Source organism: Corynebacterium alimapuense (assembly GCF_003716585.1).
GTDB classification, from domain to species: Bacteria; Actinomycetota; Actinomycetes; order Mycobacteriales; family Mycobacteriaceae; genus Corynebacterium; species Corynebacterium alimapuense.
On the sequence record NZ_PTJO01000004.1, the window covers coordinates 57,195 to 114,865 of the forward strand.

The window sequence follows — 57,671 nt, forward strand, 5'->3', positions numbered from 1 at the left end:
GGAGACTTGACCTTCGCCGACAAAGCGGCGGAGTCTCTCGGGGATTCGATAGCCTTCCGGGGAAGTAGTAACCGAACCGTCTTGCCCTTCGACCACGATGACCGGCTCATAAACCGCGGCTACTTCAGATGCTTGCGTACTTCTTTGTGTCAATGAGGCACGAGCGGAGTTAATGCGCACCTGAAGAGTCGTTGAGGTTCCGGTTGCATCAATCTGTTGTTCTACCGTCGCTCGCGCCCGATCGATCTCTGAGGTAGCAATGTCGAGTTTGCTATCGACCAGCCGTGAGGTGACCACCGAAATCAGTGTCATACCCAAAATGAACATGACGACCGCGGAGGCGACGAAAATCAGACCAATGACTCGGATTTGGAGGGAGGTACGCCACATCTCCGAGATTCGGTCAGGAATCCTTCTGGTTTGAGCGATAAGGGAAGGCAGAGTCTATTCCCCCAGGCCTGTCTTATAGCCCACCCCGCGGACGGTGAGGACGATCTGCGGGTTCTCCGGATCCTTCTCGATTTTGGCGCGTAGCCGCTGCACGTGCACGTTGACCAACCGAGTATCTGAGGCATGCCGATAGCCCCACACAGATTCCAGCAGTGCCTCTCGGGTGTGGACATGGCGAGGTTTGCGCGCCAACTCCAACAACAAATCAAACTCAAGCGGGGTCAGCGGGATCTCTTCATGTCCGCGCTTGACGGTGTGCTCAGGCACATCAATGCTCAAGTCACCGACCTCGATGATCTCTGAAGGCGCGTCATCGGTACGGCGCAAGCGAGCTCGAATACGCGCGATGAGCTCTTTGGGCTTAAAAGGCTTCGTGATGTAGTCATCTGCACCAGTTTCCAATCCCAAAACCACATCCACGGTGTCAGTCTTGGCCGTGAGCATGACGATCGGCAGCGAGGATTCAAGTCGAATGGCCCGACAAATATCCACGCCATTCATCCCGGGGAGCATGAGGTCTAACAGGATCAAATCCGGCTGGTGCTCCTGAAAAGCGGATACTGCTTCGTTGCCGTCCATGACTGTGATGGGCTCGAAGCCTTCGGTTTCTAGGACCAGCGCGAGCATGTCCGAGATGGAAGGGTCGTCATCGACAACGAGAATCTTGGCAGCCATTGGTTCCTCAGCTCTCTTTGGTGATTTCTTGCAGGATAACGCCCGGATCATCTGTGATGAGCCACCGACCCGCCCAGTTGGACTGAGCCAGGCGCTGATAGGCCAGATATGTGCGCTCTTGAAGGTCGGCGTCGCGTTCGTAGCGGTCGCGCTCACGCTCATGATTGAGCTCGGCACGATGAATCGCGCGTTGCGACGCCGTGCTTGGCGGGGTGTCTAACAAAACCTGCAGGTCTGGCTTAGGCAGCCCCAACCGGCCAAATTCTAAGTCATAGACCCAATCGACTACCGCATCACCGTGCAGACGGGCCGCGGAATAAGCGGCATTCGAGGCGACGTATCGATCAAGCAGAATGACAGTGTCGGAGTCGACGTACTGCTCTAATTGCTCTTTGGCGCCATGCCGATCAAGAGCAAACAAGGTTGCCATGGCGTAGGCAGAATCAGTGAGGTCGCCCATTCGGCCATGCAAGGCCTCAGCTGCGAGCTGAGCGTGAACAGATTCTCCATAGCGCGGAAAACCTAGAACATCCGCGTCGAGTTCTTCTTTGAGAGCTCTGACGAGTGTGTTCTTACCCGCACCATCGATCCCCTCGATCGAAATAATCATGATTCGGCGTCGAGAAAATAGACCGAGTTGGACGTTTGAATCCATACCGGTGCATGATCACAGAATCGAGAGCCTGTTGGCTGCTCCATACTCAAGGAAATCTCCTGCCACTGCCGTTTAAAGAACTTCCCACAACCCTAGCTTGAGGATAAGAATTGACTGCCAGCCAGCTGAACTAGGCAAGTGCCTCCGAGAACACCTCGACGTCTTCGTGCTCTTCCACCGACTCCAACAGCTCAGCGGCGGTGGCATTGAGGTCTTCATCTCCGGAACCAATCAATTCCCGAATAAACGGATGCTCATCTGCGACCTGAGCAGCGGAATAGGGTGCTCCTGCCCAGATTGCGGCGATGGTGGCAGCAGCCAAGCCATTAAGGCGTTCTGTCTCAGTAACCGTCGCCTGTTTAAGGACGAGCAAACATGCATCTTGGACTGCCTCAACGACCTCTTCCGGATCGAGTTCATTGAGCTCGTCTAGGAAGTCAAGGTTGTCTTCCTCCGCAAAAATGGCGACGTCCCATGTGCGCATGGCCTATTTTCCTTTCTTCGTGATGACTATCAATAATTCTGCAGGGTCGTGGAATGCTGATACTTCTGCTAGGTTGTTACCAAGTTGTTATCAAGGCAGTGCGGAAGGATAAGGATCCAGGTTGAAACCCGATCAACGGCGCGTTTATCTGTTTATCGCCATCGGCCTCATCACCGCAGTTTTTGTCGGCGTCGGAGTCTGGCGTTTAAGCTCTCCGCCCACTCCATCCTTCTCTGATACTGCCACGCAATCGTTGGGAGTTCCTGCACTTTCCGGGACGGCTCTGACGACCACCCTCAATCCGTTGAGCCCGACGTCGTCTTCGAACGTCGAGGGACAGAACTCCCGGCCGCTGGCGACGCCCCAAGCCGATGATCCATACTTGGCGCCCAATGCAGTCATCTCCCCGACTGCCTCGGCGAGCACTCCAACGTCAGTGTTTCAACCAGAGAATATTATTCCTTCCCGCACCACCAGTAATCAACCTCCCACGGTGCCCCCGAACATAGTCTCAATGACCACAGCGCCCTCAGCGACTCCAGAGCCCCCAGAGACCATCATCACAGAGACTTCAACCTCAGAGACTTCAACCTCAGAGACTGTGACCTCAGAGACCACCCCGGAGCCGACTGACACCACTGCCCCGACGTCTACTTCTACAAATCCGACTACGTCTCCAGCAGAAGAGTCCAGTACCCCCGCTTCGACCACGACCGAGGTCCCTGCTCCTGGGCCAACCTTCACCAGCACTACCGTGGCCGAGGAACCTACTCCAACCGAATCCATGACCTCGGTTGCTGAACCCACGTCCGATGAGTCTTCCCCCGAATCCACGGGACTCAGTGACGCTGAGATAACCCCTCTGGCACCGAGGCTAGAACCGCAACCTTTGGACTAGTACCGAGAAAGGCTCTCATCACGGTTGGTCAGTGCAGAAATATCGCGCCAAGGTAGGGGCCGGTAGTTTCTGAGTTCCTAGTCCACGCTCGGTGTTATCCGCGTCAGACGAAGACGAGAAATACTTCGCCGGCGTCCTCTGTCGAAGCAACGACTGCCGGATCGTGCGCAGGGATCCACGCTGCTTCCCCTGGCGTCAGATCCATATCTCCAAGGCGAACGGTGCCCGCGGTGCATAGTGCAACGGCGGGACCGTCATGCTCAATGCTCCAGGAGTGCTCAGCTTCAAGTTCTCGACGAATCAGACGAAACTCCGAGGTAGGAACCTGGTACTCACCCTCTACAGGATGTACCCGCGGGTCGGCTAAGGAACAAAAATTGAGCACCTTAACCAATTCAGGAACGTCCACGTACTTGGAAGTCAGTCCGCCACGGAGCACATTGTCAGAATTGGCCATGACCTCTACTCCCATTCCGCGCACATAAGCATGAAGCTGACCGGCATCAAGATAAATCGCTTCACCTGGGTTCAGAGTGATGTGATTGAGTAATAGCGCGCCGAGCACACCGATATCACCGGGATAGCGTTCTTGTAATTCCAGCACTGTCTTGAGCACTCCGGAGATCCAGTCACCACGATCGAGCTGATCTTTAGCAGCCTCAACCACCGCATCAATGAGCTCAACCCGAGCAGCCACCGGAATAGTAATCCACGTGGTGAACAACCCCCGCAGACTATTGGTTTCCGAAGATGGATCCAGAATCGTTAAATAGCGATCTAGTTGCGGGCACGACAGTGCGCTAAAAAGCTCTCTGGTGCGTTCGATCGGCCGGAATCCCGCCATGGCGTTGAATTCGGTGAGCGCGACAATCAACTCCGGCTTGTGGCTCGGATCTCGGTAGTTTCGATGCCCAGCATTAATGAGGATCCCGAGGGAATTTTCCCTCTCGAATCCTTCTCGTGCTTGTTCCTCGGAAGGGTGAGCTTGTAAAGAAAGCGGCTCAGCGGCAGCGAGCAGCTTGAGCAAAAAGGGCAATTGCGCACCAAATTGCGCAGTCACTCGTTCTCCCAGTGCCGCATCGGGATCTTCCGCGATGACATCGGTCAACGGACGCCCCTCGACGGTAGAAGGCGATGTGGGATGTGCTCCAAACCAGAGTTCTGCCTCTGGATTCGCGGAGGGCACTGGCAAGCCACGCAAGCCAGGAATAAGGGTGCGCGAGCCCCAAGGGTAGGCACGGGGCAACCCGGTCAATCGCTGCATTTAGTAGTCCTCCACTGGTGCATCAGGAAGATCGAAGGTGGTCGCGGCAAAACCGCGAGTAATAAGTCTGAGGGCGCCTGCTACGGGGCCAATATCCGGCGTCTCGCAATCGACGGCCAGCGTATGCGGCATAGCGGCTGTTACATCGGACGATTCCGCCCAAACGATGGTCTTTAACGGTATCAGGGTGACCGGACCATCCAAGAATGGGTCATGAAAGATGTCTTCTGGGTCCACCCGCTGTTCAGACATCACCAATTCATCCATGGGGATAGCTCCTGATGGCAGACCTCTCAAGGTCCACATCACCGAAACAAGCTCAGCGACTGCCATCCCAATTTTACTCGGCCCGGTGTGGACCAATCGGGCTCCTTCTGCGAACTCTCGAAGTACCCTGCCTGGGTTAACCACCGAATTGCGTTCAGGAGATAGTTGCTCAAGCTCAGTGTCGACGATCGCGGCAAACGCCTCGAGTCGCTGGCGCACCAAATCTGAATCCTCCTCTAGTAGATCAAGGACCGTGCTAATCACGGTGACCGCGCGGGCCGGAGAAGCACCCAGAGCAGAAGGCAGCGCGGGGATAACGACGGTGTCAGTTGGGGCGTCATCCACCAGCGGTCCGCGGGCAGGGCCAGCTAGGACGCTAAAAGCGCCGCGTCGAGAAGCAATATTTAACGCATTGAATCCCGCGGGATCCTCCGCCCGATCGCTGACAACGACAACTACATCCAGCGCACCCACATAGCCGGGGAGCACGTCAGTGATCACAACTGCTAATCGCAGCGGGCTCCGCATTCGGACCACGAATCGTGCGGATGCCAAGGAAAGCGCATCTGTCGCAACAATGATCAGACTACGGGGAGATAGTCCATGTAGATCCGCACACTGATCAAGGACGCCGCTGATCGCACGAATCTGTGCCCCTTCGTGCGCGACATCGTAGAAAGACACAGCTTCCCGGTCATAGCCGGAACCGTCCATATAGCTTGAATCCATGACCACTACGATAGTGGCCTATCAAAAGTAAGGTCAGGAACGGATAACGCCGAGAATCTCAGCGACCAGCTCAGCGACTTCTTCGCTGGTAGGTGCCTCGACATTCAAGCGCAACAACGGTTCAGTATTAGACGCCCGCACGTTGAACCAGGCGTTGGTGCCTTTGAGCTCCACGGTGACCCCGTCAAGGTGGTCGATTGACTCAATCCGATCTGCGAAGGCATCGAGAACTGCCTGAGTGCTAGCCGCCTGATCATCGACGGTCGAGTTAATCTCGCCGGAGGCCTCATACCGATTGTAAATGGCCATCATCTCGCTCATCGTTGCTTCTTGGGCGCCCAATGCTGCCAAGACGTGCATAGCCGCGAGGATGCCCGAGTCCGCATTGAAGAACTCAGTGAAGTAGTAGTGCGCGGAGTGCTCCCCACCAAAGACCGCCCCGGATTCTGCCATCTGCGCTTTGATGAACGAATGCCCCACTCGGGTACGAACTGCAGTGCCACCGTTTTCGGCAATAATCTCGGGAACCGTTTTAGAGGTAATGAGATTGTGGATGACTGTCGCCCCTGGGTTAGTGACCAGGTAGCGCTCTGCGACGATCGCACAAATCGCCGAGGGGCTGACCGGATCGCCCTTTTCATCGACGACGAAGCACCGATCGGCGTCACCATCAAAGGCCAGACCGATATCCGCTCCCTGCTCGACAGTGAAGCGCTGCAGATCCACCAGGTTCTTGGGATCGAGAGGGTTGGCTTCGTGGTTGGGGAAGGTTCCATCCAGCTCGAAGTAGAGCGGACGGATATCGAGCGGGAGGTCGCGGAACGCCTCGGGGACGGTATGCCCACCCATACCGTTGGCAGCATCAACGGCGACTACTAGCGGCCGGATCCCAGAAAGATCAACCAGCTGCCGTAAATAAGCGCCATAATCAGCCAGGATATCGCGAGAAGAGACCTTCCCAGTGACGCCGTCGTAGGGTTCAACGCCTGAGACCATGAGATCGATAATCTCGGCCAACCCAGTGTCTTGGCCGACTGGACGTGCGCCGGAGCGGCACATCTTGATGCCGTTGTATTCAGCCGGGTTATGCGAAGCGGTAAACATCGCACCGGCACAGTCCAAGGTGCCGGAGGCAAAGTAGAGCTCGTCAGTCGAGTTCAGCCCCAGCATCACCACATCAAGCCCTTGGGCCGTCACTCCCTCAGCAAAGGCTTCAGCCAACGCAGGAGAAGAAGGTCGCATGTCGTAGCCGATAGCTACTTGGTTCTCGCCTTCCGCCCTTAACAAGGAGGCGAAAGACGCCCCCACATCCCGAATGAAATTGGCGTCAATATCGCGGCCAACGACGCCACGGACGTCGTATGCCTTGATTACGGAAGTCACTGATTCACGGGTACGCATGGGTTTGGGCCGCTTTCTATTCGCTCGGTAGACAACTCATAAGTGCCCAGATCTTAGCGGGGCGACTAATCCTAAGATCTTACTCTGGACGCACGTGCATCAGCCGTCGAGATCCTCATCATTATCTTCGTTGGACCTGACCACACGTAGATGAGAACGTCGCTGCTGCCGCGCTTCAGCGATCCTTCGAGTGTTATGGACCGGATGATTAGAGGTGTTGGGATCAGCATGATCATCGGGTTCAATATTCACGGCCGAGGGGCCTTCGGATTCAACCAGCCCGCTGGTCACCCGCCCGGCTTCTCGCACTGCCTCGGCGAGCGCGGTGAGGTCTTCATCATCGTCAATATCGATGTGGTTGACTCTCAGCATCTCCCATCCGAGTGGGGCGGTTATCTTCTCAGCGTGATACTCGCAGAGATCCCAACTATGTGGTTCTGCAGCAGGCGCCAAGGGGCCAACTACTGCAGTCGATTCTGCATAGGCATACGTCATGGTGGCGACGGCAGGCTTACCGCAGCCGGGACGGGAACAACGACGAAACTGGCTCACGATAGGGAAGTCTAAACCTGTTCTTGAGATTTTGGTAGCCCACCGCGCGCCTCCGCCGCTAAAGGTCAGAGAAATCTAGGCTCAAACCATGCACACCAAGCCATTCCGCGATCGACACGGACGAGGGTTACGTGGTCCATTTTTGCCGATGGCCGCACCGCGCCACCGCAGTCGACGCGAAGCTTTCGACGTCGCGGTACTCGAGGCTTACTCCCCTATCCAGCACAGCTATCCAGAACAACTAGAAAACCTAGACCTTGCAGTAGATACCGTGCCTCGAATGCGACTACGCGCTGATATGACGGTATTGCCGGATGAGATTATCGCCGACGGCCCGATACCACTCGGAAGAGTCATTCCTGCTGGCATTGATTCAGCAGGGAGGCCGACTAGGGCCCGACTAGTTGTCTTTCGTATGCCGGTTGAACAACGCGCCACGACCATCAGGGAAAGAGAGGAGCTGTTGACTACAATTCTCACTGCTCTGGTTGCGCAATATCTTAACCTCGACCCTCAAGATATTGACCCTAGGTTCCAGTGGTGACTGCTAAATTCTCAGCCGAGCAAGCGCTTGAGGCGACGGCGTTCACGATCTGAGAGTCCGCCCCAAATTCCGAACCGCTCATCATGTTCAAGAGCGTATTCCAGACAATCATCTCGCACGGAGCAGGCCTGACAAATGCGCTTAGCTTCGCGGGTTGAGCCACCCTTTTCCGGAAAGAATGCCTCCGGGTCAGTCTGTGCACAAAGCGCTTGATCCTGCCACTCCTGTTCAACAACCCCAAAAAGGTCATCGAGAGTTAACTCCAGTGCCGACCCGGCCGCACGGCCGCTTCCGCCACGGAGAATGGCGTTCTTGTTCTCTTTGTCCACGCCTGTCCCCTTCTCCGCTTTGGACCTAGTTACTGTTCTTAAGAGATTAGACACGGATCGCTAAATATCGTCAACCCATAAACTCAGGATTTCCGTTCGGACTTGGCTTTATCCATGTCAACTTTCACATAGGTCACTTCAGTAACATGATAGACAAGATGGGGGGAGCGTGTGGGGGTACTAGATATAGCGAAGCAAAGAAGTCTGGCAACTATTCCAAGGTTTCACGGCGTGTCATCACGCATCCGAAGAGAATCGGACACCATTGTCCGGAATAACCACGCCCGGCCACACCCGCATGCCACTTTTGAGCTCACATCTGGCCCCAATATGGGCACCCTCGCCAATGACACACCCCTTGATCCGGGCATTGGCACCGATCCGAGCGCCCGCAGCAATAATCGAATCCTCAATGACCGCACCTGGCTCGATGGTCACGCCTTCAAACACCACTGTTCCATCCAAACGGCAACCAGCACCGATTTCAGAACCTCTCCCGATAGATGTCCCACCAAGGAGAATAACCCCGCCGGCTACTCCCACGGAAGCCTCAACTAATGATTCTCCGGTACGCCCCTCAAGCAGAGGCGAATGGACTACGCCGCGAACTAGATCTGAAGAGCCACGGACGAAGTCACCCGGCCGACCCATATCGCGCCAATAGGCATGGTCAACATGCCCATACACTCGACTTCCGGAAATCAAGAGCTGGGGGAAAGTCTCTCGCTCAACAGAAACAACCTTCTTCGCAGGGATTGCCTCAACAACTTCACGCCGGAATACATAACAGCCAGCATTGACCTGATCAGTAGGCGGATCCTCAGTCTTTTCCAGAAACTCCAGCACTCGACCATCAGTATCGGTAGGAACACAACCAAATGCCCGAGGGTCCGAGACCCGAACCAGATGCATGGTCACATCCGCGTTCTTAGATTCATGAGTCTCGAGGATCGCGTTAAGGTCAGTACCTGCCAGAACGTCACCATTAAAAACCATGACGGTCTCATGCCGCAGACGATCGTAGACGTTTCGGATGGCGCCACCAGTACCAAGAGCTTCTTCTTCTACGACGTATTCGATCTCTAGGCCCATCTCAGAGCCATCTCCGAAGTACTCCTCGAACACCTCAGCTCGATAAGAGGTGCCAAGCACGACATGGGTGATACCTGCAGCCTTGATTCGGGCCAATAGGTGTTGAAGGAACGGATAGCCGGCCGTAGACAACATGGGCTTAGGGGTGTTCACAGTCAACGGGCGCAGCCTAGTGCCACGACCTCCGACCAAGATCACTGCGTCGGTCTGAGCGGGATTAGCTTTCATTCTCAGGGTTTTCCTTTCGATCACGTGCTTGCCGAACGGCGAGTAGGCCTCGTGCCTTCAGCCCCGCGCGCAAGGCGAGCCGGACAGGTGTTTGCCACCAGTGCGGCAACCTATCCGCTTGGAAGCGATAAGCAGATTCATGATGGGCGGGCAACATCGTCTCGGGATGCTCTCCAGCAGCATGCCCCTTGGCGTGGGTAATCACCGCATCCGGGCAGAATATATTGAGGTACCCAGCGCGGGAGAATCGATCTCCAAGATCCACATCTTCCATATACATGAAGTAGCGCTCATCAAAGCCGCCTACTGCATCGAAGGCGTCCCAGCGAACCAGCAAACAAGATCCAGATAACCAGCCTGCGATGCGTTCCGAGTCCATGTCTTGTGCATCTCGGTACGACCGAGTCCACGGATTAGTTGGCCATACCGAGCTCAACAGCGCATGTCCCACTCCGTTTCTCAACGTGGGAACTGCGCGTGCTGAGGGGTAGACCCCACCATCGAGTTCTTCAATCCGCGGACCAATCGCAGCTGCTTTAGGCCATCGTCGAGCGCAAGCGATCAACGCATCGATCGCGCCCGGAGAAAATACGACATCAGGATTGGAGATCAAAAAGAACTCAGGATCAATCTCACCTGCATCTCGCAGCGGTCGAAGATGCCGGGCGGCAAGGTTAACTGCGCTGCCGTAGCCGAGGTTTCCGCCGGTAGACAGAAAATCAACCCCCGCGTACTGCTCTGCAGCTGCTTCAGGAACCCCGTCAGTTGAGCCATTGTCTGCGAGGACAACAACGGCACCGCTTTCGCAGGATTCGGGGATACTCTCGAGGAAGGCGGCAAGATGCGGCCCAGGGGAATAGGTCACCGTGACGACGGCGAACGGCAAAGTAGTCACAATAGTGACAGCATACTGACGCCCCTCAAGACTCCGCTACGCCACACCGATAGCCTAAACTGCATTCTGTGAGTGATAAGTACCGTCGTGTTCGCGACATCCAGGCAGCCCCGCCTACCGCACCATCGATCCGCCAAGCCGGTCCGATGCCGGTCAAGGTGATCCTAGCTCTGCTGTCAACGTTGGTACTTTTGGTATCTGCACTGGGATATACCTCGGTCGGAAGACTCGGCTCAGAGGTAGCTTCCGCAGGCAACCTCGCGCTCGGCGGGGGCGAAGGAACGACAGGGCAGACAGAGGACGGCGCCACGGATATTTTGCTGGTCGGCTCGGATTCTCGAACTGATGCCCAAGGAACTCCGCTTTCTCAACAAGAGCTCGAGCGGTTGAACGCTGGTGTCGATGACGGGGAAGAAAACACCGATACCCTCATGGTCATTCGAGTTCCTAACGACGGGTCCTCAGCCACAGCCGTGTCTATCCCTCGAGATACCTATATCAATGATGACACTTTCGGAAATCTCAAAATCAACGGCGTATTCGCCGCGCACAAAGCTGCGGAGATGGAGGAACTCGTCGAGGAGGGCGCCGAAGACCTAGAGGCGGCAGAGGCCCAAGCGACCGAGGCCGGACGCCAAGGCTTAGTAAAGGCTGTCACCGATCTCACAGGCATTGAGGTCGATCACTTTGCTGAAATCGGACTCTTTGGCTTCGTCCTACTCACTGACGCTGTCGGAGGAGTTGAAGTCTGTCTCAATGAAGCCGTCGATGATGAGTTCTCCGGTGCTCAGTTCCCAGCCGGAGTTCAGACACTCGATGGCACCGAAGCTCTTGCGTTCGTACGCCAACGCCATGGCCTGCCTCGCGGAGATCTCGACCGTATTGTGCGCCAGCAAGCTTTCATGGCTTCCTTGGTCAATCAAACACTCGCTGCTGGAACCCTCACCAATCCGTCGAAGCTCTCCGATATTTCAACTGCAGTAGAGCGCTCTGTGGTCATCGACGAAAACTGGGACATCCTCTCTTTCGCCACGCAGCTAGCTAATCTCGCGGGCGGCAATGTCATCTTCACTACTATCCCGGTGACCTCAATCGACGGCGTAGGTGACTACGGAGAATCCATCGTCACCGTCGATGTCGATGAAGTACACGAGTTCATGGATGATCTCCTCAGCCCGGCTGAGAGCACTGAGTCTTCCGAGGCATCCACGAGCACGGATAGTCCCGAGGCCCAAGCAGCGGGTACTGAAATCATGGTCCTCAATGCTGGCCAGACCTCAGGGCTAGCCGGCGGAGTCGGCGCGTTCTTGGAAGAAGACGGCTTCGATATCGTCGAGGTCACCAATGCCCAACCCGGGGTCTATTACAGCAGCCAAATTGTCGCCGCAGACGCCGATGACCCAGCAGCAATCTTGCTGGCAGAACAGCTTGGCGGACTGCCCATCACCACCAATGACGGGTTGGATACAGACACCATCATCGTCGTCGCCGCAGATGATTATGATGGCCCACAATCGACCACGACCACCGGCCCCACCGCCGTCGATGAAGACCCCGTAGGAACTCCCGGCGCCGAGCTGGGCGAAGACCCGATTGCGCCAGAGATCGATGCTGGCGGAGATGGCCCGCAGTGCGTAAACTAACGCCGTTTTGACCGGCCACGGTTGAGCACAGCAATAGAGGTGCTCAAGACCGTGGCAAATCCGGTCCACATCGCATAGGGAGCTAAGACCACACCACGCTGTGGTGATGAATTCCAAGCTCGTCGTACTACATCGGCTGAGCTGACTGCGAGAATTCCGGCACCTGCCGCGGCTAGGTTAAGTCGACCGGACCGGAAAAACAGAGCAGACCAGCTGGCGTTGAGTGCCAGATTCGCGGCTAATGCCCGCTTGAAGGTCATTGAGGATCCAAGATCTTTTTCTTCTGCATCCGCGATCACTAACGCGGAAATCACGGCGATATCTGCGTAAAGAGCCGTCCAGACAATCGGAAACAGGCTAGCTGGTGGTTGCCATTCGGGCTTATCAAGGCTCCGAAACCAACTGTCCTGTGGATTCGTCAGAAGCGTGCCGAAGGCCGCACAGGCTGTCACCGCCCCGGCAGTCTTCAACAAGGTACGGCGCCAACGACGGGTATCCAGATGCTTGGTCGCCGCTAGGATGGCTTCCTCGAAGCTCTGGTTGCCTCCCGGGTGCGTGCCCACTTCCTTTTCGAGGTCACGTTCTTTAACAACGGTGTCGGTAAGCAGGCTGGCGATTAGAGGAGCTGCGATCTTCTCTCGGACAGAGGTGACCAAGGATATCCATTGAGCAGCGGTATTTGGGGTGACTACTGGAAGGGTTATTATCAGCCGGCGCGGCAACCCAAGCACCCGAGCATGGCAGCGCAGCATTTCTGCATAAGCCATCGTGTCAGGACCTCCAATATCGAAGGTGCGATTTTGCTCGGTTGGCAGCTCCGCGGCAGCCACCAGATAGTGCACCGCGTCGCGAACGCTGATTGGAGTGATCTGATTGCTGATCCAATTGGGGCCAAGTGCTCCAGGTAAACGCTCCGACAAATGGCGCAGCATGGCGAAAGAAGTCGAGCCGTCACCGAGCACAACACCGGCTTGGAGGACTGCGGTAGGTACACCGGAATTCAGCAGAATCTCGCCCACTTCGACGCGGGAAGCCAAGTGTTTCGAGAGCTTTTCTTCAGCTGGATGCAAGCCACCCAGGTAGATGATTCGTGCCACGGATCGGGAATGTGCCGCGTCGGCGAAACCTTGGGCCATAGACCGTTCGAGATCCTGAAAGTCCGCTCCGGTCCCCATCGAATGAAGCAGATACCACGCTACGTCAATGCCTTCGAGTGCAACCATCAGATCATCCGGATCTGAGGCATCTCCCTCAAAGACTTCTACTTGACCAGGTCCGGCTACCCCATCAACAATGTGCCTGGCCCAAGAAGATTCTTTTGCCTTCTTCCGACTGCGAGAAAATGCTCGTACCGCCCAGCCGTCCTCGATGAGTTGTTGGATAACCTCACCACCGACATAACCTGTCGAGCCCGTCACCAGTGCGTGTCTGATCGAATTACCTTGGACCATGGTCAACCTCCTGCAACTGAGTTTGGGACCGCCAGTCTAGAGAGATACGGGCCTACCCGGTGTTTTAGGAAACCAGACGAATGTTCCTAGCCGAAAAACACCCATACCAATGACATGGTCACGATCGCACCGACGAGATAATTCAGCCAAAGGAATACCCGCCAAGAACTGTTCGCATCTTCGCAGGTGGCATCAGAGATATTCCAAAAACGCAGAGTGTTGGCGACATAGCCCAGACCGGCAATGCCGACAATCCAACCGGGGGCTGGCAATGCGAACAGCAGCAGAGCTGCCACCAAGTAGGCAGCAGCTGCCAAGCGAGTGGTGATTCGAGCGCCAAAGGCGGTAGCAATCGAGCTCAAACCACCTTCGCGGTCGGCGCGAACGTCTTGAACGGCGCCGAGCGCATGGCTGGCCATTCCCCAAAGGAAGAAGGCACCAGCGGCGTACCAAAAGTACTGGGAGGTATCGGCGTCCAAGATGGTTGCGCCGACAATCGCTGGGGTGACGAAGTGGGTTGAGGAGGTAATCGAATCAATTAGTGGGCGTTCTTTGAAACGCATCGGTGGCGCAGAATAGGCAACTACCGCGGCCATCGCAACGGTCAACCAGATCGCTGAGATCCAGGTTCCAGTGGCATACATCACCACCAAGAATGGAATGGTGGTCACCGCAGAAGCCCAAAGCAAAGGCGCGTGCATCGATTTCGGTAAGACGGCGCCTTCGACCCCGCCTTTACGAGGATTACGAATATCGGATTCATAATCAAAAACATCGTTGATGCCATACATGGCGATGTTGTAAGGAATGAGGAAAAAGACCACACCGACCCAGAACAACCAGTCCGTGCCCCCGCCGGAAAGCAAGTAAGCCAGACCGAAGGGGAAGGCAGTGTTGACCCAGCTGATGGGCCTTGAAGCGGCCAGAATATTGCGGAGAACGGTCACTGCGGTGGTCCCTTCCTTGTCCATAGTGCCGGGATGATCAAAGCTACGAAGATGGCATAGAAGAAGTCCTCAATAGGGACGAGACCAACTTGGATACCAAGACGTTGAGCATCGCCATAGCCGACGAGTTCTGCCCAGATCATCAGGTTGTCAAAAATCGCGGTGAGTACCAATAGAACTGCACCCACGATGGCAGTCACTGCCAGCTGCCGGGGCACTGCATTGCGGTGTAGCACCCACAAGATGAGAGCAAGGATGAGAAACGGCAGGCTGATAAGCAGGTAGGTCATGCTGACGCCCCCCGTTCGACGCGAGCGTCGAGAAGCAATCGAACCCCAGAGGTGAGATTGATGGTGAGATAGGTCAGGAAGAAGAGAAACAGCGGCTCTTCCAAGGGCATCTCCGGCGCAAGCTCAATGCCCGTCATATAAGCGGAGCCGCCCCGAAAGAATGATCCGGTCACGATGCCCAGAAGATCCCAGACCAAGAAGGCTCCGACAACTCCGATACTCAGCAGTGCCGCGCGGCGGGCGTCGAAAAAGAAGGCCAGCCGCCACCGCCAGTCACAGAGCAGCATGCTCAAGAGGCTGAAGGCCAAAATGATTAAGTACAAAAATGGTAGTAGCTGATCACCCACGGATATCGCCGGAATCAGGTTCGGGCAACGCTGCTGGGTCGCTATCGCCGTGGATGCGCTTGATGACGTTTTCCGCTGAAATCAGGCACATGGGCACGCCCACCCCAGGCACCGTCGTCGCCCCAGCATAATAGAGGTTATCCACCTTTGATGAGGTGTTGCGCCCTCGGAAGAAGGCCGATTGGCGCAGCGTATGAGCCGGGCCGATGGAACCGCCCCGCCAAGCGTTATAGCGCTCGGAAAAGTCTGCCGGTCCCACAGTATGTCGAGCGACGATCCGCTCAGCTAGATCCGGAATATCCGCCCACTCAGAAATTTGGGTGATAGCAGCATCGGCGATGGCCTCGACCGCCAGAGATCCCTCGTCACGGAAGGTATCTCCGTGGCCAAGCGACTCGGCAGCGGGAACCGGAATCAGAATAAAGAGGTTTTCATGTCCTTCTGGAGCTACGTCAGGATCGGTGATCGACGGCATCGAGATATAAATCGATTGGGATGAATCCAGCGGCCGTTCCGATCGAGGTCCGTCAAATACCGCGGAGAAGTCCGTCGACCAGTCGTCGCTAAAGAGCAAGTTATGGTGAACCAACTGCGGGAGTTTTCCGCGAACCCCCAGCATGACCAAAACGGTGCCAATTCCGGGGTCTCTAGAAGCAAAGTACTTCTCCGGATAGGTGCGCAATTTAGTAGGCAGCAAGTGGTTTTCCGTGTGATGTAAATCGGCGCCAGAGACTACGATATCGGCGGTAATCTCTTCGAGCTTGCCTTCCGAGCTGTGCACCCGCACGCCGGTTGCCTGGGTCTTTCGCCCATTCTTCTCCGTAAGAATGGCGGTGACTTCAGTGTTAAGACGTAACTGCACGCCCTGTTCCAGTGCCAACCGGTGGAATGACTCAATTACTGAAGTGAAACCACCGATCGGGTATTTCACACCCAAGGTGAGGTCAGTGTGGCTCATCAGATGATAAAGCGCCGGAGTGGTCTCTGGGCGAGAAGAAAGGAACACCGCCGGATAAGTCAGAATTTGGCGCAGCCGAGTGTCCTGGAATCGTTTATTCACAAAGTCCTCGAGGGACTGGGTGAGCAGCTTGGTGAGCTGACCTGCACGTTCACGGACGTCACTATGGACGAACGGACCGAGCGAAGAGAAGGTTGTATAGAGGAACCTATCGAGCGCGATCTGATAGGCATCACCGGCACTATCCAAGTAATCAACCAGGCCTTGGCCTGCCCCGGGCTCAATTTCTTCGAAGAGCTCCGCGGCTGCATCTACCCCGCTGGGAACATCCACTGGCCCGTATTTCTCCGGGAAGACCCGATAGGCCGGGGTTAAATCGACCAAGTTCAACTGTTGCTCAGAGGTTGTGCCCAACAGCCGGTAGAAATGATCGAAGGCTTCCGGCATGAGGTACCACGAGGGACCGGTATCCCACCGAAATCCGGGTTGATCAGCAACGACGAGATCGCCGGCGCGACCGCCAACAGTGTCAATCTTCTCGACCACGGTGACCTGTACGCCCTCTTTGGCAAGGAGTGCTGCAGTGGCCAAGCCAGCAACGCCAGCTCCGATCACGACGGCGGTCTTGGGAGTGCGATTGCTCATGCTCATCCTTCTTTTCTACGGTTAATCCGCGGTGCACTAGCCAGCGCGCGGGCAGTAATAACGGCCTTGGTTCGACGGGGCACACTGATGCGCTGAGTACTCAGTTCTGCGGCAGGAGTCGCGGCCAAGCGCTCGGTGAGTTCGGCGAACAAGCCAGTAGCGGCCAGCACACCTGCACGAGCAGAAATCGGCAGCAGCGGAATAGCTTTTCGAGCATGTTCGAGATCATCACGGATATCAGCGATGAGTCTGTCTTTGTGCTGTTCGTTCAGACCGTCCTCCCCCATACCGGGGAAATAGATCCGCCCCAGCGTCATGGAGTCCTCCCCTAAGTCACGGAGGAAATTGATCTTCTGGAAAGCAGCTCCCAGCGCACGCGCACCAGATTCCAAACGAGCCCGCTCATCTTTGGTGACCGGATTGTCCACGAGGAACACAGACAAACACAACAGGCCGATGACTTCTGCCGAGCCATAGACATAGTCCTCGAAACTGTCTGGGTCATAAGTGGTCTGGCTCAAGTCACGCCGCATGGATGAGAAAAACGCCCGTACATGCGCAGGATCGAAATCACAGCGCCGCGCGGTGCAGCCATAGGCATGGAGGACGGGATCGACGTCGAAACGCTTGTGTGGTGCGCCCAAGACTGCTTGTTCATAGGAATCAAGAAGATCCGAAGCTACCTCACGAGAGTGCCCTGCAGCCTCAGCCGTTCCATCGACGATTTCATCGGCGATTCGCACCATGGCATAAAGATTGCGGATATCAGTGCGAATTGCCTTTCCCAATAAACTGGTAGCCAAGGAAAAGCTGGTGGAATACGCAGTGATTACCGTGCGGGCAGCTTTCACCGACATCCGATCATAACGGTCGAGATAATCCACCATCACCGGATCTGACTTGGGTTCGTGTTCAGGAATGTGCATGCAGCATTCCTTCAATGCGGTTGGTCATATCGTGCAAGCCAGCACGAATACCTAGGTCCAGATCGCTCTCATCAATCAATACGCGAGCAAGATTGAGATGATTTTGTCCCTCTTCCACTACATCTCCTACAGCTCCCGCTACCGCAGCCGAATCAGCTCCTGAACGGTCTTCCAAGCGCATCGTCATCAGGGTCATTCGCCCATGCACGATATCGCCACCTGTCGATTTACCGGTCGCGGAACTGTCTCCGACAGAACCGGCAATATCGTCGGCAGCTTGGAAAGCTCGCCCGAGTTCAAAGGCAATAGGCTGCATCGGTGCCGGGTCACGGCCAGCGGCCAAGGCGCCAAGCTTCAGTGGAGCTCCGAAACTATAGTCACTGGTTTTGAGATGATTGCTTAGGCGAACCAACTCAAGGTCTGGGACGTTGCCGTCCGAGTGCGCAACATCGAGGATCTCACCTGTAATGGTCTCCTCCACTGCCGAAGTCAGGATTCGCAGGCCGCTACGCAACATCGCATCATCTAGGGAAGAATCTAAGAGCAGTTGAACTGCTCGGTTTAAACCCAAATCACCGGCAGTGATGGCGATCGAGGTACCCAAATGAGGGTCACCGTATTCATCACGGACCAGAGCGTGGATGGTTGGTACCCCACGTCGAGTATCATCGCGATCGATTATGTCATCATGGATAAGGAAAGAACCGTGTAAAAGGTCCACACAAGCACCAAACGCAGTGGCTGCGCTTAGCTGTTGACCTGTTACTTCACCAGCAGAGATATGCACAAGAGCAGATCTCAGGTGCTTTCCTCCTAGTGCAGAGGTGGCCACTCCTTCTCGTGCTAGCTCCAAGAGACGTGGGTTCCCAGGGACCGGATCCCCGGAAGCAGCCAAAAACTCCTCGAGCAAGCTCAACGAGACAGCAACTCGACGCTTAACCTCGGAACTCATCATCCCAGCACCTCTTTCATTTTCGGTCCCAGCAACCCCCGTCGTGCTAATCGACGGTGTGGTGGATGGTTGCGCCATCCGCGCAAAATAGTGTGCATTCCTCGCTTGAAACGGACAATAATCTGCTGCACGCCATGAAGCGGACGAGGATCGGTCTCCAACGTCAAATCTGGTTGAAACCACACCGTCTCATCGGGACGAACCTCGAAGGAGATCTGCATGTCTTCATGAGAATAGACATCAGCGGAATCAACTGAGTCGCGAATACCCTGCCACCAGTCAGCGCGCACCGAATAGTTGGTCCCGAACAATGGGTAATGGCCCAATGCTGAACCCACACTATTACGGTAGGCCCCTAGATAGGCGCGACTGAGAAAATCTCCCGCACGACCAGGAATCTCAAACCGAGCGGTCCCGGTTACTCCCACGATACGACGTCCCGGAGAGCTATCTGCAGCATTCCAAGCGGCATGCAGCCGAGCAATGAAATCAGGAGGAAGAATGACATCTGCATCAGTACGCAGGAAAATGTCGCCCTCGGCGGCATCGAAACCGGTACGGGTAGCCCAGGTTATTCCCCTCCGAGATTCTGTCACCACCCTGGCGCCAGCTGCTTGAGCGATAGCTGCCGAATCATCGGTGGATCCGTTATCCACGACGATCACTTCATCAGGCAAAATCTGTTGTACAGCCAAGGAGTCAAGGCACCGCTTCAACAAGTCTGCGTCATTAAGGCATGGAATAACGACGCTAATAGTTCGATTAAGAACAGGATCGGGCACGCGAGGACTCTCCGGTCGAAGAATAGAATCTAGATTATGAATACAGGCGAGAATACCAGTGCGAAAGAAACTCGCTCCCGCGACTGAAGAACTACCCCCGAACCCACATCATCCGAACCTTCCCCAGTTTCAGAATCTGCCTACGATGGGAAGGCATGGAGCTTCTCGCACATCTGCTCAAATCTGATCCCGCTAGCCCGCGACTGACGGTCTACAACGAAGCCACCGGAGCTCGCCTTGATTTTTCCGCCCAGACACTCGACAACTGGGCGTCGAAAATCGGCAACATGCTGCTGGAGGAACTCGATCTCGAATCCGGGTCAGTAATCCATCTGGACCTGCCGGTCGGCTGGCAGGCCGCCACAATCGTGCTGGGTGCATTGGCCGCTGGCATCGATTATCGGATGGGGGTAGCGCCAGATACCGAGACGGAGGTCGTTTTCACCTCGCCGGAGCGGTTTGAGAATTACAGCGGCATAGAGGTCGTTGTGGTCACTGATGACCCCTTTGGTCGAGGTGTCGTGGAATCCGGAGGTCAGTTACCTGTCGGAGCAATCGATTTCGGCCCTACCGTGCGCTTCTACGGCGATCAGTTCTTTGGTCCGGCCCCCTCGCTTATCGACGTCGTTTCCTCCCCCAGCACTCCAGAACGCCTGCTCTCTACCGGCTGGCATGACGTTGAATCAATGCATCGCTGTGTATTGGCACCCTTGGCAGCCGGAGGCTCCGCCGTGGTGGTTAGCGGATTAGCTGGCGCCAAGCGGCTCGATGAAATCGCTGCGGCAGAGAAAGTCACCGCTAGGCTCTGATTCGGGGATAGAAACAGCGTCGATTATTGCAATAGAGCTGGCTGACATGTGGCTGGCCGACATGTGGCTGGCCGACACGTGGCGGCGGACAGCAAACCTCATCCCAGTTTCAGCATCACTCTCGAACATATGAGCAAGCTGTGAAAGTTCTATGTCTTGGCTTATTTCTAGTGTTATTCCTGTCAGTTAGATCCCGTCTTTCTCAGGAGTAACCATGAACACACCTCAGCCCTTCGACCCGAACGCTATGGCTGCCCCGTACCCCGCCGTAGAGCCACCCAAGAAGAAGAAAAAATGGCCCTGGATCGTCGGTGGCATCGCTGTTGTGGTCGTAGCCACCAGCGTATTCGGAGGAGACTCCGAGGAAGCCACATCCACGGCTGGTAACGCGGGCTTCGTAGAATCCGACGATGCCGTAGTCGATGCTGCCGCTGAAGAAACCGCCTCAGCCACCGATGTCGGTCTCAGCGAGACCGCGGAGTCCGACGGAATGATGGTCACTGTCTCTAACGCACGGTTTGCAAGCAGTATCCTCTCTGACTACTTATGTGCTGATGCAAACTTGTCCAACCAATCTGACTCTGCACAGGGCTTCTCCCAGTTCGATTTTGAGCTCTACAAGCCCAATGGCGTCATCGCCAACACCACCTTCCCAGGCCTCGATATCAAAACCTTGGAATACGCAGATCTTGCACCAGGTGGTACGACTGACGGGGCTATTTGTTTCGACAGTGATGGCGCACCCGGTGAATACAAGATCGAATACTCCGGCGGCCTCTTTGCTGACCCGTTGACCTGGAGCTTTACTCTCTAAATCGGAATTCACCTCAAAAACCAACGAAGGTCTCGTGGGGGCAGCCTTAGTTTCGGTTGACGTTGCTAGGTGCACTTGGAATTCCGCCCCATCAAAGCTAAAGCCTCCCCTCCCAGCCACAATGGCATGGGCGTGGAGGCTTTTCTTATGCTCTGTTCGCGGATCCGACCGGGTTTTGGAAAACAACCTGCACTCTCAGGACTGCCCCCCTGGCACCTTCCTATCCTTAGCTGCACCATCTAGCTCAGAAGAGATTCTCTCCCGAAAGCGACGCCAAACAATCCGGAGTACCGAGTGCGGCAAAGCGATACCCTCCCGCAAGATCATCCACGCCTGGATCCCACAGGGAGTCCGGGAGGAGATCACTTCAACCGGGATAGCTAGATGCCAGGCCCATAGGCGAGTACGCCACACATGAAAATCGCTGGTGACTACAGTCCACAGTTGAGTATCAGGCACCAGGATCTTGGCATTCTCAAGATTCTCATTGGTGCTGGTGGCTGCCGATTCTAGGAGAATCCGTCGTGCATCCACGCCTTGCGCTACCAACCAATCGCACATTGTCTCTGCTTCCCCTTGTCCAGAGACAACAATGCGGGACTGATCTGACAGCGTCAGAGCTTTCAGTAGGCGCCCCCGGAGAATACGACTTGGTTGACCATCTTGCACACGTGCCCCGAGAACCAGAATGGTCATGCTGTTCAACTATAGGTACGACTGTGCTTTCAGACGAAGTGCGTCAGCATTCGATACCGCATCGATCTGCTGACTCGGAGTACTGGCTACCTCAAGGAGTTCATGAGTAGCTCTGAGCTGAAGGTGAATGCTCTCGGCCAATTGCTCTTTACCTTCTAATGCGGTGCCGATCCCTTTGGTCAGCATCAGGCTGTCCCAACGAATTATGGTTTCAGACAAATCAAACGAGGCATCTTGGACCAGCGCCTCGAGCTCATCTTCAGCGGCCCGATACTGCTGATTACTATTGTGTGCCTTTAGAGCTTCCACGAACAGGCTGACGCCAAAGAAGAGTCCTACCAGTGGAACAACAATTGCCAGCGCCCAAAGCGCGACGCCCACGATCCAGAGCAGTGCCCCCAAGATGAGGATTCCGCCGATAGCCATGGCACATCCGGAGTTCTTGTTGTTCATGAGTTCAGCCACATCCACATAGCGTCAGCAAGCAAGTAAATGAAATAGCCGGCCAGCAAGCCTACGATGATCACGGCAAAACCAGAGATCACTGAAACGAGAGGATTACCTTCTGCTCTGTTGTCCAAGTTCTGAGAGATTTTCTTCATCAAAGCACTCACGGTTGCACGATCGGCGTCAGTAACTGCCAGCCGCCGTTGAACTCTCAGCCACTTGATATCGCTCACAGTAGACTCAAAACTCTTATCAATCTGCTCTTGGCGCTTTTCCACGCTGTCTTCGGGAAGGCTCATAAAAGTCAGACTATCGTGACCGGATGACACGATAGTCTGACTTCTAGAACGAATCAGCGAAGAATGCCCTTGTCCTCCGATGGGGAGCCGAGCTCATGATTCGACGGCATCACTGAAGCCGATTTATCCTTCTAGCAGCTTGCGCCGTAGAGCCTGATCCTTGGCCTCAACCTCTTCGGCCATTTTCTCTTGGTAGGCAGCCATTCTTTCGATCAGGACGGGGTTGCCCGCGCCGAGAATTCGAACTGCCAACAATCCGGCGTTCTTTGCTCCACCGATGGAGACCGTAGCTACCGGCACTCCGCCAGGCATCTGGACGATGGAGAGCAAAGAATCCAGACCGTCAAGATCTTTGAGCGCACGTGGAACACCGATCACGGGCAGAGGTGTCGCGGCAGCCACCATTCCGGGTAAGTGGGCCGCGCCGCCAGCGCAGGCGATAATCGTCTGCAGCCCGCGTTCATGAGCGGATTTGGCGTAGGCGAGCATCTTTTCCGGAGTGCGGTGGGCGGAGACAACCCCGACCTCGAACGGAACCCCGAACTCTGCGAGTACCTCAGCGGCAGGTTCGACGGTAGGCCAATCCGAATCCGAACCCATGATCAGGCCGACGAGAGGTTTCATGTAAGTGCTCCTTGGTTTCGCAGGTTTTCTTTCCGGGCTAACACCTGGTCATTGTGCCAGAGCAAGCAGCAGCCGTCGGAACTAGTCTGGAGGCGTATTTTCTCACTTCCCAGAATATGCGGCGCTTCCGTGAACAGGGAAAATACGCCTCACTCAGATAGCTCACTGTGAGAAAATACGCCTCGGACCAAATCCAGCACCAAATCCAGCGCCAAATCCAAATCCAAAGCACGCCCCAGACTCGATCAAGCCCTAGCCCACGTGCCCATCAGCCCACCGGGCATGAACGAGATAATCGGCGCACAACTGCGCCTCCCGACGAGTCATATCGACATCGTCTCCACTGAGGTTAATGTGACCGATCTTGCGCCCAGGCCGATGAGTCTTGCCGTAGAGGTGAATCTTCGCACCCGGGAAACGGGTCCACACTCCAGCCATGCGCTTGGCCATGGGAAGTTCTGGATCGCTCTGGCCACCAAGAACATTTGCCATGACGGTGACCTGGGAGTTCAGAGCCACAGATCCCAACGGGTAGTCGAGTACTGCCCGGAGATGCTGTTCGAATTGGCTGGTCACGCAGCCGTCTTGAGTCCAGTGGCCGGTGTTGTGCGGGCGCATGGCCAGCTCGTTGACGGCAATATCTGGCTGCCCGGCAGAATCGGCGAACTCGAATAGCTCCACGGCCATCACGCCGGTGACTTCGAGTTCCTTTGCAATGGTCTGGGCCAGTTCTACTGATCGCTGGGCGAGCGCCTCCGAAATTCCCGGCGCGGGGGCTACCGCCTCGGTGCAAATTCCGTTGGTCTGCACCGATTCGACTACCGGCCAGGCAACGATCTCTCCGGAAGGGCTCCGGGCCACCATGGCGGAGAGCTCTCGAACCAGTGCTACCTTCTTTTCTGCCATGAGCGGAGTACCGGCAGCCAACAGCTTTTCGACGAGCGCGCTCAGCTCGTCCTTATCCGTGGGGAACCAGACTCCGTGCCCGTCGTATCCACCTCGGCGAGCCTTGATGCAGACGGCACCGCCGACGGCGTCGAAAAAGGCTCCGGCATCCTCGACTGATTCGATAGCCGCAAACGGCGGCACTGGGGCGCCAATTTCCCGGAGGCGCTTGCGCATGACCAATTTGTCTTGCGCGTTGACCAGGGCTTCTGGCCTGGGCTGAACATTAATGCCTTCAGCAATCAAAGCCAGCAGATGTTCAGTAGGAACATGCTCATGGTCAAAGGTCACTACGTCGGCGCCTTGGGCAACGCGCCGGAGATCATCGAGATTGGTGTAGTCGCCGATAAAAATATCCGCGCTCACCTGCGCCGCGGATGAGCCCGAAGCACCGGCTAATAGTCGGATGGACTGGCCGAGCTCGATGGCTTCGGTCTGCATCATCCTGGCAAGCTGCCCATCGCCGATGACGGCGACTACGGGCATTCCTGGAACATGGGCACTGGGGTTACCTGCGGTGTCAGTCACGCGCTCAACTATAGCCAGCCCCTCAACTTCACCAGTAGCGTGCCTGGGTCGGAGGTAGTGAGGACTCGATGAGAGAGGTCACCTTTTTGGCTCGGGGAATACCTGAGAAATACAACGGACGCGGCAGACCCTGAATGCTCAAGGAGATCGCGTTGCGACGCCGCTGAATCGTCCGGATGTCGCGCAACGGGATCGAATCGACTGGGGCTCGAAAGCCCTCGGCGCGAACAATCAACCGGCGGTCGGTGAGCATAAAACGACGACGACGTGACCGCAAAAGTGGCAAGACAAAACGCCAGGTAGCCAACGCAGCCCAAACCCAGACGACGCTGTTGCGCAGGCGAATATCTACTAACTGTTCTGGCCGGTCAAGCCAGCCGATAGCCATCCAACATAGTCCGGTAATCAGGATCAGTTCCAAGACTGGGAAGGTTAACGCGCGCAGTGGTGAGGTCAGATCGACGCGCACCACTTCTCCCCTAGCTGGTCGAAACTGTCCCATGCCGGGTCATCCTACCAATCTCTTCAGTAGTCGCTATCTGTTCGGCGCAGGTGGGTGACGTCCCCAGCGGAGAGTCGGTGGTTGTCGCCGCGATCGTCGATAAGCTCAAGCAAGCCGTCTGTGCCAACCCCGGTCACCGAGCCCAGCAGCGTGCCTCGAGGGGTTTCTACGCGCACCTGTTGGCCAATGGAGGAGCAGACCAATCGGTAAGACTCCATCAGTTTCGGATCGTGCTCAAGCCATTGCTCTAGACGACGATGCAGTGCAGTTAGAACCGCAACAGCAAAATCCTCCCGACCTACGTCGATGCTCTCGAGCGTCAAGGAGGTAGCGTGCGCGACCGGCAGTTGCTCACGGGTTAGGGAGACATTGACACCGATCCCGATGACTACACGGGGATCATCGGGTAGCCCTGCAGCTTCCAGCAAGATGCCGGAGAGTTTGCGACCGTCGATAAGCACGTCATTTGGCCACTTCAGTGTGGCCGGATCGAGCACATCGGACAGCGCCAGTCCAGCGACCAGGGGAAGGGTGCCCAGCCGATCAAGCTCATCGAGCGCTGGTCGAAACAGTATTGAGACGATCAATTGAGTTCCAGGCGGAGCCGTCCAGGTTCGACCTAGGCGTCCATGTCCACCGGTCTGATGCTCGGCAAGCAGGACACTCAGATGCGGCGAATCGGCATCTCTGAGCAGGTCATCATTGGTTGATCCGGTGGTCTCGATCCACCGGAGATGGGCGTATTGAGGAAGGCGTTGGCGAAGTCGCTGCGAAGTATCCTGATCCACGAACGTGAGCCTAGCTGGAAATGACTTTCCGATGACTCGATGGTGGCGTGCGGATGACTATTTCCGATGGGGCGACACTATTGATCCATAATTTATTTGGGATAGAAAACGGTTTCACCTGCAATAATGCTAATTGTGAGACGCATCACATAGGTTTCGTTGTGGAAACTAGCGCTTTATCGGTCTACTATTCCCAAACATGACCATTTCCTCACCTTTGACGGACCTATCCGATCTCACCAACGTGACCACCACCGCTGGCAAGATCGCTGATCTCAAGCGCCGCCGGGCCGAGGCCACCTACCCCATGGGAGAAAAGGCCGTTGAACGCGTCCACTCCCAGAACCGGCTCACCGCCCGCGAGCGCTTGGACTACCTGCTCGACGAGGGCTCCTTTATCGAGACCGACATGCTCGCCAAACACCGGACCACAGACTTTGGCATGGGTAAGAAGCATCCGACCACTGACGGCATCGTCACCGGCTGGGGCACCATCGATGGTCGCGAGGTCTGCATCTTCTCCCAGGATGGCACTGTCTTCGGCGGTGCTCTCGGCGAAGTTTACGGCGAGAAGATGATTAAGGTCATGGACTTGGCGGTCACCACCGGCCGACCGCTGATCGGCCTTTATGAAGGCGCTGGCGCCCGAATCCAAGACGGCGCAGTATCCCTCGACCAGATCGCCCGCACCTTCTACCAAAACATCCACGCCTCTGGCGTAGTCCCGCAGATCTCGGTCATCATGGGCGCATCCGCTGGTGGCAATGCTTATTCCCCGGCACTGACCGACTTCGTCGTCATGGTCGAGAAGACCTCCAAGATGTTCGTTACCGGGCCGGACGTCATCAAGACCGTCACCGGTGAGGAAATCACTCAGGAAGAACTCGGCGGCGCGTCCACCCACATGTCCACCGCCGGCAACTCGCATTTCACGGCACAATCCGACGAAGAAGCTCTCGACTGGGTCGGCGACCTGGTTAGCTTCTTGCCCTCCAATAACCGCTCCTTGGCCCCACTGGAAGATTACGAAGGCGACGAGGGAGCAGTCAGCAACAACCTCACCGCCGATGATCTCAAGCTCGACGGAATCATTCCGGACTCCCCTACGCAGCCCTACGATGTCCGCGAAATCATCCAGTGCCTCACCGATGACGGCGAGTACTTGGAGATCCAAGCCCAGCGAGCTGAAAACGTCGTCATCGCCTTCGGCCGCATTGAAGGACAATCTGTCGGATTCGTAGCTAACCAACCGGCTGTCTACGCCGGCTGCTTGGACATCGATTCCTCAGAGAAGGCCGCCCGCTTTATCCGCACCTGCGATGCCTTCAACATCCCCATCGTCATGCTTGTCGACGTCCCCGGCTTCCTGCCCGGAGCCGGCCAAGAGTACGGCGGAATTCTCCGCCGCGGAGCCAAGCTGCTTTACGCCTATGGCGAGGCCACTGTCCCGAAGATCACCGTCACCATGCGCAAGGCCTACGGCGGGGCCTACTGCGTCATGGGTTCCAAGGGCCTCGGTGCCGATGTGAACCTAGCCTGGCCCACCGCTCAGATCGCCGTGATGGGTGCCGCTGGCGCTGTCGGATTCATCTACCGCAAGGAGCTCAAAGAAGCCCACGAGAAGGGCCTCGACGTCAATGAACTGGCCAAGTCCTTTGAGCGTGAATACGAAGATCACATGCTCAATCCCTACAAGGCCGCTGAACGAGGACTCATCGACGCGGTAATCCTGCCGAGCGAGACTCGCGGAATGATCGCTCGTAATCTGCGCCTTTATAAGGACAAAAACGTCAGCCGTCCGGCTCGCAAGCACGGTAATATCCCGCTGTAGATTCAGCCTCAAGCCAGTTCCCCCGCGCACCCCTCATAAAGGGGTCCGCGGGGACTGTTTTCATAGACCAGCATGACACCCTAGACTAGAGGACTATGACTTCCATCTCCCCTGATCTCACCACCACCGCCGGAAGGATCGCCGACCTGCGTTCCCGTTTGGCGGAGGCTGTGACCCCGGTTGGGACCGATGCGCTCGAGGCTACCCATGCCTCAGGCAACCGCACCGCCCGTGAACGAGTGCTCCACTTACTCGATGAAAATTCCTTCGTCGAGACTGACGCTCTCGCACGCCATCGCTCCACCGAGTTCGGTGCAGAAGCAAAGCGTCCGCTGACCGATGGTGTGGTGACCGGCTATGGCACCGTGGCTGGCCGCAAGGTATGCGTCTTCTCTCAGGACTCCACCGTATTCAATGGTTCACTCGGTGAGGTCTACGGCGAAAAGATCGTCAAGATCTACGATTTGGCGATTAAAACCGGTGTACCGATCATCGGCATTCACGAAGGCACTGGCGCTCGAGCAATCGAAGGCATCGTCGCCTTGGCGTTGAATGCCCGCATCCTCGCGCGCACCACTACGGCCTCCGGGCTGATCCCTCAGATTGCAGTGATCACTGGGCACACCGAGGGAGTTCACGCGCTGCCACCGGTACTCGCTGACTTGCTGGTCATGGTTGAGAACCAGTCCAGCCTGCAGATGGCAACCCCGGATGTCGTGGAAAAGGTCACCGGCATTGAATCCACCCCAGAATCCTTGGGCGGGGCGTTAATCCACGCAGAAACCTCCGGCACCGCACATGTCACGGCTCCAAGCGATACCGCGGCACTCGAATTAATCCGAGACCTACTGGCGTTCCTGCCTGCTAATAACCGGGCAGAAGCTCCCCGCGAGCCAGCTGAGACCTCCCTAGAGATTTCAGAGACCGACCACGAACTCGATTCTCTGGTCCCGGACTCGGAGAAACAAGCTTATGACATCCATGAGGCCATCAACCGGATTGTCGATAGTGCGGAGTTCCTTGAGCTTCAATCGCGTTTCGCCACCAACATCGTCACCGGTTTCGGCCGTATCGAAGGCCGGTCAGTAGGCATCATCGCCAATCAACCGACTGAACTAGCTGGTTGTCTTGACCACGCTGCCGCGGAAAAAGCTGCCCGCTTCATCCGTACCTGCGATGCCTTCAACATCCCTCTCATCGAGTTCGTAGACTCTCCTGGCTTCCTGCCTGACCAAGATCAAGAGCACAACGCAGTGCTGCGACGTGGCGCAAAACTAGCCTTTGCCTATGCTGAAGCCTCAGTCGGAAAGATCACGGTGATCGTCCGTAAGGCCATCGGCCCAGCCTACGTCCTCATGGGTTCAAAAGACCTCGGAGCAGACCTAGTATTTGCTTGGCCCACCGCCGAGATCGCAGTTGCTGAGGCGCCGGCCGCTGTTGCAGCTATTCACTCTAAGACTGACGATGCAGCGATTGCTGCATATGCGGAGAGCCACCTCAATCCCTACTTGGCTGCCGAACGTAGCCTGGTTGACGCGGTCATCCCGCCTTCTCACACTCGGGCCCGGATCATCGAGGGGCTCCGTCTCCTCGATCGCAAGGTCCTCATGACCCCGCCCAAAAAGCACGGAAACATCCCGCTGTAAGGAGCACCGATCATGACCTCCCCCACCCAGAAGCCGCTGTTCCACGTTCTCAAAGGAAACCCCGACAGCACTGAGCTAGCCGCATTAACTGCTGTGTTGACGTCTTTGGCCGCCCAGCAGTCTGCCAAGGCCGCTGATACCCGCACGGAACGCAACATGTGGGGTCGCCCAGCAGATCGTCTGCAGCGCACCACTCTCTATAACCCCAACGCATTCCAAAACGTCACGTTCTACTAATGCGTCTGGTTCTGGCCTCCGCGTCCCCCTCACGGCGGATGATCCTCAACTCTGCGGGTGTGCAGCCGTTGCTGCGTCCAACCCAAGTCGACGAGGAAGCGATCGCTGCTTCACTAGGGAATGCCCCCGCGGGAGAAGTCGTCGCCGCCCTGGCACAAGCAAAAGCAGATGCCGTAGCAGCGGAGTATCCCGACGATGTGGTCATCGGAGGCGATTCCATGTTATTGCTTGGAGACAAACTCCAAGGTAAGCCGCTGACGGTAGAAAACACCATTCAACGCTGGCGAGAACAAGCTGGAGCCACTGCAGAACTGCTCACCGGACACTGCATCATCTACGGTGAGCAGAGAGTGCTCGAGACGACTCGCACCACCGTCACATTCGCTGAGGCTTCCGAGACTGACATCATCGCTTACGCGCGTTCTGGAGAACCGTTGCACTGCGCCGGCGCTTTCACCCTCGAAGCACTTGGCGGCTGGTTCATTGACCGCATCGAGGGCGATCCCTCGTCTGTCATTGGACTATCACTGCCGCTGCTTCGTCGAGCTCTCTATTCATTCGGGCTCGATGTCAGTCAGTTCTGGGAGAGCTAGAGGAACTCTCGGATTTCCTCCCACAGAAGGGGCTTGAGCGACAGCGTGTAGGCGTTCGACAAGTGATTGCTGTCCCGATACACGTAGAGATTGCCGATGATCGGGGGGCAGAATCCATCCGCGCAGTACCAAACCGAGGTATCTACTGCCTTCATGTTAGGAAGCGGATCTAGGTACTGAGCCGATGGGTCTATAGGTTGGTAATACTCATCAAAAAACAGGCCACATGCATCGCTATCTTCCAGATCCATCATGCACAGCGGAACTGACAGCGGAGAGCCATCTGGGAAAGTACGCCACGGGTTGTCCCGCAATCCAACGAAGGGAATACCTTCATCTGCTAGAAATTCCCAGAAAGACAGGTAGGACTCGGGGACTTGTTCAATACGCCCCGAAGTCTCGACCCAAGGCCGAGTTGTGGTGGAAATGACTAAATCTGGGTCTGCTTCCGCCAGCCTGTCAATAACCTGCTCGTTGAACGAAATGCAGTCCTCAGAGAACACACCATCGCGCTCTTCCGCAAAAGTCGGGCAGCTCTGTCGCAGTAATGGAACGATCCGGAAACCATTTTCTCGTCCCAGCTCGTCGAGCGGGGTGATCCATTGGTCGGCATGCGAGCCACCGGTGAGGTAGACATCACGATCTGCCTCCAGATCGCCGTACATACACTCTTCACCGCGTTCATCGACCCGCAGGAGAGTTGGGTCATCACCGAAGCGCGAAATACAATCGTCTCCCCAGATCTTCGATCCCATCGTCTCCAGCAGAGCTGGGTCAGGCTGAGCTTCAGCCTGCGGGACAGCTGCTCCGCTAAGCGCTAGTGCACCGGGGTAGACCACCGGATCTAAGGAAACGCCACCGACAGCGTTTAAACGCGCCTGCCAAAAAGCCTGACCTGCCAACATCCCAATCAACGCTAGCGTTAGCACTGCCCCGGCAATCGCTCTTGCCACCGGAGCACCACCTGCCATGAGTTCCTTCTTGGCGCTGGCGGCACGAGCCTCTCCATGGACTGGACGTTTGGCGTGCTGCCGCAGAGGCATTTCTACTAGCCGGTGAGTCACATCTGCCAAGACCAAAGACACGGCAAGTGTGCCCAGCCCTAACAGCAAGTCTGGTTCTGGTTGCTCCCATACGAGCAGAGTGATGATCAGAAGCGGCCAGTGCCACAGATACAGGGAATAGGCGATATCACCCAGCCAACGCATACTCCGATGAGCCAATACTGTCGAGAGACGTCCATAACCACCACTGAGGATGATCAGGACCGCACCACCGACTGGGTAGAGAGCGGCTGGACCGGGGAACACTGCTGCGCCGTTGAAGATCACTCCGGTGCTCAGCACCATAGCCAATCCCACCCAGGTCAGCACTGCTCGCAAGCGACCAGGGAACACAATGTGCTTTGCATAAAGTGCTAGGACTCCACCAAGAGTCAACTGCCACATTCGAGTCCACGTGGAGTAGTAGTTCAACGACTGATCAACCGCAGACAGCCACCACGCGTAGGCAAATGAGATCACCGTAACCGCGATCAAAGCAGGTCCGACGAATTTCATTAGGTCATATCCGGCGCGACGCACCCAGATAATAGTCATCGCCAGCGCTATGGCCAGCAGATAAAACTGGCCTTGAACTGACATGGACCACAGATGCTGCAATGGGCTCACAAGGTCAGAGGCGACGTTATAATCCGCGTCCTGCCAGATCAATTCCCAGTTCTGATAATAAAGGAGACTTGCAGTGAATTGATCTGCGATGGGCACTCGACGCAGCTGTGGCACCATAAACCAGCCAATCGCCGCGGTAGCCACTAGCACGAGGATCAGCGCTGGCAGCAGCCTTCGAATGGTCCGCCAGATCGGCCACCAAGGATTGACTGAAGCGTTTGCCCGCGAGGCATAGCGCAGTTGGGAACCTAAAAAGAAGTAGCCCGACAGCAGCAAAAACACATCAACGCCGCCAGAGACTCGACCGACAAAGATGTGGAAGATCACCACAAATGCGATCGCGATGCCCCGCAGACCATCAAGATCATAGCGATAAGACACCGAAGAAGGCGTTGCCCCTAAGGTCTTATTCGTCTCGGTGGTTCCGGTGGTGGTCACCCGCATAGTCATCTATCCCCTTCAAACTCCACTACAGACTACACATCCCAGGTTCATTACCTAGACGCAGCTAGAGTGGGAAGGCATGGAATTAAACGACATGTTGGCACCACCGCCAGTCCAGCTCCCAACAGATCCGGCCACAGGTCTTGATCTTTCATCCCCGGCCACCGCACTCGCCCACCCTGAGAGCCCTTTGGTCTGGGCGGCAAAAGCTGAACAGGCGCTAGAAGACGCAGTCTCGGCTGAACAACAGCTCATCGCCTATGCCTTCGCCAGAACCGGATACCATCGTTCGCTCGATCGCCTTCGTGCAAATAAATGGAAGGGCTGGGGCCCTGTGCCGTGGTCACATGAAGCAAATCAGCCAGTACTGCGGGCAATCGCAGCACTGGCTCGAGCGGCCGCTCTCATTGGGGAACAGCCTGAGTATGACCGGTGCCGTCAGATGCTCTCTGATGCAGATCCGGAATCAGTAGATCTACTGATTCCATCCTGACGCAGCCCTAGCCACTAGTTCAGCAGATCTAGACGGCTTCGATCCGGGAGATAGCTTCCTTAGCTACCTGCTCCTGGATACCCATGTCTAGCTCTGAGGTAAAGCCGACGCAGGAGCAGTTGATCTCGCCCAGTACGTAGTCATCGGAGCCGTCTTCGCCATCAGCCAGCATAAAGTCGGCAGTCCAGATCAGCGGGATGTTATCTCCACCGAGCTTTTCTGCGATGACCGGACGTGCAGCTGCGAATAGATCGACGAGTTCCTGCCAAGCCTCTGGCTTGTCATAGGTGTACTTAGCGCCAGAAAACAGGGTCGCGGAGAAGTTGTCTCCACCAGCAGCCGGCTTCTTATGAATGACAAACACCGGGTTCGGGCCGACCAAGAGGATACGGATCTCGCCTTCAACGATGCGCGGCATGAAGCGCATATCTACGAGCATGCCATTGTCACCGATGATGTACTGATCACAGAAATCCATGAACTCCGAGAGCTCACGGACCTCAGTGTGGTTATCCACTGCCTCGGTGCACTTGATCTTGGTGTCCAACGGCAACGCGGTGCCCGGCTCAACCGAGGCAGCCAGTGCTCGGTCCTCGATCTGGACACGCCAGATACCGGAGCCCGTGGAACCACGGTTCTGCTTAAGCACTCGCTCGCCGTAGGACAGGGAGACCGGGAAGGTCTGGTGGAAGGATTCCACATCGTAGTATGCGGAAGTGTCAGTCGGCACCAGATCAGTGTCGTTGAGCTTGACCAGCGCGTCCTTAGCGCCGTAAGCCATCATCTCCTCCGGCGTAGACATACCTACCAAGCCAGCCTCCGACAGACGGGAGAGCAGCTCAAAGTAGCCTTTCTCGCCACCGGGAATATTGCCCGGGTTGACGCGGGAGATGTATCCGCCAAAGTTCTCAGAAACATAAGAGAACAGATCTTCGGTCCACTCAGGGCGATAGAAAACAACCTCAGAGTCCCAGCCAGCATCTTTGATCGCGTTCACGACGGGCATGGTATCCCGGCGGTGGCCATCGATGTGCTTATCGGATCCGCCCTCGACCTCGAAGACGACAATTGCCTTGTTCAAGAAATTCACCTTTCGAAAGGGTGAAGGCACTAAAAGAGCCTCCGGAAATAGTGATTCCTTTGTAATTCTAAGGGACCCCTGTGTCCTGCGCGTGGCGAGCAAACACTCAGTTACCAAGGACACATTTCAAATGGCCAAGTGACCATTCCGGCGATTCAAGCACTACCCTTGGGACAATCTCGAAACTATTGCCCAACAGAAAGGCCCGATCGACGTGACCGTTCCATTCGATCCGTTCCCTCCATTCCAGGAGTATGCCCGCCCCGAACGTCTCGTCTCCGCTTCTTGGCTCTCCGCCCGCCTGGGCACCCCAGGACTGCGCGTAGTCGAATCCGATGAGGACACGCTGCTCTATGACATTGGACATCTGCCTGGGGCGGTGCGCATTGACTGGAAGCACGATCTCAACGATCCGATTACTCGAGACCTGGTAGACGGTGAGGCCTTCTCCCAGTTGATGCGAGATAAGGGCATCAATCGCGATGACACCGTGGTCATCTACGGTGACCAATCCAATTGGTGGGCTTCCTATACATTGTGGGTCTTCGAAATTTTCGGCCACGCAGATGTCCGACTACTCGATGGCGGGCGAAATGCTTGGATGGCAGAAGAGCGCGATACCTCTTTCATCGTCCCCGAGTTTCCCAAATCCAATTACCCCAGCGTCGAACGCAATGACACTCAATACCGCGCATTGGTTACTGAAGTACTCAGCGCCATCGATGCAGAGACTATTATCGACGTCCGCTCCCCCGATGAGTTTGCAGGAGTCGCCGAGACTACTGACTACCTGAGCTGTGGGCCAGCGCTTCGTTCTGGGCACATTCCCTCAGCGAAAAACTACCCATGGACCGACACAATGCATCCTAATTCTCGGTTCCGATCTCGGGCAGATCTTGAGCAGATCTACGCCGGGCTCGATCCACATGGAGAGACCTTCACCTATTGTCATCTGGGAGACCAATCCAGCCATACTTGGTTCACGTTGAAGTACCTTCTTGGATTCAAAAATGTCCGAAATTATGACGGCTCATGGGCAGAATGGGGCAACATGATCCAAATGCCCATCAGTCGTGGCGAATAGCACGCCCACTTTAACCTGCGGAAATAGCATTCTCGTCATCATTTTTCAAAGAAAATCTCAGACCTGACGAAATGCTCACGTTTTTGTGTGCAAGAATAGTCTGCATGCGTCGCGAGGCCGCCGAAAAAGGGCGGACCGGCGCGACCTACATTCGCAGCACATGAAAGGGATTCCCCAGTGGCAGTTGAGACCAAGAAGATCACGAAGGTCCTCGTGGCCAACCGCGGCGAAATCGCCGTCCGCGTGATCCGAGCCGCCAAGGACGCAGGTATCGCCAGCGTCGCCGTATACGCGGAGCCTGATGCTGACGCCCTGTTCGTCGGTCTAGCCGATGAGGCTTTTGCACTCGGCGGCCAAAATTCCGCCGAGTCTTATCTCGTCATCGACAAAGTCATCGACGCCGCTATCAAAGCTGGCGCTGACGCCATCCACCCCGGCTACGGATTCCTCTCCGAAAACGCCGACTTCGCTCAGGCTGTCATCGATGCGAACTTAATTTGGATCGGCCCCTCCCCGAGCTCGATTGCAGATCTCGGAGATAAAGTAACCGCCCGTCATATCGCAGAGCGCGCCAATGCTCCCATGGCACCCGGAACCAAGGATCCGGTGGCCAATGCCGAAGAGGTCGAGGCCTTCGCTCGGGAACATGGTTTGCCGATCGCAATCAAGGCAGCTTTCGGCGGCGGCGGTCGCGGGATGAAAGTCGCTTATTCGATGGACGAGGTCAGCGATCTCTTCGAATCCGCTACTCGTGAAGCCGTCTCGGCTTTCGGCCGCGGCGAGTGCTTCGTTGAGCGTTACCTCGACCGTGCTCGCCACGTCGAGGCACAGGTATTGGCCGATCAGCACGGCAACGTCGTGGTCATGGGTACTCGTGACTGCTCCCTGCAGCGACGTTTCCAGAAACTAGTCGAAGAGGCTCCTGCTCCTTTCCTCACCGAAAGCCAGCGCACAGAGATCCATGAGTCTGCCAAAGCGATTTGCCGAGAGGCTGGCTACTACGGGGCTGGAACCGTGGAGTACCTAGTCGGAGCAGATGGCTTGATCTCTTTCCTTGAGGTCAATACTCGCCTACAGGTCGAGCACCCGGTCACCGAGGAAACCACCGGTGTCGATTTGGTCCGGGAGCAGTTCCGCATCGCTGAAGGACAGAAGCTGCGCTTCACCGAAGATCCGACTCCGCGTGGACACGCCTTCGAATTCCGCATTAACGGTGAAGACCCAGGCAACAATTTCATGCCCACCCCTGGCGTCATCACTGCCTACGCACAGCCGGATGGCCCAGGCGTACGCGTTGATTCTGGAGTACGCAATGGTTCGGTCATTGGCGGTCAGTTCGACTCCATGCTGGCCAAGCTCATTGTCACCGGCGAAACTCGCGACGAAGCTCTCTCTCGTGCCCGTCGCGCACTCGCTGAGTTCACAGTCGAAGGAATGCCGACGGTTCTGCCCTTCCACCGCCACATTGTTGCCAATGATGCGTTCATCGGCGACGGTGAGTCTTTCGAGGTTTACACCAAGTGGATCGAAGATTCCTGGGATAACCCGCTCGAGGCTTTTGTCGATCCGGCAGACGTGGACGAAGAAGATGCCATCCCGGCACACCGCGTGGTCGTTGAGGTCGACGGCCGTCGCGTCGAGATCTCCCTGCCAGGAGACTTCGCACTAGGTGGCGGCTCAGCTTCCAAGAAGAAGCCCAAGAAGCGCCGCACCTCCGGTGGCGCTGGAGGTGCTTCCGGCGATGCTATCGCAGCACCCATGCAGGGCACTGTCATCAAGGTCGACGTTGAAGAAGGAACCGAGGTCACTGAAGGCGACATCGTCCTAATTCTCGAGGCTATGAAGATGGAAAACCCCGTCAAGGCACACAAGTCCGGCACCGTCACTGGACTGACGGTAGAAGCTGGCGCAGGCGTAACCAAGGGTCAGGTACTACTCGAAATCAAGTAGCTGTCTGCTCAAACCTCAAGAGGGCTCCCACACATCATGTGGGAGCCCTCTTGAGGTTTTTTAAGATTTTCGATCTGAAATTTCCATGGCCGCGCGATCTAGAATCGACACCACCCAATCGGCATCTTGATCATCTGCCTGCCGCACTACTTCACGGAGACGGCGCATAGCTGCGCGGCGTTTCAGATGAGAATCTTCCGATAGCCCTGGCGTCCGATAGCCATTGAGAATTTCTCCCCACTCTTCCTGGCGCTGTGCAACCAGAGTGTGACCCTCTTCGGTGAGAGTTGCCATCTTTCGCCCTTCTGCAGCGCTGATACTAATCAAGCCTTCATCTTCGAGCATGCTCAAACACGGATAGACAGCTCCCGGGCTAGGCACCCAATGTTCGTCTGTGCGGGCGCTCATGGTTGAGATGATCTGATATCCATGCATCGGAGATTCTGCTAGCAACAGCAAGATGACGCTACGTAAGTCTCCGCGGCCGGCACGCCCGCCGCGACCTCGACCATGCCCACGCCCCTCGCCGTGACCGTGACCGTGGCCGCGCCCCTCGCCATGGCCGTGCGAGCCTCCACGATGGAAGTGACTACGACGTCCTGCTCGAGCACCGTGTCCCTCGTGGTGATCTTCGCAGTGATTATTGAGTGTATGGCTCATGGTCTGCACCTTCCGTGAAGATTAACTAGCGACAAGGCTAACGATATATCTATAAATGCTTCATGTCAACGATATATCGCAAAGGAGGTCTTTACATTCTCCCATCAGAGATCCTCCGGGAAAGCTGCTCATCACAGCGCCCACCCACCACCAGTACAAAAACTCGAACGCCTCCTCGTACTTAGTGCGAGGAGGCGTTCGAGTTGGTGAGTTATAAAAAGCGAGCTAGCTGATCACGACGATCAGGTCTCCGCCCTCAACCTTTGTGGCTTGGGCAAGAGCGACCCGTTCGATAGTGCCATCGATGGTGGCGGTGATGGTCGCTTCCATCTTCATCGCCTCGATGATGGCGACGGGGTCACCAGCCTTCACTTCATCGCCGACCTTGGCAGTGACACTGACCACGCCAGCGAATGGTGCTGCGACATGTCCGGTGATGCTGGCATCGGCCTTCTCTGCGGAGGCTGTAACTGACTCCACGGAGCGGTCACGGACCTTTACCGGGCGGATCTGACCGTTGACGTTCGCGACCACCTGACGCATACCCTTGGCATCGGGCTCTCCGACGGCGTCGAGTCGTACCACCATCGGTGGTGTTTCGGTATCGGAGGCAAAGCGAATAATGCTCTCCTCGCCTTCCTTGAGACCGTAGAAGAACACGCGATCCTCCAGCGCGGAGGTATTACCGAACTGGCGACGATGCTCAGCGAACTCAGCAGCCTGCTTGGGGAACAACAGATTGTGCAGTGTGTTGCGGCGGGTCCAGCGGTCATCGCTCTGCAGCTTTTGTGCGGCATCGTCAGAAACCTCAGCGAGCTTATGCTGACGATCGCCACGACCAGCGAGAGCCTTCTCACGCAGCAACGGCCAGCCACCGGGCGGGTTGCCCAAATCTCCACGCAGGAAATCGATAACGGAGTCCGGGATGTCATAGCGCTGAGGATCGCTAGCAAAGTCGGCCGGATCAACGCCAGCGCCGACTAGGTGCAGCGCCAAATCGCCAACGACCTTCGAGGAAGGAGTGACCTTGGTGGGACGCCCCAGCATATCGTTGACAGCGGCGTAATAATCCTCAATGAGCTCGAACCGATCTCCCAGACCCAGCGCCTTAGCTTGCGTACGCAAGTTAGACAACTGACCACCCGGAATCTCGTGCCGGTAAACACGACCGGTCGGACCGGGCACACCAGCTTCGAACGGAGCGTAGAGCTGACGGACTGCCTCCCAGTAGGGTTCCATGTCTGATACCGCATCCAGGGATAAACCAGTGTCGCGATGAGTATCTGCGAAGGCCGCGACAATCGCAGACAAGGATGGCTGCGAGGTTGTGCCTGCCAGAGGTGCAGAGGCGCCATCGACAGCGTCAGCGCCAGCCTGTGCTGCTGCGAAGTAGGTAGCCAGCTGGCCGCCTGCAGTGTCATGGGTGTGCACATGGACGGGAAGATCAAACTCGCGGCGCAAAGCGGTAACCAACTTCGTGGCCGCTGCCGGACGCAGCAGGCCCGCCATGTCCTTGATCGCTAGAACGTGGGCACCGGTGCCCACAATCTCCTCAGCCAGTCGGAGGTAGTAATCCAGCGTATAGAGCTCTTCCTTGGGATCAAGCAAGTTGCCCGAGTAGGCCATGGCAACTTCTGCCACCGTAGTGTTGGTCTCGAGCACGGCATCGATGGCCGGACGCATCTGATCAACATCATTGAGGGCATCGAAGATGCGGAAGATATCAACGCCAGAATCGGCGGCCTCATTAACGAAAGCTCGGCATACCGAATCCGGGTACGGGGTATAGCCGACGGTGTTTCGCCCACGCAACAACATCTGAATATTGACGTTAGGCATAGCCTCGCGCAGGGAATCTAGTCGCTGCCACGGATCCTCATAGAGGAAGCGCATCGCCACATCATAGGTAGCACCGCCCCAAGCTTCGACCGAGAGCAACTGCGGGGTCAATCGGCCTACGTGCTGGGCTGCCGCAACCAAAGCAGAGGAACGAATACGGGTAGCAAGCAGCGACTGATGCGCATCGCGGAACGTGGTGTCCGTGACAGCGAGTGCATCCTGTTCGCGCAAGTTCTGGGCGAACTTTTTCGGTCCGAGATCACGCAGGAGATCGCGAGAGCCGCGAGGCATAGGAGCATCGCTGGCGGGGGGAAGCTTGCGCTGAGGACGAACCTCCGTGGGACGCTTTCCATGCGGGTGGTTGACTGTGACATCAGCGAGGTAGTCGAGGATCCGACCCGGCTCGTCGTCAGCCGGTGGAGCTGCTAGCAACTGGCTGTGCTCCGCAATGAAGCTAGTAGCGATGCGCTTGTGCTGGAAATCTTCCTCGCGCAACAGCGCCCGCAGGAAGCCGATATTGGTGGCCACGCCGGAGACGGTGAACTCATTGAGCGCACGCTGAGCACGGGCGACAGCAATATCGAAGGTGGCACCACGACAGGTCATCTTGACCAGCATGGAGTCGAAGTTCGGTGAGATTTCGCCGCCGAGAGAAGCCGCGCCGTCGAGACGCACGCCGGCGCCACCCGGCGAGCGGTAGGCAGTGATGGTTCCGGTATCCGGGCGGAAATTATTCGCCGGATCTTCGGTGGTGATGCGGCACTGCAAGGCCGCGCCATGAAGCTTGATCTTGTCCTGGGTCAGACCCAGTTCCTTCAAGGTCGCACCGGCAGCAATATTCATCTGCGCCTTGACCAAGTCGATGGAAGTAACTTCCTCAGTAACAGTGTGCTCAACCTGAATACGCGGGTTCATCTCGATGAAGACATGGTTGCCCTTCTCATCGACGAGGAACTCCACGGTGCCAGCGCCGTAGTAGCCGATCTTGCGACAGAAGGCCACTGCATCTGCACAGATCTGATCCCGCAGTTTCGGGTCCAGGTGCTGAGCAGGCGCGATTTCTACAACCTTCTGATGGCGACGCTGCAAAGAGCAATCGCGCTCAAAGAGGTGGATGACATCTCCGCTATGGTCACCGAGGATCTGAACCTCAATGTGCTGCGGGTTAATCACCGCACGCTCTAGGTAGACGTTGCCGTCACCGAATGCTGCCGCAGCCTCACGAGAAGCTTCAGCTGCTAGCTGTGGCAGCTCCTCCGGGGTACCAACGAAGCGCATTCCGCGCCCGCCTCCACCGGCCACTGCCTTAACGAAAATCGGATAGATGAAATCTGCGGAGGCCTTGACCAAAGTGTCAATATCGGTAGAAGGCTCAGAGTCCTGCAGAACCGGCAGGCCAGCAGCCTTCGCAGCCTCGACCGCCGCGGACTTGTCGCCGGTGAGATCTAGCGTCTCCGGAGAAGGACCGATGAAAGTAAGCCCATTCTCGGCGCATTCGCGAGCCAGCTGGGCATTCTCCGAAAGGAAGCCATAACCGGGGTAAACGGCATCAGCGTGAGTCTTTTTCGCTGCACGAATGATCTCATCAATATCGAGATAGGCCTTGACTGGAGAACCCTCGGTTCCGATGCGAACGGCTTCGGAGGCGAAGGAACGGTGGAATGAATTGCGGTCTTCGAGCGGATAAACCGCGACTGTTGCGGATCCGGTCTCGAAGGCTGCGCGGAAGGCGCGAACGGCGATCTCACCGCGGTTAGCGACGAGCACCTTATTGAACGCCGGCAGGCTGGTTGTAGCCACTGTATGGGTCCTTTCCAAAGGTGATACAAGTTGAGGTAAACGATATTTGTCCGCGAATCCGGCACAATCGAAAGACAGATTCCAGAGCAATAGACAACTAATCCTGAGAGACATCAAGAATGCCTCCCAGAAAATTCGGCGTCTCCCGGGCGGGGCGACACCTATGGTTAGACCACAGCCAGAATCAAAAACACGGGCCACATCACTATAACCATAATGATGTGGCCCGTGACACTAGCGTGGAATTATACTCATGTTTCCCAACGTCAGCGCTGCGCGATTGGGGTGACCTCGCGCTGCTCAGAACCGTTGTACGCAGACAATGGACGGATCAAGGAGTTGTTCTCGTACTGTTCGACGATGTGAGCAGTCCAGCCAGCCACACGCGCCAAGACAAACAGCGGAGTAAAGAAATCAACCTCGAAGCCCAACAGGTAATAGGCGGGCCCGGCGGGGAAATCAAGGTTGGGCTTAATGCCAGTGCGCTCGTCCATGGCGACAGCCATGTTCTCGTACATCTCAACCCACTTGCCTCCATCATGGCGCTCTGCCAGTGCACGGAAGGAAGCCTCCATCGACGGCACTCGACTGTCACCGCGCTTGTAGACGCGGTGGCCAAAGCCCATGATGACGTCTTTATTGTCCAGGGTGTTGTTAATCCAGTCCGCGGCTTTGGCTGGGTCGTCGATTTCGAGCATCGTATGCATGACGAACTCGTTGGCACCGCCATGCAGCGGACCCTTCAGCGCACCGATTGCGCCGGTGATTGCGGAGTAGACATCCGAACGCGTGGAGGTAATCACTCGGGCAGTGAAGGTAGAGGCGTTGAAGGAGTGCTCAGCGTAGAGAATCAGGGATTTCTCAAAGTCACGAACATCCTCGGGATTGCTCGCCGGGGAGTCCTCTCCCACGCCAAAAGCCATCGACAGGAAGTTCTCCGCAACGCCCTTATCCGGATCTGGGGCGACAATATCTAGGCCTTGGCGACGTCGAATATCCATCGCGACAGCCATCGGCAACTGAGCAAGCAGGTGGTGCCCGACATTGAAAATGTGCTCAGAATCAGTAGTGAAGGGCTCTACATCTTTGGTACCCATGTAGGACACTGCGGTCCGAAGAACGTCCATGGGATGGCAGTCCTTAGGCAGCGAATGGATCAACGCAATCAGACCTGGGTCCAAGGAACGGTGGGAGCGACCCTTGCGGTTGAACTCCTCCAGCTGCTCAGCTGTGGGCAGTTCCCCTTTCCACAGCAGGTAGAAGACTTCTTCGAAGGAGCAGTGCTCGACTAGATCCTGAACCGCGTAGCCGCGATAGGTCAGGGAGTTGGTCTCTGGCATGACCTTGGAGACTCCGGTGTAGTCGGCGATGACGCCGTTGAGGCCCTTGCGGACGTCCTGGTTTTCGGTGGCGTTAGACATGGTGCTCATCCCCTTTCAGAAGGATTCTGGTAGGTGAAAATCTGCTGATCAAAAGCGTTGTACTCGGAGTAGCGAAGGAGCTCATAGAGTCGGGATCGGTGCTGCATCCGTCCAACCCACTCGGTCTGAGTTCCGGTCTCAGCGATATCTGCCAGTGCATCTTCTACCTGACCCATCGCGATCCGCAGGGTGGTCACGGGGTAGATGACGGCGTTATAGCCAAGGCCCTCCAGCTGCGAGGCAGACAACAGCTCGGTTTTGCCAAACTCAGTCATATTCGCCAGCAATGGGACATCGACGGCGGCGCGGAACTTCTCAAAATCGGCTGGTGTGTGCAGCGCTTCGGTGAAGATCAAGTCGGCGCCGGCATCGGCGTAGGCCTTGGCACGTTCGATGGCCGAGTCGATGCCTTCGACTCCGGCGGCGTCGGTACGCGCACAAATCACGAAACTGTCGTCGCGGCGTTCCTTGACTGCGGCGCCTATTCTGCGCAGCATCAGTTCGGTGGGAACTACCTCTTTGCCGTCCAGATGACCACAGCGCTTGGGGTTGACCTGGTCTTCTAGGTGACAGCCGGCAATGCCAGCATCTTCGAGGGCCGCGACAGTGCGAGCTGCCGACATCGGCTCACCGAATCCGGTGTCCGCGTCGACTAAGACGGGAAGATCGGTGGCCCGGGCGATCTGACGGGAACGTCCGACGACTTCGTCAAGGGTGGTCAATCCGATGTCCGGCAAGGCCAGATCAGCAGCGACAACTGCGCCAGAGATATAGACACCTTCGAAGCCGGCGTCTTGGACCGCGCGTGCCACCAGCGGGGAGAACGCACCGGGTAGGCGCTGGATCTTTCCGGAGTTCAAACCGTCACGAAATGCTTGTCGACGCTGGGTGGGGGTGACTGTAGAAGAAAATAGTCCACTCATTAGAACAGCCCCCCGGAGATCTTCGGTGCCCGGTTCAGGACGTCCTGCTCAAGCTCAATGTTGAGCTCGGAGAGGTCAGTGAGCGACTCGGTGTTTTCTGCCGCGGCAAGGAAGCGGTCCTGTTCCTCCTTGGACACAACTCCCTCGGCCAGCGTGCGGAACTTGGCAATGTACTGCTCCCGAGCAAAGGGACGCGCGCCCAGCGGGTGGGCATCTGCCACTGCCAGTTCGTCCTCAACGACCGTGCCATCAGCGAAAGTAACTACTGCTCGGGCACCGAAGGCCTTCTCCGCAGGATCAGTGGAGTGGTAACGACGGGTCCACTCAGGATCCTCAACGGTGGAGATTTTGTTCCACAGCTCGATGGTGGCCGGCTGGTTGGCGCGCTCGGGAGCATAAGAGCGCTCATGATGCCAGGCGCGATCCTCGAGGGCTACGGCGAAGATGTACATGATCGAGTGATCGAGCGTCTCACGAGAAGCAGTGGGATCGAACTTCTGTGGATCATTGGAGCCGGTGCCGATGACGTAGTGAGTGTGGTGGCTGGTATGCAGGACGATCGAGGCAATGTCCTTGGTATCCAGACCCTGCTCGGCAAAACGGTCGCCCATCCGCCGGGCTAGGTCGATCGGGGCCTGGGACTGGTACTCCGCCGAGTGCTCCTTGGTGTAAGTATCCAGGATTCCGCGCTTTTCTTCGCCTTCACCTGGCAGCGGGACGGTATAGATGTGATCCGGACCGGAGAGCAGCCAGGCGATGACGCCGTCTTCGCCTTCCCAGATCGGGGCGGGAGCACCTTCACCATGCATCGCGCGGTCAACGGCCTCGATGGCCATCTTGCCGGCAAAGGCTGGAGCGAAGGCCTTCCAGGAGGAGATCAGACCTTTACGGGACTGACGGGTAGCGGTGGTGGTGTGCAGCGCCTGACCGATGGCTTGGTAGGTGGTATCCGCATCCAGGTCCAGCAGGGTACCGATGCCGGCCGCGACCGAGGGGCCGAGATGAGCGACGTGATCGATCTTGTGCTCATGCAGGCAGATTCCACGAACCAGGTCCACCTGAATCTCATAACCGGTGGCCAAGCCTCGGATCAGTTCCCGGCCGCCCTTGCCCGCCTGCTGAGCAGCAGCCAAGATCGGCGGGATGTTGTCGCCGGGGTGGGAGTATTCTGCAGCTAGGAAAGTGTCATGGAAGTCGAGTTCACGAACAGCAGTGCCATTGGCAAGAGCTGCCCATTCAGCCGAGTAAGTACCTGGAAGGCCGAATACGGAGGCGCCGCCTTCAGAAACCGGACGTGCTGCAGCCATCGCTCGAGCAGAAGTGACGGGGCGGCGAACCACGGATGCTGCAGAGACTGCAGCGTTATCGATGATGCGATTGATGATCATCTCTCGGGTCTCCGCGGGGACCTCAACCGGGTCAACGGCGACGCGGGCGATTTTGTGGGCGAGATGGTCCTCGTAGGGAAATTCTTCGGAGGATCGGTGGGTGTGCACGGTGTGGTTAATCATGGCGCTGGTCTGGCTCCCTCTCTATGCGTCGAACGTGATGTGAGTCTCCCATCACACTAACGAGAATTGAGTGTCAGCAGTCACAGCAATGTTTGTGTAAAGTAGTGGCATTAGATCTACTCTTTTGCAAAATCTGTGAAAACTGCAGTTCAAGAAGACTTTCCTCAAAGGAGGACGCACGTGAGTAAGCACTTTGCGGGGGCAGCGATTCGCACGCTTCGACGGGGGCACAACCTCACCCAGCAAGACATGGCAAGACGGCTCAACCTCTCAACTAGCTATCTCAATCAGCTAGAAAATGATCAGCGCCCCCTCACTGTCACCGTTTTGATGTCGCTGTCGACCAACTTCGACGTCGACCCAGCGTTCTTCTCCCCCGACCGCCACGCGCGCACCGTCTCAGAACTGCGTGACGCCTTCCCCACCGTCCCCGACCAACAGCTCGCCGATCTAACTGCTCGCTACCCAGACTTAGTCACCCAAGTTCTCGATCTAGCTGAGCGCTCTCCATCTGGAAGAGAAAAGGGACCATACAGCCTGGTGCGGGACTTCTTCTATGAGGCCCACAACTACATCGATAGCCTCGACCGGTTAGGGGAGGAATTAGCCAGCAGGCTCGGCGAGCCTCAGTTGCGAGTGACTCGCCTGGCTACCGCGCTCGATCTCGATCTGGGAGTAAGCGTCCGTTTCCGCAAGATCACCTCCGGGCCCAGGAGGATCTTCCACCCAGAAACTCGCGAACTGCATCTGCGCACCGGGTTAAGCGAGGCGCAACTGACCTTCGAGCTCTCCTTGCAATACGGACTGCTTGCCCATTCGGAGCTGTTCAACGAACTGTCCAGTCCGCTGCCCACGGAAGAATCCCGAGGCATTGCACACTTGGCGTTGGCTCAGTACTTTGCGGCGGCGGTAGTCATGCCCTATGAGGTCATCTTGTCGACGGCCGAGTCCACCCGCTATGACATCGACCGACTCGCAGACCACTTCGGAACTGGCTTCGAGACCACCTGCCACCGATTATCCACTCTGCAACGCCCTGGCGCTCGAGGAGTTCCATTCTTTTTCGTTCGCACCGATCGGGCGGGAAATATCTCAAAAAGACAGTCGGCCACCGGTTTTCATTTCTCTCGAACCGGCGGTTCTTGCCCACTGTGGGTTATCCACCGCGCCTTCGAGACACCAGGCCGTGTCACCCGCCAAGTGGCGAGCATGCCAGATAACCGCAATTATCTGTGGATCGCTCGCACTGTCCAAGATCAACTACGCGGATTCGGCCAACCCCGCAAGGAATTCGCGGTAGGACTTGGCTGCGATCTCGACCAAGCCGAGCGGCTGATCTACGCGAATGGACTAGACCTGTCGCCTGGCTCAGCCACCCCCATCGGCCCAGGCTGCCGAGCGTGTTCTCGACAGCACTGTCCCCAACGAGCGTTCCCCCAGGCTGGAAAAAAAGTCCTAGTCAACCTTGACGCAACAGTGGACGAATCCTATGCCACCTACTAAATCACTCCAGATCATCGTGAGCGACTAGGCGGCGCGCGGCCTCCGTAATCGATCCCGACAGTGAAGGATAGACAGCAAAGCTCTCCGAGAGCTGCTTAACCGTGAGGTTATTAGATACTGCAACCGAGATCGGCAGGATCAGTTCGGAAGCGGAAGGAGCGACGATAACTCCGCCGATAACCAGCCCTGAGTTCCGACGGCAGAACAGCTTAACGAAACCGTGCTTAAGCGAACGCATCTTGGCACGCGGATTAGATTGCAAGGGCAAGACGACTACGCGAGCCGATACCTCACCGGCATCGACCTGAGCGTGAGTGATACCAACAGCCGCAATCTCGGGGCGAGTAAACACCGCGGTAGCCACTGTCTTCAGCCGGATCGGGCTAACGCCTTCTCCGAGCGCGTGGTACATCGCTAGGCGTCCCTGCATCGCAGCCACAGAAGCCAAGGGGAACAAATCACTGCAGTCACCGGCAGCATAAATGCCGGAGACATTGGTCCGAGAAACTCGGTCCACTCGGATATGGCCCGAGGGGGTGGTCTCCACACCAACGTTTTCCAAACCCAAGCTTGCAGTCGAGGGGACCGAACCAATCGACATCAGAGCATGAGAACCGAGGATCTCACGACCATCAGTGGTTTTAACCGAAACACCACCATCAGCAGTTCGAGTAACAGATTCCACGCGGGCATGCTTTTCCAGAGAAACGCCACGCTGAGCAAGCACATGCTCCAGCACGTCTGCAGCATCCGCATCATCATGGGGAAGGATTCGATCACGGGAAGCGACCATGGTGACCTTCACTCCCAACTCAGCGAAGGAAGAAACGAACTCAGCACCAGTGACACCTGAGCCGACCACGACGAGGTGCTCCGGAGTTTCGGTGAGGTTGTAGACCTGCTGCCAGGTCAGAATCCGCTCCCCATCCGGCTGCGCGGCGGGCAGGACTCTCGGGTTAGCACCGGTAGCGATGAGCACTAACTCGGACTCGAGCTTTTCCTCAGTCCCGTCAGCTTTGACCGCAATGATGTCGTGGCACATGTGCTCACGCTGGCTTTTTGCAAAATGCGCGCGGCCCTTGATCGTGCGCACGCCTGCCCGATCGAGCTGGACCTGAATATCCTCAGATTGCTCAGTAGCTAGGGTTCGGACACGATTGTTGAGAGCCGTAATATGGATACGCGCACGACCCAAAAGGCTGTTAAGCCCCATGTCATCAGCTCGCCGAAGATCTGTCTTGATGCCAGTACCAGCGATAAAAGACTTCGATGGGACGGAGTCAAGCAGAACCGAAGAACCACCTGCACCCTGATCCTCGACCAAGGTGACGTCCGCACCATGTTTAATTCCGGCAAGTGCCGCCTCGTAGCCGGCGGGGCCGCCTCCAATGATGACGATCCGCTTGTTCAAGAGGTCTCCTCCACGCTGGGCTCGGTTTTATGAATGCATCAGAATAACGCACCATTTAACACAACTGGTCTCCGAGTCTAGTACCTAGGACAAGAAGTCGCTGCCGGGGGAAGATTCTCCAGGAACCTGACCAAATTGTTCAACTACAGAGGCGAAAAGTCGAACACCGACTCCAATGGAACGTTCGTCTACGACCAAATCACCCTGATGCAGATCATGGGATGGACCATTCCCAGTCCCACAACCCAATCTGGCCATTGATCCGGGCACGTGCTCGAGGTACCAGGAAAAGTCCTCGCCGCCGGAAGACTGTGGTGCATTAATGACCGACTGTGGATCAACGGAACGTGCTGCGTCGACGAGCAAAGCGGTGGCCACATCGTCGTTGATCACCGGCGGCACACCGCGCAGGTAGTCCAATTCATATGAACAGCCAGTAGGTGCCAGTATTTGAGCGATCAGCTCCTCCATGAGTGTCTGAATCACCCGCCAAGTAGCGATATCCGCAGTGCGTATCGTGCCAGCGACGATTCCGGATTCTGGGATTGCATTGGGGGCATGGCCAGCATTAATGGAGCCAAAAACCAGTACTGTGCCGGTCCGCGGGTCTACTCGACGAGACAGTAGTCCAGGCAATTCAGTGATGACCTTGCCCAGAGCATAGACCACATCAGCCGTCAGATGCGGACGCGAGGAATGCCCACCAGGACCCGTGACTTTTAGAGTGATCACATCTGCAGCAGAAGTAATCGCTCCGGTCCGGACCCCGATTTTGCCTACTCGGAGCTTCGGCTCCACGTGCACGGCAAAGATGGAACCAACATCTTTCAATCCACCCCATTCGATGACTTGGCTGGCGCCACCATCCATCACTTCTTCGGCTGGCTGGAATAGGACCCGGATGCCGTGATTAAGCAGGTGCGCGTTATCCGCTAGCGAACAAGCCAAGGCCAGTGCCACAGTCGTGTGGACGTCATGTCCACAAGCATGAGCGACACCGGGGACAGTGGAAGCAAAATCTAAACCAGTCACCTCAGTCACTGGCAATGCGTCCATATCCGCACGAAATGCCAGACGATCACCGCCGCTGGGACCAATATCGACCATCAGGCCAGTGCCCGGGAATCGTACTGGCGACAAACTATGAGCACGCAAAGTGTGCTCAACGAAGTCCGTAGTAAGAAACTCCTTGTGCGAAAGCTCAGGATGCGAGTGAAAATGGCGACGCCAACCGGTCACCTCTTCACCGTGGACGCGCAGCCACTCGTCGACGCGTGCGGCAATACCCTTCACGGAATTAGTCCTTTCCAGCTGGTCATAACTCCCAAAGCCTACCCGCCTGCCCCCGGTCAGATGTCATCAGGCTGATCGAGGAGGATGCCTATCCCCCGCTTCTATGCCCATCTTCACCTTCGGTTTCATCTTGATCTTCATCCTCGATGTCCTCCCAGGCCGTGGTGACTGCATAGCGCGGAGGTTCCTCCGGCTTCCCATGGTGGATATAGGAAGCTGCGAATGGCAGCGTATCCCGCCCATCGGCTGGCCAAGTGATTTCAATGCCCAGCTGCTGTGACGCGCAAATATCCTCAATATGGTGGCCACCCCCTGGCAGCAAAACTGCAGGCGGGATATCCAGAGCCGCAGCCAAGCGATAGATCGTAGACAGGCGCGGGTCGGTGGCATTATTGGAGTTATTCTCGTTGCGCTCAATATTAGAGATGGAGTTTCTCGTCATCCCCACCAATTCGGCGAGCCGTTCTTGGCTCAATCCCCGCATTCGACGCAGGTCACGCAGGTTCTTTCCAAGCCGATGACCATAGCTGGGCCACGGCTTCCACTCGCTCCTGCGTTTCATTCCTCCACGGTGCCCACGCTAGTGGGAGTTCACCGCCCACTACAGTGGGCAAAAATTGGAGGCTAGACAAACATTAGAGGTCGATATTGCGCGGTCCGTAGAGTCGATCGCCAGCATCACCAAGACCGGGCACAATGTAGGCATCTTCGTTGAGAGAAGGGTCAATGCAGGCAGTGACTAGCCTTACCGGCAGGTCGGAATGTGCCAATGCATCCACTCCTGGCTGCGCAGAGACCATGCAGATAGCGGTGACATCGGTTGCTCCACGATCGGCAAGCAAACGGAGAGCGTGCAGCAACGAACCGCCGGTGGCCAGCATTGGATCAACGACAAATACCGTACGACCAGATAGATCATTCGGAAGTGCTTCCAAATAGGGAACCGGCTCATGAGTTTTCTCGTCGCGAGCAAGTCCGATGAATCCCACCTGGGCATCAGGGATCATCGACAGCGCCGGATCAATCATTCCCAGGCCCGCACGAATCACCGGCACAATGATCGGCGGGTTTTCCAACCGAATGCCTTCTGCCATCGCCACTGGCGTCTGACAATCAAACCGCTCGATTTTCAGGTCTCGAGATGCTTCATAGACAAGCATTGTTCCCAGGTCAGCGAGAGCAGCACGAAACGCAGTGTTATCGCTTCGTGCATCTCGCATAATGGTTAGACGAGAAGCTGCAAGCGGGTGATCTACCAGAGTGATATCCATAGCCACCATGGTAGACGGATGCTCCCAATCCAAAACCCGGCAACTCCCATAATGGTCCTCGTCTTCTAGCTATCAGTCACTATTGACTCACCCACGGCTCAAATACGCTCACCAAGCACTTCTGAGCGTTGGCGCCGTGACTACGGCGAAGACAACGCAGTACTCAACGCAATCAGGGCCATCAACAATGCGGAAACTCGAATCCACCTGCTCAACGCTGAGTCTGCCGACCTTGCCGCCGAAGAACAACGGCTGTCGTGCCTATGGCGGTAACTACGCTTTCACTTCTGTGGATGCACAGGGTCGCTCCTACGCCAAGATCGATTGCACCACCAAGGCCCAGATTGGCTAAGAAATCATCAACTGGGGAACCACGCTGAAGCTCGCCCAGTCCAATAGGGCATGAGAACTTTAGATTTTGACCCTGCTTACGCTTGGACACTCACTGGCGATCTCTACGATGCTGCCGGTCGAATTCCCACCACCCCCACCATTGAGGTTGCCCCTTCTCCGACGTTGGAACGATTCACGGCGGCGCTTGCTCGGGCACTGGCGGGCGTCGATAAGCAAACATTTAGCGTCCACGACCGAGCGCGAGTGCTTGCGGAAGAATCCTCCGCGCATATAGACACCGCTGTGGGGGCCGATCAAGACCTCGGGGCTGCGCTGGGCCGGCTGACATGAGAGAGATCTTCACCGCGATGAGCACTATCGCGGAGCTGGCACCACCTGGCATTCCCACAATCTCGATGGATCCGTTGCCGGATTTTCACACCGCCGATCCGTTAGCGACACTACTCACCGGTGATTCCAAGGGAGGCGCCCAGCTGATTGAGGTTGCCACGGCGATCAGCGGTGATAGAGAACAGATCACCCAGTTAGTCGACCACGCCAGAGTCCTCATTGAAGCTATCCAGCACGAACTGATCACGTTAGCTAAAGAGCTGCTCCACCAAGCTCTGCCACTGCTCCCGGGAGTCCTCTCGCCAATTCCTGGAATGCAGACCTCGACGCTTCTCCAGCTATCGCAGTTGGGAGACTCCCTCCTTCAGGTCGCCGCCAATCGGGTATCCACGCTGGTCTTGGAACTCGAGCCAATGGCTGTCCAACTCGACCAGATCGCCGACGCCGATCACGCTGGGCAACTGGGACCTCCAGTCGAGGCTGAGCTTCAACCGGCTGCTTTCTCCACCACCGAAGAATCACCTGCCTCGGTAGATGGATCAGGCCAGGCTGCGGTCGCTGCGGCGCTGGACCAAGTGGGAACCCCCTACGTATGGGGTGGGACCTCCACCAGTGGCTTTGATTGCAGTGGGCTGACGCAATGGGCTTGGCGACAAGCTGGAGTGGAACTCCCACGGCTAGCTGAGGATCAAACTGTTGGTCAGCAAGTTACTGCAGAAGAGCTCATACCTGGCGATCTAGCAGTCTGGGACGGCCATGTGGCGATGTATGCCGGTGATGGGCAGATCGTCGAAGCCGGAGATCCTGTGCAGACTAATCCGCTGCGCACCACGAACATGGGCATGGCCTTCCAAGGGTTCTGGCGGCCGACAGGATAAACGCGCTAGCAGTTGGGTAGAATCGCTGGCCATGAGCAACCGTGCGATCATTCCTGTAAAACTGTCTCTGACCAAGGGAGATTTCTACACCCTCTGGGCTCCGACGTGGAAGGAGCACGGCGAAGAATGGCAGGCTTTCCTCGGCGATGACGATCACGTCTTAGTGTTTTCCTCCTCGGCGGATCTGCTGACCTACTTAGAGTCCGCTAAACCCCACGACCTTTCCTCGCATCCGAAATGGAAGGCCTTCGAAGCAGGATCGGCCGACCGCGTAGTGCCAGGCAGCAAGGATGAGTACGACATCATCGGCGCCCCTGCGCTATTGGCTGGCCGTGCTTCCTACGAAAGCGTCGATGCCCTAGCCCGGATCTTTGCCATCACCCGCAGCCTGGCAGAGGTCACCACTGCCAAAGATGCAGTGCTATTTTTCGCTTCCCACTCCGTGCTCAGCAACGTCGCGCGTGGCTATGAGCACTACGCCGGCGAACACGGACCTGGTGAATGGTCAGCAGTAGGCCGCACCGTATTGAGCAACTGGGCAAAGGTCGTTTCAGCTCTGGATGAACAAGTTCGAGTCGTCGAGGTTGATTCCGAACTATCAGCAGATGCTCAAACGCGTATCGACGAAGCCGCGACGGCTGCTGCGGCAGCCAAAGAGCAGGCCGAAAAAGCTGCGCAGAAGGCAGCCGAACAAGCAGACCCTTATGACTCCACCGACTGGGCCTCCGCAGGAATCGACCCGGTAAAAATCACCATCCAGGGCAAATCTGTTTACACGTTGCGAACCTACGTCGACGGTGCCCCGCAGTTCCTGGGCCGTTTCGGAGAAATGTTCACCTTCCCCACGCCTAAGCAGCTGGTGCGGTGGATAGTAGAAAATGACGAGCACGACCTTGCTCGCACTGCCACGTGGGAGGAGCTCATGATCGCGGCGAACGCCGGCGAACTAGAGATCCAAGTCCATCCGGTCAACTCTTATTCTTACTCAGGGCTAGTAGCTGATATCTCGAAGGGCCCGGAGGCCGTAGACACTGAGCAGATGTCCCGTGGCTATGAACTGTTCGCCGATGCTGCCGACTGGGCCAGTGATGATTCCTTGAACTCATTCTTCTTGGCTCACCCGCGCATGCAGGACTACATTTCCTACATGCTCGGTTCTACGGGTTCCTCCGGGTATGTGCCTTCTAAGCCCTACACTGACCATGCCGAGGGCTGGAAGCAGCTCGAAGAAATCCTGATCAAGCGCTTCTCTAAGTTCTAGTGTTGATTATTCGCTGAGCAGCCGGAGAATACCTCTTGGGCTATTCCTCGACTGGGTCAGCGAGTTCTTCATAGGCCGGAAGGATAACCGTCTCCAAGAGATGCTGTCGTTGTTCTTGGTTAAGAAATGCCGCTTCAACCGCGTTAACCGTGAGATCGAAGAACTCCTCCGGGCCATAACCAAAGGTCTCAGTTAACGCCAAGAACTGCTCGGTCAACGACGTCACCGAACGGTCGCCAGTATTAACGGTGCAGGTAAATCCCAGCTGTTGCAGCAGCGGAAGCGGGTGGTCCCCCAGCTGCTCAGCTGCTCCACGCTGGGCTTCCACGCTCGGCGCCGTTTCAACCGTGAGATGGCGATCTCGCACCCACGCCGAGATCTTGCCTGGGACGATCCCTTCCATATCTACCCCGAAGTCATCGACCAACCGAGGCGCGTTTCCCAGCCTGGTAGCACCCAATTGGATGGCTTCTCCCACGGACTCGATGCCTGCGTCCAATCCAGATTGAATGCTGAAGGCAACGTAGTTTTCCCGCAACGCACGGAAGGCTTCTGCATGAGGTGCCAATGAATGCCTCTCTTGATCGCCGGAGACACTGAAACCGACGATGATCGGGCCAGACATCGACACGGCTAGGGCCGCGACGTCGTCAAGCACTCCCCCAGCACGGCTGGCATTGAGAATAAGGCGAGTATCGACGTTGGGGTGTGCCCTATGGGCGGCCTCGACTCCAGTAATGGCGCAATCTACGGCTTCTTGGAGAGTCAGACCCCCATCAGTGTGGAGCTCAGGGGAAAAGCGCAGCTCCGCATAAACGACATTATCGGCGGCAAGATCTGCCACACTCTGGGCGATTCCTGCGGCTATGGCATCTGGGGTGTTCAACTCAGAGAGATTAGCCCCGAGTTCTCCGGTCAAGCTTGCTTCAAGATCATCGAGAATCAGGACTTTGGGCAGCTGTTTGAGCAGGTCGTGGGTGAGAGCTTTATGCTCCGGGCTGATGGCTGGAGTGTCATGCATGCCAGCCATATTAACCGGGAGTCCAAACTTGTCGTTTGTCATGAATACCTTGCTGTTATCTGTTGGCTCGGCGACGTTGCTACTAGCCGCCATCACCCCAGTATCCGCAGCCTTCGGAAGATCGGTTCCATGGCCGAAACGGGCTGCAGCGCTAGGGATTGGTTGATCCCAGGCATCATTGCCGTGATCGGCGTGGGCGTTTTATTACTCACCGCACTTGCGTTCTCTATCCGCACTAAAAGTGTCCTCGGGATAAACACAGCCACAACTAGGTGTCAGTACGCTGCTGGTTTCGGCTCTCGCATCTGACTTCCTGGATGGTCTATTTTGTGCGCTTGCGCGTTACCTCGACGCCTGCCCATCGATCATGGGAACCAATGTTTCCAGTTTCCGGCTTGATGGAGCTACCGATGGCAATCATGCCCACGAATGCGATGAGCCAACCGATTCCTGGGACTAATCCAGCGATCCGCCACCAATAGCGTTTGGCCGATTGTTCAAGCGAAGGCTTGGCTCCGGTTTTCACGTCTCGGACCTCATAACCGAACAAATGTTTCACAGGGGTGGCACCAGTGTAGGACTCAAAACCAATGAAATACGCAATGCCGACAAGCGAAAGCAGCAAACCTGATAAGGCATCATTGGAGGATAAAACCACCCCCGCAATCGAGCCCAGCGCGGTCGCTGCCATGGAGTCCAACACCATCATTCCTAAACGCAGTTTCGCATCGGGGCGATCTTGGGTGGGCACCGAGGGCGAAGAGTAGGGCTGGCTCACGGGCAGCCCCGCGGTGGGCCCAGTGGGCTGGGAGAAGGAGATTCCGGAAACCCCAGGGGAAAACCCAGTTGGCGTCTGTGGCAGTGCTGGCTTCGGCGGCTCAGGCTGTGGTATCGGCTGCTGCGTCGGCTGTTGACCTAGTAGTTGGGCATCAGGAAAAGATCCAAAGTTGGCCAAATGCTCTAGCTCTTGCCAAGAGACTGCTCTACCGGTAGCCAGTGCAGCATCATAGCCATTGCGTCTGCCTTCATCGGAGAGAACGGCATAGGAAATCTGCAGATTACGACGTTGAGAGTCGGATACCGGAACTCCGTTGTTCTCTAATCTCGCATCGCGGCCCAAGATAAGTAGCCCGAGTTCAGCACAAGATAAATCTCGGTCGAGCCCTAGGGATTGGTAGAGGCTGAAATTCGGGGTGGTCATCTCAAGTCCTTCCGATGCGTTGTCACATGAGCTGGTGCGCTGTTTAAAGGATTGAGGAGCTGTCGCACCTTCGATATATCAAGTCTAGCTACTCGAACTATCTCTATTTTCTCCGAATAAGGGCAATCAATCCAGCCCCCAAGGCGCCAAGTGCCGCACCAATCCCGAGTGCCGCACTATTTCCGACAATGGGAGCCGGCGTGAGTTCCTGACGAACCCGGATAATCGCAGGATCAGGTATCGGCGCTTCCATCAGCTCCATAGATGCACTATCAGTGGCTGCCCACGCGGAAGCGTACATCAGGATTCGCCACGTGAAATAGAGGACAACCATTAAGCCAATAATCGGGCCAAAGGTAGCGCCAGCGGGGTTGGAAAGTGCATTGGAGAAAAAGACCGAACCGAGCTGTTTAACAGCTTCAAAACCGACTGCGCCCAAGAACGCCGCTTGCAGACCCGGCTTCCGGGGGACCTTCGTGCGAGGCAAATAAAACACCATCCAGGCCATCACGAGAAAATTAGCCAAGATGCCAACCACCAGAACGACTATGAAAGTAATCCAGGAGATACCCGGGATATCTCCCAGCCCGATGAGATTGAGTAGTTTTCCAGCCAAGTCTGCGTTACCCACTGCGGTAACAGCAAAAGCGATGCCCAGTGCCATAAGCAGACCGAATAGTCCCAGCAAGTCACTGGTTTTATTCCGAAGAAAGCTCCCGACGGCGGTCGGGTCTACCTTCCATATTTTGGATACTCCGTAGCGCAGGTTATGCATCCACCCCAGACCAGACCACAAGGTGACCACTAGGCCGACGCCTGCGACGGCACCACGCTGTTCAATGGCGGTATCGAGGATATCGTTGACGAGGTTTCCCATTTCGCCTTCGACTGTGCTCGCGATTTGTTCTTGTAGTTCAGTTAAAAGTTCCGGACTGCGGGCCAAAAAGGTAGCGATGGCGGCAACCACCAGCATGAGAATCGGGAAGATGGATAGCACCGAAAAATAGGTGATTCCCGCAGAGTATTGATTTCCGCCCATGCTGGAATAGCGTTCGTGCATCCGCATCACATGATCAATGGTCTCCGAGCGCTCGCGGAGTTTTCCCACCATTCCAGGCTCGTCCTGGTGAGATCGCTCGATTCCGTAGTCATCGACGTACCGAGGATCAGATTGGGTACTGGTGGCCACAAGAGGTCCTTCCCATTGGGTCTCAAGTCACATCAGGTCAGTGGCCTACCAACGGTAGACAACTCGCAGATCTGCCGCATCCTAATCGATCAAGAATTGATTGTGGATCAGCGCCCAGGGGCCAAAAAACCCACGCGATCGTAGACTTCACGCAACAACGGCTCAGATACCTCTCGAGCGCGTTGCGCACCGACAGCCAGAATCCGCTCGATCTCGCCGCGGTCGGCCATCAGCTCCTCGTAGCGAGCCTTCAGCGGTGTGGTGAACGCCTCTAACGCATCTGCGGTATCCACCTTGAGCGCCCCGTAACCTGCTCCTTCATAGCCGGCGACCAAATCATCGATTGAGGCACCAGTCAATGCAGATTGAATGACCAACAAGTTAGACACACCAGGTTTGTTTTCCTTATCGAAGGCGATGACACCATCGTTGTCAGTAACCGCAGAGCGAATGCGCTTAGCCGAGACCTTCGGGTCATCGAGCAAGTTGATCAGGCCCTTGGGATTAGCCCCCGACTTCGACATTTTGGCGGTGGGGTTCTGCAGGTCGTAGATCTTTGCAGCACCTTGTGGGATAAAGCCCTCGGGCACCACGAAAGTCTTTCCATACCGGGAGTTAAATCGCTCTGCCAGGGTGCGAGCCAGTTCCAGGTGCTGCCGCTGATCCTCGCCTACCGGAACCAACTGTGGGCGATAGAGCAAAATGTCAGCGGCCATGAGCACTGGGTAGGTAAATAGACCAACTGTGGTCCGGTCTGTTCCTTGTTTAGCGGACTTGTCCTTGAACTGAGTCATACGGCTGGCTTCGCCGAAACCGGTCAGGCAGCTCAGGACCCAGTTTAATTCCGCATGCTGTGGGACCTGAGATTGGACGAATAAGGTCGACTTGGCCGGGTCAATGCCTAGTGCGATCAGTTGCGC

The 57,671-nt window shown here is 56.5% G+C and carries 58 protein-coding genes (2 of these 58 cut by a window edge); 16 read left to right on the forward strand and 42 right to left on the reverse strand.

Features of this window, described 5'->3' with window-relative positions; all coding sequences use genetic code 11:
* The 9 genes from mtrB to C5L39_RS05480 all read right to left on the reverse strand — a co-directional run.
* A protein-coding gene (gene mtrB / locus C5L39_RS05435) for an MtrAB system histidine kinase MtrB (protein ID WP_123047887.1) crosses the window boundary here: on the reverse strand, positions 1-390 show its 5' portion. 1,119 nt of this gene lie to the left of the window's left edge; 390 of the gene's 1,509 nt are visible here — the first part of the coding sequence; the start codon lies at positions 388-390; its stop codon lies beyond the left edge, outside the window.
* Between the two features lie 54 nt (positions 391-444).
* Positions 445-1,125: an MtrAB system response regulator MtrA gene (mtrA, locus tag C5L39_RS05440; protein ID WP_123047888.1), complete on the reverse strand. Its 681-nt coding sequence runs from the start codon at positions 1,123-1,125 to the stop codon at positions 445-447.
* Between the two features lie 7 nt (positions 1,126-1,132).
* Positions 1,133-1,735 carry a dTMP kinase gene (locus C5L39_RS05445; protein ID WP_123048179.1) on the reverse strand — a complete coding sequence of 201 codons (603 nt, stop codon included), beginning with the start codon at positions 1,733-1,735 and terminating at the stop codon, positions 1,133-1,135.
* A gap of 175 nt (positions 1,736-1,910) precedes the next feature.
* On the reverse strand, positions 1,911-2,264 hold the full coding sequence (locus C5L39_RS05450; RefSeq protein WP_123047889.1) for a DUF4259 domain-containing protein: 354 nt from the start codon (positions 2,262-2,264) through the stop codon (positions 1,911-1,913).
* Between the two features lie 480 nt (positions 2,265-2,744).
* Positions 2,745-3,071, reverse strand: coding sequence for a hypothetical protein (locus C5L39_RS05460; RefSeq protein ID WP_123047891.1), 327 nt, complete (start codon positions 3,069-3,071; stop codon positions 2,745-2,747).
* A gap of 194 nt (positions 3,072-3,265) precedes the next feature.
* On the reverse strand, positions 3,266-4,426 hold the full coding sequence (manA, locus tag C5L39_RS05465) for a mannose-6-phosphate isomerase, class I (protein ID WP_123047892.1): 1,161 nt from the start codon (positions 4,424-4,426) through the stop codon (positions 3,266-3,268).
* Positions 4,427-5,422: a hypothetical protein gene (locus C5L39_RS05470; protein WP_123048180.1), complete on the reverse strand. Its 996-nt coding sequence runs from the start codon at positions 5,420-5,422 to the stop codon at positions 4,427-4,429.
* 33 nt (positions 5,423-5,455) lie between these two features.
* Positions 5,456-6,823 (reverse strand): phosphomannomutase/phosphoglucomutase, encoded by a 1,368-nt coding sequence (locus tag C5L39_RS05475; RefSeq protein ID WP_123047893.1) that lies wholly within the window; start codon positions 6,821-6,823, stop codon positions 5,456-5,458.
* A gap of 99 nt (positions 6,824-6,922) precedes the next feature.
* Positions 6,923-7,375: a DUF3499 domain-containing protein gene (locus C5L39_RS05480; RefSeq protein ID WP_123047894.1), complete on the reverse strand. Its 453-nt coding sequence runs from the start codon at positions 7,373-7,375 to the stop codon at positions 6,923-6,925.
* Between the two features lie 88 nt (positions 7,376-7,463).
* On the opposite strand from C5L39_RS05480, the gene C5L39_RS05485 reads away from it, so the two are divergent.
* Positions 7,464-7,919 carry a metallopeptidase family protein gene (locus tag C5L39_RS05485; RefSeq protein WP_123047895.1) on the forward strand — a complete coding sequence of 152 codons (456 nt, stop codon included), beginning with the start codon at positions 7,464-7,466 and terminating at the stop codon, positions 7,917-7,919.
* A gap of 11 nt (positions 7,920-7,930) precedes the next feature.
* Here the strand turns inward: C5L39_RS05485 and C5L39_RS05490 are convergent, their stop codons facing one another.
* The 3 genes from C5L39_RS05490 to C5L39_RS05500 all read right to left on the reverse strand — a co-directional run bounded on the left by C5L39_RS05490 (position 7,931) and on the right by C5L39_RS05500 (position 10,466).
* A complete protein-coding gene (locus tag C5L39_RS05490; RefSeq protein WP_197714727.1) occupies positions 7,931-8,185 on the reverse strand; it encodes a WhiB family transcriptional regulator in 255 nt (84 codons plus the stop codon).
* 300 nt (positions 8,186-8,485) lie between these two features.
* The gene (gene manB, locus C5L39_RS05495; RefSeq protein WP_123047897.1) at positions 8,486-9,568 is read right to left on the reverse strand and encodes a mannose-1-phosphate guanylyltransferase; all 1,083 of its coding nucleotides are present in this window, start codon (positions 9,566-9,568) and stop codon (positions 8,486-8,488) included.
* Positions 9,558-10,466: a glycosyltransferase family 2 protein gene (locus C5L39_RS05500; RefSeq protein ID WP_123047898.1), complete on the reverse strand. Its 909-nt coding sequence runs from the start codon at positions 10,464-10,466 to the stop codon at positions 9,558-9,560. The genes manB and C5L39_RS05500 overlap by 11 nt, the downstream gene beginning before the upstream one ends.
* A 65-nt stretch (positions 10,467-10,531) precedes the next feature.
* Here C5L39_RS05500 and C5L39_RS05505 point away from each other — a divergent pair, with 65 nt between their 5' ends.
* Positions 10,532-12,106, forward strand: a complete 1,575-nt coding sequence (locus tag C5L39_RS05505) for an LCP family protein (RefSeq protein ID WP_123047899.1) — start codon at positions 10,532-10,534, stop codon at positions 12,104-12,106.
* Here the strand turns inward: C5L39_RS05505 and C5L39_RS05510 are convergent.
* The 8 genes from C5L39_RS05510 to C5L39_RS05545 all read right to left on the reverse strand — a co-directional run bounded on the left by C5L39_RS05510 (position 12,103) and on the right by C5L39_RS05545 (position 19,404).
* Positions 12,103-13,524, reverse strand: coding sequence for a tryptophan-rich sensory protein (locus C5L39_RS05510; RefSeq protein WP_245974907.1), 1,422 nt, complete (start codon positions 13,522-13,524; stop codon positions 12,103-12,105). The two genes, C5L39_RS05505 and C5L39_RS05510, sit on opposite strands and share 4 nt — an antisense overlap.
* Positions 13,525-13,643: 119 nt before the next feature.
* A complete protein-coding gene (locus tag C5L39_RS05515; protein ID WP_123047901.1) occupies positions 13,644-14,528 on the reverse strand; it encodes a prenyltransferase in 885 nt (294 codons plus the stop codon).
* Positions 14,501-14,794: a lycopene cyclase domain-containing protein gene (locus C5L39_RS05520; RefSeq protein ID WP_123047902.1), complete on the reverse strand. Its 294-nt coding sequence runs from the start codon at positions 14,792-14,794 to the stop codon at positions 14,501-14,503. Before C5L39_RS05520 ends, C5L39_RS05515 begins: the two co-directional genes overlap by 28 nt.
* Entirely contained in the window at positions 14,791-15,141 is a 351-nt protein-coding gene (locus tag C5L39_RS05525; protein WP_123047903.1) for a lycopene cyclase domain-containing protein, read from the reverse strand. The genes C5L39_RS05520 and C5L39_RS05525 overlap by 4 nt, the downstream gene beginning before the upstream one ends.
* A complete protein-coding gene (crtI, locus tag C5L39_RS05530) occupies positions 15,134-16,750 on the reverse strand; it encodes a phytoene desaturase family protein (protein ID WP_165857989.1) in 1,617 nt (538 codons plus the stop codon). Before crtI ends, C5L39_RS05525 begins: the two co-directional genes overlap by 8 nt.
* Complete coding sequence (locus C5L39_RS05535) at positions 16,747-17,670, reverse strand: phytoene/squalene synthase family protein (protein WP_123047905.1); 924 nt, start codon at positions 17,668-17,670, stop codon at positions 16,747-16,749. Before C5L39_RS05535 ends, crtI begins: the two co-directional genes overlap by 4 nt.
* A complete protein-coding gene (locus tag C5L39_RS05540) occupies positions 17,657-18,622 on the reverse strand; it encodes a polyprenyl synthetase family protein (protein WP_165857990.1) in 966 nt (321 codons plus the stop codon). The genes C5L39_RS05535 and C5L39_RS05540 overlap by 14 nt, the downstream gene beginning before the upstream one ends.
* Positions 18,622-19,404: a glycosyltransferase family 2 protein gene (locus C5L39_RS05545; RefSeq protein WP_123047907.1), complete on the reverse strand. Its 783-nt coding sequence runs from the start codon at positions 19,402-19,404 to the stop codon at positions 18,622-18,624. Before C5L39_RS05545 ends, C5L39_RS05540 begins: the two co-directional genes overlap by 1 nt.
* 155 nt (positions 19,405-19,559) lie before the next feature.
* Between C5L39_RS05545 and C5L39_RS05550 the strand changes: the two genes are divergently transcribed.
* Both C5L39_RS05550 and C5L39_RS05555 read left to right on the forward strand, forming a co-directional pair.
* On the forward strand, positions 19,560-20,213 hold the full coding sequence (locus C5L39_RS05550; protein WP_123047908.1) for a TIGR03089 family protein: 654 nt from the start codon (positions 19,560-19,562) through the stop codon (positions 20,211-20,213).
* Positions 20,214-20,427: 214 nt separating this feature from the next.
* Complete coding sequence (locus C5L39_RS05555; protein WP_123047909.1) at positions 20,428-21,027, forward strand: DUF4352 domain-containing protein; 600 nt, start codon at positions 20,428-20,430, stop codon at positions 21,025-21,027.
* A 195-nt stretch (positions 21,028-21,222) separates the two neighbouring features.
* On the opposite strand, the gene C5L39_RS05560 is transcribed toward C5L39_RS05555, so the two are convergent.
* The 7 genes from C5L39_RS05560 to C5L39_RS05590 all read right to left on the reverse strand — a co-directional run bounded on the left by C5L39_RS05560 (position 21,223) and on the right by C5L39_RS05590 (position 25,856).
* Positions 21,223-21,723, reverse strand: a complete 501-nt coding sequence (locus C5L39_RS05560) for a YdcF family protein (RefSeq protein WP_123047910.1) — start codon at positions 21,721-21,723, stop codon at positions 21,223-21,225.
* Positions 21,724-21,732: 9 nt separating this feature from the next.
* A complete protein-coding gene (locus tag C5L39_RS05565; RefSeq protein ID WP_123047911.1) occupies positions 21,733-22,176 on the reverse strand; it encodes a hypothetical protein in 444 nt (147 codons plus the stop codon).
* Entirely contained in the window at positions 22,173-22,469 is a 297-nt protein-coding gene (locus tag C5L39_RS05570) for a hypothetical protein (protein WP_126268733.1), read from the reverse strand. Before C5L39_RS05570 ends, C5L39_RS05565 begins: the two co-directional genes overlap by 4 nt.
* 123 nt (positions 22,470-22,592) lie before the next feature.
* Positions 22,593-23,093, reverse strand: a complete 501-nt coding sequence (gene purE / locus C5L39_RS05575; RefSeq protein ID WP_123047913.1) for a 5-(carboxyamino)imidazole ribonucleotide mutase — start codon at positions 23,091-23,093, stop codon at positions 22,593-22,595.
* 252 nt (positions 23,094-23,345) lie between these two features.
* Positions 23,346-24,566 carry a 5-(carboxyamino)imidazole ribonucleotide synthase gene (locus C5L39_RS05580; protein ID WP_123047914.1) on the reverse strand — a complete coding sequence of 407 codons (1,221 nt, stop codon included), beginning with the start codon at positions 24,564-24,566 and terminating at the stop codon, positions 23,346-23,348.
* 28 nt (positions 24,567-24,594) lie between these two features.
* Positions 24,595-25,068, reverse strand: a complete 474-nt coding sequence (locus C5L39_RS05585; protein ID WP_123047915.1) for a hypothetical protein — start codon at positions 25,066-25,068, stop codon at positions 24,595-24,597.
* Between the two features lie 23 nt (positions 25,069-25,091).
* Complete coding sequence (locus C5L39_RS05590; protein ID WP_123047916.1) at positions 25,092-25,856, reverse strand: biotin--[acetyl-CoA-carboxylase] ligase; 765 nt, start codon at positions 25,854-25,856, stop codon at positions 25,092-25,094.
* 199 nt (positions 25,857-26,055) lie between these two features.
* Here C5L39_RS05590 and C5L39_RS05595 point away from each other — a divergent pair, with 199 nt between their 5' ends.
* From C5L39_RS05595 to C5L39_RS05610, 4 genes are all read left to right on the forward strand, one after another.
* The gene (locus C5L39_RS05595) at positions 26,056-27,687 is read left to right on the forward strand and encodes an acyl-CoA carboxylase subunit beta (RefSeq protein ID WP_123047917.1); all 1,632 of its coding nucleotides are present in this window, start codon (positions 26,056-26,058) and stop codon (positions 27,685-27,687) included.
* Between the two features lie 95 nt (positions 27,688-27,782).
* Entirely contained in the window at positions 27,783-29,333 is a 1,551-nt protein-coding gene (locus tag C5L39_RS05600) for an acyl-CoA carboxylase subunit beta (RefSeq protein ID WP_123047918.1), read from the forward strand.
* A 12-nt stretch (positions 29,334-29,345) separates the two neighbouring features.
* Positions 29,346-29,570, forward strand: coding sequence for an acyl-CoA carboxylase subunit epsilon (locus C5L39_RS05605; protein ID WP_123047919.1), 225 nt, complete (start codon positions 29,346-29,348; stop codon positions 29,568-29,570).
* The gene (locus C5L39_RS05610) at positions 29,570-30,163 is read left to right on the forward strand and encodes a Maf family protein (RefSeq protein WP_123047920.1); all 594 of its coding nucleotides are present in this window, start codon (positions 29,570-29,572) and stop codon (positions 30,161-30,163) included. Before C5L39_RS05605 ends, C5L39_RS05610 begins: the two co-directional genes overlap by 1 nt.
* Here C5L39_RS05610 and C5L39_RS05615 read toward each other — a convergent pair.
* Positions 30,160-32,283: an acyltransferase family protein gene (locus C5L39_RS05615; protein ID WP_245974909.1), complete on the reverse strand. Its 2,124-nt coding sequence runs from the start codon at positions 32,281-32,283 to the stop codon at positions 30,160-30,162. The genes C5L39_RS05610 and C5L39_RS05615 overlap by 4 nt on opposite strands.
* 73 nt (positions 32,284-32,356) lie before the next feature.
* Here C5L39_RS05615 and C5L39_RS05620 point away from each other — a divergent pair, with 73 nt between their 5' ends.
* Positions 32,357-32,770, forward strand: a complete 414-nt coding sequence (locus C5L39_RS05620; protein WP_123047921.1) for a DUF3151 domain-containing protein — start codon at positions 32,357-32,359, stop codon at positions 32,768-32,770.
* Between the two features lie 28 nt (positions 32,771-32,798).
* Here the strand turns inward: C5L39_RS05620 and C5L39_RS05625 are convergent, their stop codons facing one another.
* Entirely contained in the window at positions 32,799-33,851 is a 1,053-nt protein-coding gene (locus tag C5L39_RS05625; RefSeq protein ID WP_123048182.1) for a Cj0069 family protein, read from the reverse strand.
* Positions 33,852-34,065: 214 nt separating this feature from the next.
* On the opposite strand from C5L39_RS05625, the gene C5L39_RS05630 reads away from it, so the two are divergent.
* Together C5L39_RS05630 and C5L39_RS05635 are read left to right on the forward strand one after the other, a co-directional pair.
* Positions 34,066-34,935, forward strand: coding sequence for a sulfurtransferase (locus C5L39_RS05630; RefSeq protein ID WP_123047922.1), 870 nt, complete (start codon positions 34,066-34,068; stop codon positions 34,933-34,935).
* Positions 34,936-35,112: 177 nt separating this feature from the next.
* Positions 35,113-36,885: an acetyl/propionyl/methylcrotonyl-CoA carboxylase subunit alpha gene (locus C5L39_RS05635; RefSeq protein ID WP_123047923.1), complete on the forward strand. Its 1,773-nt coding sequence runs from the start codon at positions 35,113-35,115 to the stop codon at positions 36,883-36,885.
* A gap of 60 nt (positions 36,886-36,945) precedes the next feature.
* On the opposite strand, the gene C5L39_RS05640 is transcribed toward C5L39_RS05635, so the two are convergent.
* The 5 genes from C5L39_RS05640 to prpD form a co-directional block, all read right to left on the reverse strand.
* Positions 36,946-37,545 carry a PadR family transcriptional regulator gene (locus C5L39_RS05640; protein WP_123047924.1) on the reverse strand — a complete coding sequence of 200 codons (600 nt, stop codon included), beginning with the start codon at positions 37,543-37,545 and terminating at the stop codon, positions 36,946-36,948.
* Positions 37,546-37,770: 225 nt separating this feature from the next.
* Entirely contained in the window at positions 37,771-41,184 is a 3,414-nt protein-coding gene (locus C5L39_RS05645) for a pyruvate carboxylase (protein ID WP_245974910.1), read from the reverse strand.
* 266 nt (positions 41,185-41,450) lie between these two features.
* The gene (locus tag C5L39_RS05650; protein WP_123048183.1) at positions 41,451-42,605 is read right to left on the reverse strand and encodes a bifunctional 2-methylcitrate synthase/citrate synthase; all 1,155 of its coding nucleotides are present in this window, start codon (positions 42,603-42,605) and stop codon (positions 41,451-41,453) included.
* A gap of 5 nt (positions 42,606-42,610) precedes the next feature.
* A complete protein-coding gene (prpB, locus tag C5L39_RS05655; RefSeq protein WP_123047926.1) occupies positions 42,611-43,528 on the reverse strand; it encodes a methylisocitrate lyase in 918 nt (305 codons plus the stop codon).
* The gene (gene prpD / locus C5L39_RS05660) at positions 43,528-45,039 is read right to left on the reverse strand and encodes a 2-methylcitrate dehydratase PrpD (RefSeq protein WP_123047927.1); all 1,512 of its coding nucleotides are present in this window, start codon (positions 45,037-45,039) and stop codon (positions 43,528-43,530) included. Before prpD ends, prpB begins: the two co-directional genes overlap by 1 nt.
* 180 nt (positions 45,040-45,219) lie before the next feature.
* Between prpD and C5L39_RS05665 the strand changes: the two genes are divergently transcribed.
* Positions 45,220-46,542, forward strand: coding sequence for a short-chain fatty acyl-CoA regulator family protein (locus C5L39_RS05665; protein ID WP_123047928.1), 1,323 nt, complete (start codon positions 45,220-45,222; stop codon positions 46,540-46,542).
* A gap of 1 nt (position 46,543) precedes the next feature.
* On the opposite strand, the gene C5L39_RS05670 is transcribed toward C5L39_RS05665, so the two are convergent.
* The 4 genes from C5L39_RS05670 to upp all read right to left on the reverse strand — a co-directional run bounded on the left by C5L39_RS05670 (position 46,544) and on the right by upp (position 50,517).
* Positions 46,544-47,953, reverse strand: a complete 1,410-nt coding sequence (locus tag C5L39_RS05670) for an NAD(P)H-quinone dehydrogenase (protein WP_123047929.1) — start codon at positions 47,951-47,953, stop codon at positions 46,544-46,546.
* Positions 47,954-48,037: 84 nt separating this feature from the next.
* Positions 48,038-49,246 carry an amidohydrolase gene (locus tag C5L39_RS05675; protein ID WP_425453852.1) on the reverse strand — a complete coding sequence of 403 codons (1,209 nt, stop codon included), beginning with the start codon at positions 49,244-49,246 and terminating at the stop codon, positions 48,038-48,040.
* An 88-nt stretch (positions 49,247-49,334) separates the two neighbouring features.
* A complete protein-coding gene (locus tag C5L39_RS05680) occupies positions 49,335-49,808 on the reverse strand; it encodes a helix-turn-helix domain-containing protein (RefSeq protein ID WP_123047930.1) in 474 nt (157 codons plus the stop codon).
* 73 nt (positions 49,809-49,881) lie between these two features.
* Complete coding sequence (gene upp / locus C5L39_RS05685; protein ID WP_123048185.1) at positions 49,882-50,517, reverse strand: uracil phosphoribosyltransferase; 636 nt, start codon at positions 50,515-50,517, stop codon at positions 49,882-49,884.
* A 136-nt stretch (positions 50,518-50,653) separates the two neighbouring features.
* Between upp and C5L39_RS10655 the strand changes: the two genes are divergently transcribed.
* Genes C5L39_RS10655 through C5L39_RS05700 form a run of 4 tightly spaced genes read left to right on the forward strand, consistent with a single transcriptional unit; the run spans position 50,654 to position 53,340 of the window.
* The gene (locus C5L39_RS10655; protein WP_126268734.1) at positions 50,654-50,869 is read left to right on the forward strand and encodes a hypothetical protein; all 216 of its coding nucleotides are present in this window, start codon (positions 50,654-50,656) and stop codon (positions 50,867-50,869) included.
* 50 nt (positions 50,870-50,919) lie between these two features.
* Positions 50,920-51,201 (forward strand): hypothetical protein, encoded by a 282-nt coding sequence (locus tag C5L39_RS05690; protein ID WP_123047931.1) that lies wholly within the window; start codon positions 50,920-50,922, stop codon positions 51,199-51,201.
* Positions 51,198-52,079: a C40 family peptidase gene (locus C5L39_RS05695; RefSeq protein ID WP_123047932.1), complete on the forward strand. Its 882-nt coding sequence runs from the start codon at positions 51,198-51,200 to the stop codon at positions 52,077-52,079. The genes C5L39_RS05690 and C5L39_RS05695 overlap by 4 nt, the downstream gene beginning before the upstream one ends.
* Before the next feature lie 31 nt (positions 52,080-52,110).
* Positions 52,111-53,340 carry a hypothetical protein gene (locus C5L39_RS05700; RefSeq protein WP_123047933.1) on the forward strand — a complete coding sequence of 410 codons (1,230 nt, stop codon included), beginning with the start codon at positions 52,111-52,113 and terminating at the stop codon, positions 53,338-53,340.
* A 40-nt stretch (positions 53,341-53,380) separates the two neighbouring features.
* On the opposite strand, the gene C5L39_RS05705 is transcribed toward C5L39_RS05700, so the two are convergent.
* The 4 genes from C5L39_RS05705 to trpS all read right to left on the reverse strand — a co-directional run.
* Positions 53,381-54,403 (reverse strand): adenosine deaminase family protein, encoded by a 1,023-nt coding sequence (locus C5L39_RS05705; protein WP_245974911.1) that lies wholly within the window; start codon positions 54,401-54,403, stop codon positions 53,381-53,383.
* 280 nt (positions 54,404-54,683) lie between these two features.
* The gene (locus tag C5L39_RS05715) at positions 54,684-55,562 is read right to left on the reverse strand and encodes an RDD family protein (RefSeq protein ID WP_123047935.1); all 879 of its coding nucleotides are present in this window, start codon (positions 55,560-55,562) and stop codon (positions 54,684-54,686) included.
* A gap of 103 nt (positions 55,563-55,665) precedes the next feature.
* A complete protein-coding gene (locus tag C5L39_RS05720) occupies positions 55,666-56,751 on the reverse strand; it encodes a YhjD/YihY/BrkB family envelope integrity protein (RefSeq protein ID WP_123047936.1) in 1,086 nt (361 codons plus the stop codon).
* A 107-nt stretch (positions 56,752-56,858) separates the two neighbouring features.
* Positions 56,859-57,671 carry the 3' portion of a tryptophan--tRNA ligase gene (trpS, locus tag C5L39_RS05725; protein ID WP_123047937.1) on the reverse strand. The gene runs 219 nt beyond the window's last position, so 813 of the gene's 1,032 nt are visible here — the last part of the coding sequence; its start codon lies off the right edge, out of view; it ends in the stop codon at positions 56,859-56,861.

What these genes read in the sequence shown, in the direction of transcription:
- C5L39_RS05450 (WP_123047889.1), bottom strand. Translation starts at nt 2,264, where the DNA reads ATGCGCACATGGGACGTCGCCATTTTTGCGGAGGAAGACAACCTTGAC.
- C5L39_RS05445 (WP_123048179.1), bottom strand. Translation starts at nt 1,735, where the DNA reads ATGATTATTTCGATCGAGGGGATCGATGGTGCGGGTAAGAACACACTC.
- C5L39_RS05715 (WP_123047935.1), bottom strand. Translation starts at nt 55,562, where the DNA reads ATGACCACCCCGAATTTCAGCCTCTACCAATCCCTAGGGCTCGACCGA.
- C5L39_RS05470 (WP_123048180.1), bottom strand. Translation starts at nt 5,422, where the DNA reads ATGGATTCAAGCTATATGGACGGTTCCGGCTATGACCGGGAAGCTGTG.
- C5L39_RS05550 (WP_123047908.1), top strand. Translation starts at nt 19,560, where the DNA reads ATGGAGCTTCTCGCACATCTGCTCAAATCTGATCCCGCTAGCCCGCGA.
- C5L39_RS05595 (WP_123047917.1), top strand. Translation starts at nt 26,056, where the DNA reads ATGACCATTTCCTCACCTTTGACGGACCTATCCGATCTCACCAACGTG.
- C5L39_RS05570 (WP_126268733.1), bottom strand. Translation starts at nt 22,469, where the DNA reads ATGAGCCTTCCCGAAGACAGCGTGGAAAAGCGCCAAGAGCAGATTGAT.
- C5L39_RS05555 (WP_123047909.1), top strand. Translation starts at nt 20,428, where the DNA reads ATGAACACACCTCAGCCCTTCGACCCGAACGCTATGGCTGCCCCGTAC.
- C5L39_RS05600 (WP_123047918.1), top strand. Translation starts at nt 27,783, where the DNA reads ATGACTTCCATCTCCCCTGATCTCACCACCACCGCCGGAAGGATCGCC.
- manB (WP_123047897.1), bottom strand. Translation starts at nt 9,568, where the DNA reads ATGAAAGCTAATCCCGCTCAGACCGACGCAGTGATCTTGGTCGGAGGT.
- mtrA (WP_123047888.1), bottom strand. Translation starts at nt 1,125, where the DNA reads ATGGCTGCCAAGATTCTCGTTGTCGATGACGACCCTTCCATCTCGGAC.
- C5L39_RS05695 (WP_123047932.1), top strand. Translation starts at nt 51,198, where the DNA reads ATGAGAGAGATCTTCACCGCGATGAGCACTATCGCGGAGCTGGCACCA.
- C5L39_RS05690 (WP_123047931.1), top strand. Translation starts at nt 50,920, where the DNA reads ATGAGAACTTTAGATTTTGACCCTGCTTACGCTTGGACACTCACTGGC.
- C5L39_RS05615 (WP_245974909.1), bottom strand. Translation starts at nt 32,283, where the DNA reads ATGACTATGCGGGTGACCACCACCGGAACCACCGAGACGAATAAGACC.
- upp (WP_123048185.1), bottom strand. Translation starts at nt 50,517, where the DNA reads ATGGATATCACTCTGGTAGATCACCCGCTTGCAGCTTCTCGTCTAACC.
- C5L39_RS05680 (WP_123047930.1), bottom strand. Translation starts at nt 49,808, where the DNA reads ATGAAACGCAGGAGCGAGTGGAAGCCGTGGCCCAGCTATGGTCATCGG.
- crtI (WP_165857989.1), bottom strand. Translation starts at nt 16,750, where the DNA reads ATGAGCATGAGCAATCGCACTCCCAAGACCGCCGTCGTGATCGGAGCT.
- C5L39_RS05610 (WP_123047920.1), top strand. Translation starts at nt 29,570, where the DNA reads ATGCGTCTGGTTCTGGCCTCCGCGTCCCCCTCACGGCGGATGATCCTC.
- prpD (WP_123047927.1), bottom strand. Translation starts at nt 45,039, where the DNA reads ATGATTAACCACACCGTGCACACCCACCGATCCTCCGAAGAATTTCCC.
- C5L39_RS05520 (WP_123047902.1), bottom strand. Translation starts at nt 14,794, where the DNA reads ATGACCTACCTGCTTATCAGCCTGCCGTTTCTCATCCTTGCTCTCATC.
- C5L39_RS05560 (WP_123047910.1), bottom strand. Translation starts at nt 21,723, where the DNA reads ATGACCATTCTGGTTCTCGGGGCACGTGTGCAAGATGGTCAACCAAGT.
- C5L39_RS05700 (WP_123047933.1), top strand. Translation starts at nt 52,111, where the DNA reads ATGAGCAACCGTGCGATCATTCCTGTAAAACTGTCTCTGACCAAGGGA.
- C5L39_RS05640 (WP_123047924.1), bottom strand. Translation starts at nt 37,545, where the DNA reads ATGAGCCATACACTCAATAATCACTGCGAAGATCACCACGAGGGACAC.
- C5L39_RS05650 (WP_123048183.1), bottom strand. Translation starts at nt 42,605, where the DNA reads ATGTCTAACGCCACCGAAAACCAGGACGTCCGCAAGGGCCTCAACGGC.
- C5L39_RS05485 (WP_123047895.1), top strand. Translation starts at nt 7,464, where the DNA reads ATGCACACCAAGCCATTCCGCGATCGACACGGACGAGGGTTACGTGGT.
- C5L39_RS05565 (WP_123047911.1), bottom strand. Translation starts at nt 22,176, where the DNA reads ATGAACAACAAGAACTCCGGATGTGCCATGGCTATCGGCGGAATCCTC.
- prpB (WP_123047926.1), bottom strand. Translation starts at nt 43,528, where the DNA reads ATGAGTGGACTATTTTCTTCTACAGTCACCCCCACCCAGCGTCGACAA.
- C5L39_RS05585 (WP_123047915.1), bottom strand. Translation starts at nt 25,068, where the DNA reads ATGGGACAGTTTCGACCAGCTAGGGGAGAAGTGGTGCGCGTCGATCTG.
- C5L39_RS05605 (WP_123047919.1), top strand. Translation starts at nt 29,346, where the DNA reads ATGACCTCCCCCACCCAGAAGCCGCTGTTCCACGTTCTCAAAGGAAAC.
- purE (WP_123047913.1), bottom strand. Translation starts at nt 23,093, where the DNA reads ATGAAACCTCTCGTCGGCCTGATCATGGGTTCGGATTCGGATTGGCCT.
- C5L39_RS05515 (WP_123047901.1), bottom strand. Translation starts at nt 14,528, where the DNA reads ATGGACAAGGAAGGGACCACCGCAGTGACCGTTCTCCGCAATATTCTG.
- C5L39_RS05540 (WP_165857990.1), bottom strand. Translation starts at nt 18,622, where the DNA reads ATGAGTTCCGAGGTTAAGCGTCGAGTTGCTGTCTCGTTGAGCTTGCTC.
- manA (WP_123047892.1), bottom strand. Translation starts at nt 4,426, where the DNA reads ATGCAGCGATTGACCGGGTTGCCCCGTGCCTACCCTTGGGGCTCGCGC.
- C5L39_RS05475 (WP_123047893.1), bottom strand. Translation starts at nt 6,823, where the DNA reads ATGCGTACCCGTGAATCAGTGACTTCCGTAATCAAGGCATACGACGTC.
- C5L39_RS05705 (WP_245974911.1), bottom strand. Translation starts at nt 54,403, where the DNA reads ATGACAAACGACAAGTTTGGACTCCCGGTTAATATGGCTGGCATGCAT.
- C5L39_RS05535 (WP_123047905.1), bottom strand. Translation starts at nt 17,670, where the DNA reads ATGCACATTCCTGAACACGAACCCAAGTCAGATCCGGTGATGGTGGAT.
- C5L39_RS05620 (WP_123047921.1), top strand. Translation starts at nt 32,357, where the DNA reads ATGGAATTAAACGACATGTTGGCACCACCGCCAGTCCAGCTCCCAACA.